The organism is Mesorhizobium sp. M0408, assembly GCF_040321495.1.
Taxonomy (GTDB): domain Bacteria; phylum Pseudomonadota; class Alphaproteobacteria; order Rhizobiales; family Rhizobiaceae; genus Mesorhizobium.
Genome location: NZ_JAMYRO010000013.1, coordinates 56,384 through 111,954 on the forward strand (window position 1 = coordinate 56,384; position 55,571 = coordinate 111,954).

The following is a 55,571-nucleotide window of genomic DNA, read 5'->3' on the forward strand; positions in this document are numbered from 1 at the left end:
ATCGGTGACGGAAGTCGTCGCTTCGACCCATCCGCCGGCCTATGTGGAGGACGCGGTCCGGGCGCACCGCACGACGCTCGTGCGCGAGGCGATGTCGTCGCAACCCGAAGCACCCGGCTACAATGCCGACGAAATCCGCGCCGCGACGGCGATCGTGATGCCATCGCTGCCAGCGGACTGGACGGTCCGTGACGTGCAGATCTATCCATCGCAATTCGGACCGAGCGTCGAGATGGCTGTCGAGACGAAAGAGATGGGGCTGGTCTCGTTGTTCGCGATCAGGCCCGGAACATTCGACGTCGTCAAGCCGACCGTCGTTCCCTCGGGCGAAGTTTCCTCGGCTTATTTCCAGATCGGCGAGGTCGCCTACGCGGTCGTCGGACGCAGCGATGTCGGCGGTCTCGATCGCACGGCCGAAGCCCTCGCCAAAACGCTTTACTGATCGACCTGCAAGAAGGAGAACCACATGAACAATCTCGGATATATCGGGGCCGGAGCCCGAGCCGGAGCCGTCTACGATGAAGGCCTGCGCCGGCACATGCTGCGCGTCTATAACTATATGGGCCTTGGCCTCGTCGTTACGGGCGTGATCGCGTTCGTGGTGGCTTCCACGCCCGCTCTTTACGTGCCGATCTTCTCCACACCGCTGAAATGGGTGGTGATGCTGGCCCCGCTGGCCTTTGTGCTCTTGTTCTCGTTTCGGATGCAGGCGATGTCGGCAGGCGGCGCCCAGGCGATGTTCTGGGCATTCTGCGCGGTCATGGGCCTGTCGCTGGCTTCCGTGTTCCTGGTCTTTACCGGCACCAGCATCGCACGCACCTTCTTCATCGCCGCCACCATGTTCGGCGCGACCAGCCTTTACGGGTACACGACCAAACGCGACCTGACGCAGTTTTCGTCGTTCCTGATCATGGGCCTGATCGGCGTGGTGATCGCCAGCATCGTCAATATCTTCCTGGGCTCGACCGCGCTCCAATTCGCGATCTCTGTGATCGGCATCGCCGTCTTCATCGGCCTCACCGCCTGGGATACCCAGACGATCAAGGAGCAGTATGCGGAAAACTTCGGCGCGGAATCACAGCAGAAACTCGCTGTCTTCGGGGCATTCTCGCTCTATCTGAACTTCATCAACATCTTCCAACTGCTGTTGAACTTCACCGGCGAGCGCGAATAGCCGGCGTTGAACCAAGACCGGAGTTGGACATCCTGGACAGAAACGATCAGCAAGCGATCGGACAGCTCTTCGAGAAGTTGGCAAGCGCCGAGCGCCAGGCGCCGCCGCGCGATGCCGAAGCAGAGCGCTTCATCCAGGACCAGATCACCCAGCAGCCTGGGGCGCCATATTACATGGCCCAGACGATCGTGGTGCAGGAGCAGGCCCTGAACGCAGCTCAGGCGCGCATAGAAGAACTGGAGGAGCAGGCGCGGCAGCCGGCCGGCGGTGGACCGCTCAGCGGCTTCTTCGGCCGCAGCGGCGGCAGGCGCTCAGGCTCGGTTCCGCGGGTAGGGCGCACCGCCTCCGTTGCAACTGAAGGGCCGCAGGACACGCCACAACGGGCAGGCGGCGGTTTTCTTGCCGACGCCGCGCAGACCGCGATGGGCGTGGCGGGCGGCGTGCTGCTCGGCAACGCGATCGCCGGCGTGCTTGGCGGCAGCGAAGCGAAGGCAGCTGAACAGCCGACGCCGCAGCCGGACGAAGCCGATCAGGCAGGCGATTCCAGCTCCGATAATGGCGGTGACTTCGGTGATATGGAGTTCTGACGAGCGACCCAGCCTGTGCCTGTGCTGGCGCTGGTGACGATTGCGGGTCAGCATCGGCGAGGTGGCGAGGGCAACATCCGGGAAGCGAGCCCTCGCCGGCGGCTAATAGCCCAGGCGCTTCAGTTCAGCCTTGACCGCCGCGATCGTCTTGAAGCGGAAGTGCTTCGTTGCGCCGTCGCGCCAATGGCAGTCGCATGTGGTATCGAACTTCCGGCTCGCTTTCAATTGAGTCAGCGCCTTCTGGCCTGGCTTGGGGCCATCGAAGATGCGAACTTCGTAGAGCGTCCCTTCGACATCGTAGTGCATCTGAGCCCAGGAAAGTATCACGATCAGTTCCTTTGCCGGGTCGTGGTCGGCGTTGGCGAGGCCGAGCGCTATGTCCGGTGTGTCGCCCTCTTGTTCACCGATCGTGACCTGGATTGCGCGATATCTGTTGTCAGCTAGCCGTTGTAGCGCGACGAGTGGGCGTTCCGGATATTCCTCAGTAGTCTGGTAATCGACGAAGAGTGTCTGGAGGCCGTTCCAGCTCACGGCTGTGGTGTGCGGATCAGCATTGTCGGCGAACCCAACAACACGTTTGGCGAAAGCCAGGTCGTTCTCGCCTGGCGCACGATCAAAGTCCTGCGCTCGCGCGCCAGTGAGCGCGCAGGCGAGGGTGAGGGCAAGACTTGCAAGCAGTGGGAGTGTGTTCATGATTCGCAACCCTAGCATGCCCGTTGCCCCACAGCGCTGTCGCGAATGTCTAAGAGTGACCGCCCGATCTCGCCGCCAACGGATGCTATAGGCGTAGTCGCATAAGATAGATTATGGAACTAGCTTGGCCGATTGGATGTGACGTGAAGATAGCACCTCGCGAGATCCAACTCGGGAACCCAGGCCGTAAAAACTTAGTCTTTCACGCTGATTCGTAAGGGATTTCGATCGTCATGCCGTCATAAGCAGGCTCGACGTTGGCCGGCGTCTCGGCCATTACCGTAGCGTAGTCGAGTGGCACATGCATATGCGTCAGCACCGCGTTCTTCGGCGCCAGTCTTTCGATCCAGCCAAGCGCCTGGCCAAGCGACAGATGGCTCGGATGGACGGTGTATTGCAGCGCGTCGATGACCAGCATGTCCAGCCCGCGCAAACGCGTGGCGGTCGCCTCCGGAAAGTCGCTGACGTCAGGGCAATAGGCCAGCCCGCCGATGCGGAAACCCAGCGAGGTGATGTCGCCATGGAGCTGCAGCAGCGGTTCGAGGGTGAGGGCGCCGCCCTCGCCTGCGATCACCACCGGCCTGTGGTGGTCGATGATATGGGCGTTGACGATCGGCGGATACGAACTGCCTTTCGGTGTTTCGAAACAGTAGCGGAACGCCTCGCGTAGGCGCAGCATGGTAGCCTGATCCGCATGGATGTCGATCCGGTGGCGCTGCTCGAGCACGAAGCCGCGCAAATCGTCGATGCCGTGGATATGGTCGGCATGCGGATGTGTATAGACCACCGCATCGATGCGCTTGACCGATGCCAGCAGCATCTGCTCGCGGAAATCCGGGCCGGTGTCGATGACGACCGTGGTCCGGGCGCCACTCGCCGCGATCCGCTCGACGAGCGCTGCGGTGCGCGTGCGCCGGTTCCGGGGGTTCGCGGGATCGCAATTGCCCCAGTCGCCGGTGATGCGTGGCGTGCCCGGCGATGAGCCGCAGCCGAGGATGGTAAGACGTAACCGGTCGCTCATGCGTCAGGCGCCCGGCGCGCTCGGGCGCGGCATTTTCCTGAACAGCCGGAAGAAATTATCCGTGGTGATATTAGCGATCTCGGCCTCGCTGAAGCCGATCGTCTCGGCCAGCACCTTGGCTGTATGCGCGACATAGGCGGGCTCATTACGCTTGCCGCGAAACGGGATCGGCGCAAGGTATGGCGCGTCGGTTTCGACCAGCAGACGGTCGCGCGGCACATCGGCGGCGACGGCGCGCAGCTCGGCGGAGTTCTTGAAGGTCAGGATGCCGGAAAACGAGACGTAGCCGCCGAGCGCCACGCCGATCTCGGCCAGCCGGCGCCCCGACGAAAAACAGTGCAGGATGAAGGGGAAGGCGCCCTTCCCCGTTTCTTCTTCGAGGATATCAGCCATGTCGTCGTCGGCGTCGCGCGAATGAATGACCAGCGGCAGACCGGTCACGCGCGCCGCAGCGATGTGGGTGCGAAAGCCCTGCGCCTGTGCGTCGCGCGGCGCATGATCGTAGAAATAGTCGAGTCCGGCCTCGCCAATCGCCACCACTTTGCGATGAGCAGAGAGCCGCACCAGATCATCGACAGTGACGTCAAGCTCTTCGGCCGCATTATGCGGATGGGTGCCGACCGAGCAATAGACCTCATCGAAAGTCTCTGCAATCTCAAGCACTTGGTTAAATCGCTTCACCCTCGTCGAGATCGTCACCATTCGGCCGATGCCGGCCGCTAGGGCGCGGGCGACAATGGCCGCCCGCTCTTCGGCGAAATCCGGAAAGTCGAGGTGGCAGTGACTGTCGACCAGCATCAGGCGTTCGCGTCCTGCTTTTCGTAACGCGGAAAGACCGCCTCCGGCGCGGGCAATGCCGCGCCGGGCACCAGCGCATAGTCGGCGTGGACATGCGCAAAGTCACGGTTGTCTGCCGGCACCGCCAGCAGGTCGAGCAGCTTAGCAGCCGACCCCGGAACAAAGGGCTGGCAGAGCAGCGTCACGCGCCGGACGACTTCGATCGTCGTCCACAGAACTGTCTTCATACGCTCTGGATCGCTTTTGCTTAGCGCCCAGGGTTGCTGAGAGGCGAAATAGCGGTCAGCTTCGGCCACCACTCCGAAGATCGCCGCCAGCGCCAAATGGATGCCCTGATCCGCCATCGCCTTTCGCGCGACGGCGAGTGCCCCCACCGCTTGGTCGAGGATGGCGCTGTCGGCTTCGGTCAGTTCGCCGCGCTTTGGCACCGCGCCGCTGCAGTTCTTGGCGATCATCTTCAGCGAGCGCTGCGCCAGATTGCCGAGGCCATTGGCAAGGTCGGCATTGGTGCGGTTGACGATCGCATCATGGCTGTAGCTGCCGTCCTGGCCGAACGGCACTTCGCGCAGCAAGAAATAGCGCACCTGGTCGAGGCCGTAGTGCTCGATCATCGCGAACGGGTCGATGACGTTGCCGACCGACTTCGACATTTTCTCGCCGCGGTTGAACAAAAAACCATGCGCGAACACGCGCTTCGGCAATTCGATGCCAGCCGACATCAGGAAAGCCGGCCAGTAGACCGCGTGGAAGCGGACGATGTCCTTGCCGATGACGTGCGCGTTTGCCGGCCAGAACGACCATCTCTTATTGGCCGGATCCGGATAGCCGGCGGCGGTGATGTAGTTGGTCAAGGCGTCGACCCAGACATACATCACATGCTTCTCGTCGCCCGGCACCGGGATGCCCCAGTCGAACGTGGTGCGCGAGATCGATAGGTCCTTCAGGCCGGACCTGACGAAGCTCATCACCTCATTGCGCCTCTCGGCAGGACCGACGAAATCGGGCTGGTTTTCGTAAAGTGCAAGGAGCCTGTCCTGATAAGCCGACAGCCGGAAGAAGTAGCTCTCTTCCTCGACCCATTCGACCGGCGTCCCCTGCGGCCCATAGCGGACATTGTCGGCACGCACCTCGGTCTCTTCTTCGCCGTAATAGGCTTCGTCACGCACCGAGTACCAGCCGGCATAGCCGCCTTTATAGACGTCGCCATTGGCGGCCATCGCCTTCCAGATCGCCTGCGAGGCCTTGTAGTGCCGCTTTTCCGTGGTGCGGATGAAATCGTCGTTGGAGGCATCGAGCGCGACGGCCATGCGCTCGAAATCGGCCGAGTTGCGGTCAGCCAGCTCGCGCGCTGAAATACCTTCTCTCTTCGCCGTCTGCAGCATCTTGATGCCGTGCTCGTCGGTGCCGGTGAGAAAGAGGACGTCCTTACCGTCGAGCCGCTGGAAGCGGGCCAGCGCGTCGGTGGCAATCAACTCGTAGGCATGGCCGATATGCGGTTTGCCGTTCGGATAGGAAATAGCCGTCGTGACGTAGTATTTTTCGCGTGCCATGGATGAGCCGTCATGAATGTCTGAATGAAAGATGTCGCGGTGAGATATCGCATCGAAACGGCAATTGCCATCCGACGCCAATGTGGTGGCTTCGAAGTTCCTGCGATTGATTGGGATCAATACTCAGGGGCTTCAAAGCCACGCCAGCGGCCGTCACATTCGCATTGCAGAATTCAGGCGGTCGATCATGGTCAGGGCGTGCTGCTTTTTGTCGAGATTGTAGGTCTCGGTTTCAGATATAGCGTTCAAAGCCTCGTGCCAAGTATCCGACAGCGTTTTGGCCCGCGCGAGATCGCCGGCGAGCGCGGCCTGGCTGGCGCCGGCCGACAGCAGATCAAGCGCGCGGCGATTGAATATCTCGAACGGGATTGCCTGGTCGCGGCCGGCGACCGCCTCGGCAAGACGGTAGGCGCCTGCGACATCTATCTTCTTGGACATCACCAGGGCGTCGAGGGTGGCGGCGATTTCGAGCCCTCCATACTGCGTCAACAGGATCGCATTGCGCGCGCTGCCCCCTGCCCGCTCCGCCAGCGCCGCGCGCGCCCCAGGATCCTCCGGTGGCGGCGGCTCGATGCCTTCCAGAACCGTCATCAAGCTCTCGGCATCTAGCCGCGCCAACCGCACCATCTGGCAGCGCGACCGGATCGTCGGCAGCAGACTGCCCGGCGCATGGACGATGAGGATGAACAAGGTGCGCGCGGGTGGCTCTTCAAGATTCTTCAGCAAGGCATTGGCAGCATTGGTGTTCATGTCGTCGGCGGGATCGACGATAACCACCCGGTAGCTGCCGTCGTGCGAGGTCAGCGACAGAAAACGGCTGACCTTGCGGATTTCGTCGACCGTGACCACTGTCTTGAAGCTCTTGGTCTTGTCGTTCGCCGGGCGTGTAAGATGCAGCACCGAAGGATGCGCGCCGGTGGCGATCTGTCGAAACAGCGACGAAGCCGGATCTGGAACGGCAAGGCTTTCCGGCGCCTGCTCGAAGGCCGGGTGCTTCAACAGATGATGCGCCAGGTGAAAGGCCAGCGTCGCCTTGCCGATGCCAACCGGTCCGGCAAAGATCAGTGCGTGCGGCAGCTTTCCCGAGCGGTAAGCGGTGGCGAGCATGTTGGCCGCCTGCAGGTGACCGACAAGACGCGGCGTCTCGGATGGCTCGGGCACCCCGTCCAGCGTATCGTGCTGTTCGGGCGCGATGCGTTCGAAAATCATGCTGGCGCCGCCTGCCTTCTTTGTGCCGGCATCATCCTCTCGAGAGCCGCGAACACCGCGGCGGTAACGACATCCTCCACCGCATCTAGGTCGGCTGAGGCATCGACGACAACGCAGCGTTCGGGTTCAGCTGAGGCGATCGCGAGAAACGCCTCGCGCCGGCGTTGGTGGATGGCCAATGTTTCTTTCTCGAAGCGGTCCGGTCCGTCACTGCTGCCCCGCCGGGCGGTAGCGCGCCTCAGGCCCTCGGCGGGGTCGATGTCGAAGATCAGTGTCATGTCCGGCACCATGCCGTTGATGGCGACCTTCTCCAATGCGTCCATGAATGCCGGGTCGAGGCCGCCGGTCACGCCCTGGTAGACGCGCGAGGAATCCATGAAACGATCGCAAAGCACGACCGAACCGCGCTCGACTGCCGGCCGGATGACCTGTTCGACATGGTCGGAACGCGCAGCGGCGAAAAGCAGCGCTTCCATCTTGGGGCCGAACGGCTCGGCTGCGCCTGAAAGCAGGACATGCCTGACCGCCTCCGCGCCCGGCGAGCCACCCGGCTCACGTGTCACCAGCACATCGTATTTCTTGGCGCGCATCTTCTTTGCCAGCCGCTCGATCTGCGTCGACTTGCCTGCTCCTTCGCCGCCTTCAAAAGTGATGAAAAATCCGCGCGCCAAAGCCTTTGTCCATACTTCGGGGACCGTATAGTCCCGGCGGGAAAAAAGGTCCACCGCGACGGTGCTAACGCAGCCAGCCGACGGCCAGTTCCTTGGCGGCGTCGAGCGCGCGCTGCGGCAGCGAACCGACACCGATCGACTCGGCGGCAAACAGCGGCGTCTCCTGGCTCAGCGTATCGCCGATCCAGACGCGCAGCGTACCCACCGGCTGCCCCTCCTCCACCGGCGCTGCCACCGGTCCGTCATAGACGATCCTGGCGGTGAGCTTGTCGCGGTTGGTGATCGGCAGGAAGATCTGCACCGGTCCTTTTGCCTTTAACGCGACACCGGACTTGGCGCCGCCAAAGACCTGGGCTTCGCCAACCACTTCGTCCTTGGCGAATACTTCAGTCTTCTCGAAGGAGCGAACGCCCCAGTCGAGCAGCTTTCGCGCTTCCTCAGCACGCTCACGGTCGTTTGCCAGGCCGCTCATCGCCGCGATCACCCTTGTGCCGTTGTGGCTGACCGAGCCGACAATGCCGAACCCGGATTGCTCGCTGGCACCGACCGCGAGCCCGTCGGCGCCTATGTCCATGGCCAGTAGCGGATTGCGGTTCCTCTGGGAAATCTTGTTCCAGGTAAAATCCTTCTGGCCGTAATAGCGGTAGAGATCCGGGTAGTTGCGCCAGATATGCAGCGCCAGAAGCGCAAGTTCGCGAACGCTCGTTTGCTGCTCATCGGCCGGCAGACCGGTGGAATTGACGAAAGTCGATTTCTGCAAGCCGATCTGGCGGGCACGCCCGGTCATCTGCGCTGCGAAGTTTGCTTCGGACCCGGCCATCCCTTCAGCAATGACGATACAGCCGTCATTGGCCGCCTGCACGGTCACGCCCTGGATCAGGTCTTCCAGCCGGATCGTCGACTTGAGCTTGGCGAACATGGTCGATGTCCCCGAAGGAGCGCCGCCTTTGCGCCAGGCGTTCTCGCTCACCACGAAGGTATCATCGAGCGTCATGCGCCCTGATTTGATGGCGTCGAAAACCACTTCCATCGTCATCAGCTTGGCCAGCGAGGCCGGCGGAATCAACCTGTCGGCGTCCTTGGAAAACAGCACGGTTCCGGTTTCGGCATCGATCATGAAGGCCTGCGCGGCCTTGGTCTCGAAAAGCTGTGCTGAGGCCGGCGCAAGCGAGAGCAGCAGCAGGCCGAGCGCCATAAGCCCGGTGAAAGGGTGAAAGGATTTCATCAGGTTCGACCAGTGAGCCGGCGCTTTTGCAAGTTGGCAGAAGCTATCAGGCTTTTGCCTGGCGGATCAATCGCGCGCGAAAAAACCAGGCAGCCCCGAGCTCAGTTGCGTACAGCAAGCGCATCCGGCGCACCATGCGACCACGCTGCCTGCAGCATCTCGTCCAGGCTGCCACGACCGTCGGCAAAGAGGTTGACCGAGTACCAGTCCTTGCCTTCAAGTTCCGAGCGCTGGATCTCGGTCTTGCCGAAGCTGGAAAGCTGGGCCGCCACACGCTCCGCTTCGGCGGCATTCTCGAACGAACCCGCCGCGACATAGTCCGTGGGCGACCCGGTTGGAGGAGCTTGCCGCTTCCACGATTGAAGAATTTCGGCGGGCGACATGCCGGCGCCATCCAGCTCGGCAAACGCGTTGGAGGCGCGTTGCACGCGCTCGTCCGCGTAAGACAGCGACGCCACGGTGAACGGCGATTGCGCCGGCAGGTTGATCTCCGGGCGCTCCGGCACGATCGGGCCGAAATCGGGCAGTACAATGTCTCCCAAAGCAGATGCTTGCACTGCCATGACAGGCCCTGCATCGGATCCCTGCCCGGAATTCGTCAGCTGACCGGGGAACGGCACGGCAGCAGCGCTCATCGGCAGGCTTGGCGACGGCCCATTCATCGCGACCATGACACCGCTGGGCAGGCCGTCCGACGGATCCGGCGCCCTGTTGCCTGGACGATACGAAGCCACAAGATACTGCCCGTCATTGCCTTCGAGCGGCGCACGGCCGACATATTCGACCTTCACCTCGGCCGTACCGATGTTGGCATAATCGAGCATTTCAGCAGCGCGCTTCGACACATCGATGATGCGTCCATCATGATAGGGTCCGCGGTCGTTGACGCGCACGATCACCGAGCTGCCGGTCTTCATGTTGGTGACCCGCGCATAGCTCGGCAGCGGCATGGTCGGATGCGCCGCCGTCAGATCTGCCATGTCGTAGACTTCGCCGTTGGCGGTCAACCGGCCGTGGAAGGCCTCACCGTACCAGGATGCGAGGCCAACCTTGGCGTAACGTTTGTCTTCCTTCGGATAATACCACTTGCCGCGCACCTGATAGGGCTTGCCGAGCTGGTCGCGTCCGCGAGACGTCTTGAACATGACGCGCGGGCTGGCTTTCACGCCGTATTCGGCTTCGGAAAAATATTCCTTGGAGCGAGGTTTCTTGTTGACCATCGCCTTTTGCTGCGGCCCGGCACATGCTGCAAGAAAGGCTGCCGACAAGGCAAACAGCGCGAAAGCGGAAGCGCGACGAAGACGCGGGCGCGCCGTGGTCTGCATATTTTGATTATCCCCTATAGCATCGACGAAGGCACCGCAGCATGAACGTCAGCGATGCCAAAGCACCCACTCCAGAAACGCCGGCGACGCCCTACCCCAATCCTTTTTGTGCGCAGGAATTATTTATCACCGTATTAACCGATTGTGGTCGGAACCGGGCGAGATTGTGGCACGGACCGCCTCGCTGATCGGCATGAAAATCATCGCTTATCGATCAGAAACGCCGTTCGTGGCGCACTTTGCCCCTGGCTTGGCGTGTCTGCGAGCGCAGATTCAGGGACCGAATATCACAAGTTCGGTGAACGTCAGATCTCCAGGTGCGGGTGGTCTGGGACCTTTGAAGTATTTCAGCCCCTTGTTGGGCCGGTACCATCCCACCAAACCTGGAATCGGCTCCTTGGCGTCGACAAAGCAAACCAGGATTCCGCTTCGCAAGAGAAAGCGCCCCATCGCACCGGCGCAGCGGCTCAAATCCGCAAGCGAGCGGCAATAGATGACCTGATGGCACTGGATAACACCGTGCAACATTCGGCGCGGCATCAATACCAGGGGGAACGCTGCTCCGTCGCAAATGCAGATCAACGACAGGCAGCCCAGCGCGGCGTGTTCCGAGAGTATGTACCTCTCACTCTCGGGCAGCATCGCCAATTCCGGGAGATCGGGACGCACTTCGACTACGCGACATGACCGCTGCGTCAAACTTAAAGCCGGCAAGAAGGTAAATTGTCCGCTGGAGAAGAGCCGAAAGCCTAGCGCCCGGTTGGCTTTCAATGTCGCTTGTGCCGGCGAAATGTTCGTGTAGGTCACGTCCTTCCGCTTGAGAACCGCCACAACCAACATGGCGCCATAAGGACGGAATTCTGCATCGACTGACCAGCTTGAAAGATTGCAGCGGATTTCGTCGCCCTCTGGCCCCTGGTAGCGAGCATAAAGGGTGAGCACAACGCCGACGATCCGACCGGCATGCTCCAAAACAAAGCCATATCGTGGGAACTCGGCAACCGCAGGACGCTGCGACAAACGGGTCAGAGCGTGTATCCAGTAACTCCGGTTACGCGCCGGAAAGCCCCTGCACAGGCAATCAACCACTCCCTCCCAGTCGGTTTCGCGGATTGGTCTACAGCGAAGACCGGGCGGGAGAGCGCCAAGTACGGCCAAAATCAACTCCAGAATACGATTTACTTACATGTGCCTAATGCGCTCCACATATCAGCGCTCAACGATTAATAGTCCGTGCGGGTTTTAAAAACGATTTTCCACACTCAGCACAAACACAGCTCGCCATGACGCTGCTCACCGTCCTGGATCGCGCCGAAAGGTGCGGCCGCCACGGTTGACTTGGCGTTGAATGCGGCTTTACAGGAATGGAGCGCGAACCGGTCGGGGAACGTCCTGGTGCCAATCCGGTACCGACAGCTCGAACCCGCTCCTCTCGCGATATCCTAAGTGATTGAAAAATCACCTTGGAGGGATGGCCGAGCGGTTTAAGGCACCGGTCTTGAAAACCGGCGTGGGTGCAAGCCCACCGTGGGTTCGAATCCCACTCCCTCCGCCATATCCGGCCAATTTCTTCAATCCTGCAGGCATGACGTCGAGTTTTCCGCTCGTCGGATTCTCGACTGCCTGGGTCTAACAGGCCGGTCCGCTTCGGGGAGAACCGCCGCTCTGCCCCATGCAGCGCACCACCTCTCGCGTCGCTGAAATGCGACAGGTGCTGATCGTGGCAACGATACCAAAGTACCGGTGATACTATTGCGTAATCAACAACCTGCCACAAAGCGAAGACTGTCACCCGCCGCGCAGCCGCGCTTCGTCGGGTTGATTTCTCCGCCCGAATATGGTGCTTCTCCCGCCCATGAATAAACTATTTTCTGCGGTCCTCGCATGGACGATAGTGGCTTGGCCGGCCAGCGCAATGGACAGCGCATTGCGCGCCGGCCTGCTGAAACTCGATCCGCAAACCCGGCTGGAGCAGCGATGCGACGCCGAAATTCTCGACCGGATTACCCGCGACGACCACAAATACAAAGCCGATCGTGTCGTCGCCTACGCTTTTGCGACGCCCGAAATGGGCGCCGATGCGATCAAGAGCCCGGGTGCTGCGTTTCGCAGCAAGGGACAGTGGTACCGGCTGAAATTCAAATGCGAAACAGCGCCGGACCATATGGAAGTCCTGCAGCTCCGCTATCGGATCGGTGATGAAATTCCGGAAAGCGACTGGCCCAAATACAATCTCTATAACTAGGCATTCGCGACCTGTGGCCGCATTTTGCCGGTGTTTCGGGCCGATCGTCGCAAACTCTGTATATTGCCGGCCTTGTTCCAACCAGTCCCTTGACGCGCGGGAACCATACACGTTAGGCCCTCCAGGCATTCGACGCGAACGGTCGGCCAACCAGCAAGGGACTTCCAGTCGATGGAAATTTTCACTGCCGCGGGCTTCTCTGCCCTGCTCCAGGTCATCGCCATCGACCTCGTGCTTGCAGGCGATAACGCCATCGTCATCGGCTTGGCCGCGGCGGGCTTGCCGGTCGAGCAGCGCAAGAGAGCGATTCTCATCGGCGTGGTGGCGGCGACGGTGCTGCGTATCGGTTTTGCTGCGATCACCGTCACCCTGTTACAGATTGTCGGCCTGCTGCTGGCCGGCGGCATCTTGCTGCTGTGGGTGTGCTGGAAGATGTATCGCGAGCTGCGCACGTCGTATGCCGACGAGGTGGAGGCGACCGAAGCGCTGTCCAATTCCGATATCAACAGCGATGATATGGTGGCCGGCAAGGCGCGCAAGAAGACCTTGGGTCAGGCGGCATTGCAGATCGTCATCGCCGACGTGTCGATGTCGCTCGACAACGTACTGGCGGTCGCCGGCGCGGCGCGCGATCACTTCCAGGTGCTGGTGATAGGCCTCGTCCTGTCGATCGCGCTGATGGGCCTTGCCGCGAGCTTCATCGCCAAGCTGCTGCACCGCCATCGCTGGATCGCCTATATCGGCCTTTTGATCATCTTCTATGTCGCACTCGATATGATCTACCGGGGCGCGGTGGAAGTCTTGCCGCATGTCAGCAGTGCGGTGAGCTGACACGCCGACTCGAATTCTCATCGGTCGGCCTTTCAGCTTCGGCGAGCCTTCGGCGACGCTGGCGGTTGCGTTTCGCCGCAGCCGCTGCCCATACCAATGCCGCGACAAGTGTGATACTGCGCCGCCAATCCTGAAAATCCGGAAAAGCTTAGATGTCCGCCCCTCGAGTCAGTTTCGTCAGCCTTGGATGCCCGAAAGCCCTTGTGGATTCGGAGCGCATTATCACCCGCCTGCGCGCCGAAGGCTACGAGATCGCCCGCAAGCACGACGGCGCCGACCTGGTCGTCGTCAACACCTGTGGCTTCCTCGATTCGGCTCGCGACGAATCGCTCAACGCCATCGGCTCCGCACTTTCGGAGAATGGCAAAGTTATCGTCACCGGCTGCCTCGGCGCCGAGCCGGACGTCATCCGTGAAAGACATCCGAACGTCCTCGCCATCACCGGACCACAAGCTTATGAAAGCGTGATGGCGGCGGTGCATGAGGCTGCCCCCCCGAGCCATGATCCCCACATCGACCTTTTGCCGCCGCAAGGGGTCAAGCTCACGCCGCGCCACTATGCGTATCTCAAGATTTCGGAAGGCTGCAACAACCGCTGCACCTTCTGCATCATCCCGGCGCTGCGTGGCGACCTCGTATCGCGGCCGGCGGCCGACGTGTTGCGCGAAGCCGAGAAGCTGGCCAAGGCCGGGGTCAAGGAGATCCTCGTCATCTCGCAGGATACCAGCGCCTACGGCATCGATATCAAATACCAGACCAGCATGTTCGGCGATCGCGAAGTGCGGGCGAAATTCCTCGATCTATCGGAAGAACTGGGCAAGCTCGGTGTCTGGGTGCGCATGCACTATGTCTATCCCTACCCGCATGTCGCAGACGTCATCCCACTGATGGCCGAAGGCAAGATCGTTCCCTATCTCGACATTCCGTTCCAGCACGCCTCGCCGCAGGTGCTGAAGAACATGCGCCGGCCCGCTCATGGCGAAAAGACGCTCGAGCGTATTCGCGGCTGGCGCGACATCTGCCCGGACCTTGCCATCCGCTCCACCTTCATCGTCGGCTTCCCCGGCGAGACGGATGACGATTTCGAGATGCTGCTCGACTGGCTGGACGAGGCCAAGATCGACCGCGCCGGCTGTTTCAAATACGAGCCGGTCAGAGGCGCCCGCTCCAACGAGCTCGGCCTCGAGCAAGTGCCGCAGGAGATCAAGGAAGCCCGCTGGCACCGCTTCATGCAGCGCCAGCAGAAGATTTCGGCAACGCAGCTAACCAAGAAAATTGGCAAGCGCCTGCCGGTCCTGATCGACGAGGCGCATGGCAATTCGGCCAAGGGCCGGACCAAATACGACGCGCCCGAAATCGACGGTTCGGTCCATATCCAGTCGCGGCGGCCACTGCGCGCCGGCGAAATCGTCACGGTCAAGATCGAGCGCGCCGACGCTTACGACCTTTACGGCTCAGCAGTCTGATATTCCGTCCAAAATGAAAAGGGCGCCGCGTGGCGCCCTTTCGTTCGATATGTTTCCGACCACCTACTGCGGCAGCTTGTCGTCGACGCCCTTCACGTAGAAATTCATGCCGAGCAACGTGGCGTCGTCGGCGACCTCGCCCGCCTTCAGCCAAGGTGTGCCGTCCTGCTTGGCGATCGGCCCGGTGAAGGGGTTCCAGCCGTCGGCGATCTTCTTGGTGGTGGCTTCGGCCATCGCCTTGACGTCGTCGGGCATGTTGGTGAACGGCGCCAGCTTGACGGCGCCGTCCTTAATGCCGAGCCAGACATTGTCGGGCTTCCAGGTGCCGTCGAGCGCCGCCTGGACGCGGCTGATGTAGTAGGGACCCCACTCGTCGGTCAGCGAGGTCAGCTGCGCGTGCGGCGCGAACTTGATCATGTCGGAGGACTGCCCGAAGCCGTGCAGCTTGCGCTCCTCCGCCACCTGCAAGGCAGCGGTCGAGTCGGTGTGCTGGACGATGATATCGGCGCCCTGGTCGAACAATGCCTTGGCAGCATCGGCCTCCTTGCCCGGATCGAACCAGGAGTTCACCCACACGATCTTCGCCTTGAAGTTCGGGTTGATCGACTGTGCGCCGAGCATAAAGGAATTTATGCCCATCACCACTTCCGGGATCGGGAAGGAAACGATGTAGCCGGCGACGCCCGACTTCGATTGCTTGGCGGCGATCTGGCCAAGCACGTAGCGGCCTTCGTAGAAACGCGCATTGTAGATGCCGAGATTTTCGGCCGTCTTGTAGCCGGTGGCGTGCTCGAACATCACCTTGGGGAATTTCTTGGCGATCTTCACTTCCGGGTCCATGAAGCCGAAGGACGTGCCGAAAATGATCTTGCATCCCTCGCGCGCCAGGCGCTCGAAGGCGCGGTCGGCATCGGGGCCTTCGGAGACGTTTTCGAGATAGGCGGTCTCGACCTTGTCGCCGAGTGCCTTTTCCACCTCGAGGCGGCCTTGGTCGTGCTGGTAGGAGTAGCCGAAATCGCCGATCGGGCCGGTGTAGACCCAGCACGCCTTCAGCTTGTCCGCCGCCTCGGCTGATGCCGCCAGCGACAATGCGGCCGTCGTCGCCATCAGGGCAATAAGCAGTTTTTTCATTGTGTTACCTCTCTGAGTTAAGCCTTGGAGCTTCCGTCTTTTTGTTGTCAACGATCCGGAACGAATGGCTGGCCCAAGGAGGCCGGCGTGTTCATCATCGTCAAACGCTTGTTGCGCGAGATTAGAACGAGAACCACGACGGTTGCCAGATAGGGCAGCGAAGAAAGCAGTTGCGAGGGAAACGATTTTAAGAACGCAATTAACTTGTAGAGCAACCAGGGCGCGTCGACGAAGTCCTGCAGATTTATGGCTTGGACGTGAAGCTGGCCAACCCAGATCGCGCCGAAAATATAGGCGCCGGCCAGCACCCGCCATGGCCGCCAGGAGGCGAAGACGACCAGAGCCAGCGCGATCCAGCCGCGGCCGGCGGTCATGTTCTCCACCCATTGCGGTGTGTAGACCAGCGATAGGTGACCGCCGGCGAGGCCGGCACAAGCGCCGCCGAAAATCACTGAGAGATAGCGGTAGCGGATGACGTGGATGCCAAGCGCATGGGCGGATGCATGGCTGTCGCCGATCGAGCGCAGCGTGAGCCCGGTGCGGGTCTTGAACAGGAACCACATGACGGCGGCGGTCAGCGCGATCGAGATGTAGAAGATTGGATCCTGGCCGAACAGCAGCCTGCCAACGACCGGGATTGCGGTCAGGCCGGGAATATCGAGGTTTGGCAGCCTTTCGCCGGGCTGGCCGACAAAATTCGTTCCCATCATGCCGGAAAGGCCGAGGCCGAGCAGTGTCAGCGACAGGCCGGTGGCCACCTGATTGGTGGCCAGCGACAGCGTCATGACGGCGAACAGCAGCGAGAACACTGCCCCCATGGTGATTGCCGCCAACAGCCCTATCCAAGGCGAGCCGGTGAGATAGCCGGCGCCGAAACCGCCGACGGCACCCATGATCATCATTCCTTCGACGCCGAGATTGAGCACACCCGAACGTTCGACCACCAGTTCGCCGATCGCCGCGATCAGCAGCGGCGTCGCCGCCGTCGCGATGGTCAAGAGGATGTTGACGGTGATGTCCATCAGCGGGCTTCCTCCAACTTCGGCGCTGCCTCGAGCTTCGGCGCGGAAAAGCCGGTCAGGCGAATGCGGTAATGGATGAGCGTGTCGCAGCCGAGCACGAAGAACAAAAGCATGCCCTGGAACACGCGCGCCACCTTGTCGGAGATGCCGAGCGCGCTTTGCACTGCCTCGCCGCCCAGATAGGTCAGCGCCAGCACAAGGCCTGCGGCGACGATGCCGAGCGGATTGAGCCGGCCGAGAAATGCCACGATGATAGCGGTAAATCCGTAGCCGGGCGAGATCACCGGCTGCAATTGTCCGATGGCTCCCGAGACCTCCGAAATCCCTGCAAGTCCGGCCAGTGCGCCCGACAGCAGGAAGGCAAAGAAGACCATGCGGTTAAGGCCAAACCCGGCGAAGCGCCCTGCCCTCGGGCTTGAGCCGAGCACGCGGACCTCGAAGCCTTTCAGCATACGGCTCATCAGGATCCAGATCAGGATCGCCGCGATCAACGCGAAGACAAATCCCCAGTTTGCCCGGCCGGATTCAGGGAGGAGTTCAGGCAGTATGGCCGACTCGTTGAACTGGATGGTCTGCGGGAAACCGTGGCCCTGCGGATCGCGCCACGGCCCGCGTACGAGCCAATCGAGGAAGAGCTGGGCGACATAGACCAGCATCAGGCTGGTCAGGATCTCGTTGGTGTTGAAGCGCGTCTTCAGCAGTGCCGGGATTGCAGCATAGGCGGCCCCACCGACCATGCCGAGCAGAAGCATCAGCGGCAGCACCAATGGGCCTTCGAAATGCGGAAACAGCACGGGGATGATCGAGCCGACAATGCCGCCCAGGATGAACTGGCCTTCGGCGCCGATGTTCCAGATGTTGGCCTTGTAGCAGACCGACAGTCCGACCGCGATCAGGATCAGGGGGGCGGCCTTGATTGCCAGCTCATGCAGCTGCCAGACCTGGCTGATCGGTTCGATGAAGTAGATGCGGAACGCGGTTAACGGGTTGACGCCGAGCAGCGCGAACATGATGGCACCGGCAATGATCGTCAAAACGAAAGCGATGAAAGGCGAGAGTGCCGAAAACAGCATCGAGCGCTGCGGGCGTTTTACAAGTTCGAGGCGCATCAAGCCGTCTCCAGCGTATGTTCGGCATGACCGGGTTCGGCGCCGCCCATCAGCAGCCCGATTTTCTCGAATGTCGCTTCAGCTATCGGCAGCGGCTTCGACAGTTCGCCATTGTGCATGACCGTGATCGCATCGGAAATCTCGAACAGCTCGTCGAGGTCCTGGCTGATCACCAGCACCGCCGAGCCGCTGCGCGCCAGTTCGATCAGCGCCTGGCGGATGTGGGCCGCCGCACCCGCGTCGACCCCCCAGGTCGGCTGATTGACCACCAAGACGCTCGGCCGGCGGTCGAGTTCGCGGCCAACGATGAATTTCTGCAGATTGCCGCCCGAAAGAGCCGCAGCCTCCGGATCCGGCGCGCTCTTGCGCACGTCCATTGCCTTTATGATGCGCTGGGCAGCGGTATGGATCGCATCGCCCTTGACCATTCCACCGGCGCCGACAAACATCTTGCCATCGGTGGCGTGGCGCGACAGAAGCAGGTTCTCCGAAAGCTTCATGCGCGGTGCTGCGCCATGGCCGAGCCGCTCTTCCGGGACGAAGGCAGCGCCCATCAGACGCCTGCCGGTGATGGTGAGGCCGCCGGCATCCTTGCCGCGGATGCGGACCGAGCCGGCATCCTGCTGCAGCACCTCGCCGGAAACGGATTCGAAGAATTCGCCCTGGCCGTTGCCGGCCACACCGGCAATGCCGATCACCTCGCCGGCGCGGACCTCGAGATTGATGTTCCTGAGCGGGATCGAGAACGGGGTCGCCGGCCTGCGGGTGAGTTCGCGGATTTGAAGCAGCGTCGGCGCGGTCTCGATACCCTCGGCCGGCGCCCGCACCACGGCCTGCACCTCGTTGCCGACCATCATCCGCGCCAACGAAGACGCGGTTTCCTGGCGCGGATTGCAATGGCCGACCACCTTGCCGTGACGCAGCACGGTGGCGCGGTCGCAGATCCGTTTGACCTCTTCCAGCCGGTGCGAAATGTAGAGGATGGACTTTCCTTCCGAACGCAGCCGTTCGAGCGTCTCGAACAACTTATCGGCCTCCTGCGGCGTCAGCACCGAAGTTGGTTCGTCGAGGATGATAAGTTGCGGCGTCTGCAGCAGGCAGCGGATGATTTCGATGCGCTGACGCTCGCCGACCGACAGATCACCGACCAGCGATAGCGGATCGAGAGGCAGGCCGTAACTGTAGGAGAGCGCCCTCGCCTTGGCCGCGATCGTGCTGATCGGCGAGCCGTCATCCAGCGACAGCGCGATGTTCTCCGCCGCCGTCAGCGCTTCGAACAGGGAAAAATGCTGGAAAACCATGCCGATGCCGAGCTTTTTTGCGGTGCCGGGGCTGGTGATTCTGACCGCCTGGCCATTCCAGAAAATCTCGCCGGAATTCGGTTCCAGCGATCCAAACAGCATTTTCACCAGGGTCGACTTGCCGGCGCCGTTCTCGCCAAGCAACGCGTGGATCTCACCCTTGGCAATGTTGAGATCGACATGGTCGCACGCCGTCAACGTGCCGAATATCTTTGTGAGGCCGCGAACCTCAAGCAGGTTTGCGCCGTCCTGATCTGCACTCACGGTGCCTCCATCTGGTTTGCCAGACATGTTCTGTGTTCCCGCAAGCATCGTATGCGGGGGCTGCTCTCTACGGTAAGCGCCTCACGACTTGAAAGAGCTTCAAGAATTTCAGCGGAAACTCAAGCGGTAAAGAGCAGTTCGCAAGAACGGCGGCGTCGGCGGCCCGAAACGGCGGGCGCCTAAGGGATAAGTATTGTTGTCCCGGTGGTCCTGCGCCCTTCGAGATCGGAATGCGCCTTGCCGGCCTCGCTGAGCGCGTAACGCTGGTTTATCTTGATCTTGACGGCGCCGCTGAGCACCACGTCGAACAAGGCGGCGGCGGAAACCTCGAGGTCTTCGCGCCTGGCATTATAGACGAACAGCGTCGGCCGCGTTGCGAACAGCGAGCCCTTCTGCGCCAGCAACGAGATGCTGAAGGGCGGGATCGGCCCAGACGATTGACCGAAGCTGACGAAAGTGCCGAGCGGCCGCAGGCAATCGAGCGAGGCTGGAAATGTGTCGTTGCCGACTGAATCGTAGACAACGTCGCATTTCTTGCCACCGGTGATAGCGGCAACGCCGGCCACGAAATCCTGTTCGCGATAGTTGATCACGTGGTCGAAGCCATGCGCCTTGGCGAGCTCGATCTTGTCGGTGGAACTCGCCGTGCCGATCACTGTCGCGCCGAGATGCTTGGCCCATTGGCCGAGGATCAGCCCGACACCGCCGGCCGCCGCATGAAACAGGATCGTGTCGCCGGCTTTCACCTTGAATGTACGGCGCAACAGATATTCGGCGGTCATGCCCTTTAGCATCATGGCTGCGGCCTGTTCGTCGCTGATGCCGTCCGGCACCTTCACCACGCGGTCGGCGGCGATCACGCGCTGCCCGGCATAGGCGCCGGTCGTCACGGCGTAGGCGATGCGATCGCCGGGTTTGAGCCAGTCGACATCCGAGCCGACATCCAAGACCACGCCGGCCGCCTCGCCGCCAGGGATCAGCGGAAATCCGCCCTGCGGCGGATAAAGGCCAGAGCGATAATAGACGTCGATGAAATTGAGACCGATCGCGGTATGCTTGACCAGGATCTGTCCCGAGCCCGGCTGCCCGGGATCGGCATCCTCATAGGTCAGGACCTCCGGGCCGCCATGGGCATGGATGCGGATCGCTTTGGACATTTTCTGGCTCTCTTGGGATCAGGCTTTCTTATCCGACTTGGCGCCGAGATTTGGGAAGAACTGCATGATAGCGCCGATGCAGGCGAGGTAAAGCCCGGTGAACGTAATCCCGAACTTGATGAAATCGCTGACCTGCTCGCCCAGCACGCCGATCTGGTCGTAGAAGGAGGCAAGTGCGGCCTGCGCCAGCGCCAGCGCGCCGAAAGCGCACCAAAGCAGCGTCATGCCGAGATTGATTGGCCGCAGCCGCTTCACCCGCACCGGATGGATGAAATTGATCGGCACGAAGGTGAGAATGGCGGCCACCACGACCACCGCGAAAGAAACCCATTGTCCGGGCTCGATGACGAACAGCGTGAACACCACCATGTTCCAGACGACCGGAAAGCCCTTGAAGAAATTCTCCTTCGTCTTCATGCCGGTATCGGCATAGTAGATTGCGCTCGACACCACGATGATCGCCGCCGACAGGAACGACAGGCGCTCGCCCATGAAGCCGCGCTGATAGAGCGCGAAGGCCGGAATCAACACGTAGGTCACGTAGTCGATGATGTTGTCGAGCAGTTCGCCCGACCAAGTCGGCAGGATTTCCTTGACATCGAGCTTCCTGGCGATCGGCCCGTCGATGCCGTCGACGAAAAGCGCCAGCCCCAGCCACCAGAACATCGCCGTCCAGCGCTGCTCGCTTGCTGCCACTAGCGACAGAAACGCCAGGAATGAGCCCGACGCGGTCAAGAGATGGACCGAGAACGCCCGCGCCTGAGGCCATGTGACTTTCTTCTTCGGCCGCGGAATCCGGTCGGCGATTTTCCTGGCCGTCGTCTTCTTGCTCACGGGCCCCGCCAGTCCAGCTTGCAGATTTCGGCCGAACGGCCAGCAAAGTTCCAGTTGCGGCCAAAGGCCCGCATTTTGCTCTTGTCGGATTTGGCGACGATGATTTCCGGCGCAATCCAGTATTCCGAATTGCTGATGATCGCATCCTTGTCGCGATCCTTGCCGGTGATTGGCGTCACCGCACCATCGATGATCTTCGGTATCTGAAAGATGCGTGTTTTCGCACGCGTCTCGTAGGTGATCGGCACCTGCTCGGCGCCGAGGAACTGTCCGACCAGGATGGAGAGCAGCGATGTGGTTCCACCGGCCTTGCCGGTGAATATCTTCGTCAGTCCCTTCACAGCGTAAACCGAGGCGCGCTTGTCGATGAACAGGCCCGCCGTCCAGTTGCCGCGGCTCATATAACCGGGGATTTCCATGACCAGCCCAAGATTGAGACCGGACAGGTCGACCTCGCCGAAATGGCCGGCATCGATCCGGAACCCCGCCCAGGTTTGGCAATAGCCTTCCGTAGGCGGATGATTGCCGAGCGACAGAACGCAAGGGCAAAAAACCGTGCAATTGCAGGAAAGGATGAGCTCTCCCTTCATTGCCCAGTTTTGATCTGTCATCGAATTCTCCCCCTCATGCCGAGACTACTAGTAGCGCGGCTGCCCAGACAAGCAGTATCGCACCGCCCAACCGCGTCGGCAGATTGCCTGCCGTCTGTTTTTCGACCAGGCTGAACAAGCCGATCAGCGCCATCCAGAACACGTTCATCACACCGACGGCAAAACATTACCAGCATCAGCGCCCAGCAGCATCCAAGGCACCACAGGCCCTGCTCCATACCGAGCCGGAAAATGCGAATGGGCCTGGCGCTCCAGTTGGCGAACAGGACCGAGAACGGATTTCTGCACTTCTCCAGACAGGCTTTCTTCAGCCAGCTGAACTGGTAGAGGCCAGCGATCGACAGCGCGGCCGCTCCGGCAATTCCAAGCAGCGGATCGAGCATCTGCCCGGATGACACGAATGCATGGACTGCGAGCGTCAGGGCAGCGAATATTGCCGAGGCGGCAAGCCAGACGCTCAAATATCCAGCGACAAGGATCAACGGATGGGCAACGGGTTCCCCCTTGATCCTGGCGGTATCTGCGATCTCGCAATAGGTGCGGATCATCGGCGCCGCGGAGGGCAGCATGGTCGCGATGGCCATCAACAGCCACATCGCGGTGAGTGCCCCGCCTTGCGCCCCTACGCTTGCGCGAAGCGGCGCCGGCGCAAGGCAAAGGGCGAAGAAACGCGCAAGGAAATCCGGCAGCGGCAGCTGCGGCAGGTTCCCCAGCATCGTGTCGCCGGGTGCATCGGTGCCCGGGAGCCGGCTTACCGCACCACGAACTGCCATTGCGCCGAGAAGGAGCCAGGCAAGGGCGATGCCCATGCCGGCAACGACGCTCACCGTCAGTCGAGGGCTGCGCGCAACGCTCGCCATCGCGCGGCCGGTGCCGTCGAGGTGGCTGAAATCGTCTTGTTGGCCGGTCATGGCAACCGAATGGGCCGAATCGCCGCGTTGATCAAGCCGCATCACCTGACCTATATGGACCAGCAGGTCGGACGGGCCTCACCTCGCAATCCGGAAGCCGAATTTGATCCATCGGGAAACAGCACGGATACTGGTCGCCGGCAGCGGCCCTGCGGGGCTGATCGCGGCGCTTGGCTTTGCCGAGGCGGGCTTTCCCGTGACGCTCGTCGGCCCCGATGCAACCGGCCCCGACGGCCGGACGACAGCCTTGATGAACCCTGCCCTGAAGATGTTCGAACGGCTAGGGATCTTCGACGGAATCAGGCCGCACGCAGCGCCGCTCAAGGTGATGCGTATCGTTGACGCAACCAACCGGCTGATCCGCAGCCCGACAGTGACCTTTCGCGCCAGCGAGATCAACGAAGAGCAATTCGGGCTGAACTTGCCCAACAGCGTTCTCAACCGCACGCTAGCCGAGGCTGTCGCGCATTCGGGCATCGAATGGCGAAAGTCGATGGTGGAGGCATGGCGCCTCGATGCCGACCATGCCCATGCCGTTCTCGCCGACGGCAGCGAGGTTGAGGCATCGTTGGCAGTTGCCGCCGATGGCCGTCAGTCGCCGGCCCGCGAGGCAGCCGGCATCCGGACCTCGATCCGATCCTATCCGCAGGCGGCGTTGGTGCTCAATTTCGGTCACCGCAGCGACCATGCCTTCACCTCGACCGAATTCCACACCGAGACCGGTCCGTTCACACAGGTTCCCCTGCCCGGCAACCGGTCCAGCCTTGTCTGGGTGCTCGAACCCGATATCGCCAAGGACCTTGCAGCACTCGACGACGCCGAGCTTTCGACGCGGGTCGAACAGCGAATGCAATCGATGTTGGGCCGCGTGTCGGTTGAGCCCGGCCGGCAGGTCTACCCCCTTTCAGCGGTGAGCCCGTGGCGGTTTGCGCAGCGCCGCGTAGCCCTAGTCGGCGAAGCCGCCCACGTGTTTCCCCCAATCGGCGCGCAAGGCCTCAATCTCGGCATCAGGGACATCGACGACCTGATTGGTGCCGCAAGCAGAAACCGCTCGGACCCGGGCGCCGCCAAGGCGCTTGCAGCCTATGATTTCAAGCGGCGGCCGGACATTCTGGCGCGCAGCAGCGCGGTCAACCTGCTCAACATGTCGCTGCTTTCCGACATGCTGCCGGCCCAGCTGGCGCGCAGCGCTGGCCTGGGCGCGCTTGAGGGGTTTGCGCCGTTGCGGGCGTTTTTCATGCGCGAGGGTCTTCGACCCGGCAGCGGTTTTGCGGCGTTTTTTGGCCGATTGCGAAAACCGGCTGAGCGATAGCGATCTTGGCCACCGCCCTTGATCCGCATCTCGCGATGCTCAACCCGGCATCAAGGGGATCGGGATTGAATTGACGCCGCGTCTGCGCCAAATAATGACGATGTCGACCTTAAGGTCTGGGCCAATCTTTGCCGGACCGATGCGTAAGAATCTAAAGTCCTGGAGCGTTCCTTGCGTGTTCCAGGATGCGTGGCGTTCAAGAAGTTCAAGTGGTGAGTGCGATGAAGACAGCCAAATTCTCGATCGGACAGGTGGTTCGGCACCGGCTGTTTCCGTTCCGCGGCGTCATTTTCGACGTCGATCCGCAATTCGCCAATACTGACGAATGGTACGAGGCGATCCCCGCTGACGTGCGGCCGCGCAAGGACCAGCCTTTCTATCATCTGCTCGCCGAGAATTCCGAAACGGAATACATCGCCTATGTGTCCGAGCAGAATTTACTCGAGGACCGGTCGGGCGAACCGGTCCGGCATCCGCAGATTGGTGAAATGTTCGACAAGAAGCCGGACGGGCGCTACGAGCCGAAGCACCAATTGAGACATTGACTTAGTCGGGATCTGGCTGGACTGGGACAGGCTTGAGACATGCTGGACCCGACAAACGGCCGGTCCAAACGAAAAAAGCGGGGTATGAGCCCCCGCTTTTTGTTTTGTTCGAAAACCCGTCGATTAGTTGGCGGCCTTGGCCTTTTCCTGCTCTTCCTTGAGCTTCTTGGCAAAATCCTGATTGTTCTTGGCGACGAACTCCTGGAGCTTCTTCTGTCGGTCCTCGATGTCCGACTGCTGCAGCGGCGGGCCGTCGAAGGCGCCGCTGAAGCCGGTCAGCGCGATCTTGATCGGGTTCGGCTGGTTCTGGAAATTGACCGAGGTCAGCGTCAGGTTCGAACCTTTCTTGAAGGACGCGACGAGCTGATCGGTCAGCGGCACTTCCGCCACGCAGCGATCCGGAAAACAGATCACATAGTCGAGCTTCTGCGCCTTGCCGCCGTCGATCTGGAGGCCGATGCCGGGAGGAACGAGACGGCCGGTCGGAACCGTCACCTGGAACACCTTGCGGTTCACCTTGCCCTTCAATTCGATCAGGCTGACGCCAGTGATGAGCTGGCCGTTGCCGGCGGTGGTGATGTTCTGGACATTGCAGATGTCGACGTCTTCCTGCTTGGTGCAGGCCTTGAACCAGCCTTGCGGAATCTGCTGTTGCTGCTGCGCGGAAGCAGCGGGAATCCCGGCGCCCAGAATGCCGACTACGCCAGCGGCCATGACCGACAGGCGGTACGCGTTGCTGTTCAGGCTCGTCATGTCGTGCATTCCTCTCAAATGATCCCGGAACCGGCTTTTTTCATGCCGTGTGGTCCAGCTACCTGTTGCCGAAATGAGGCAACAGAATGACTTCGGACGGCGTGTTACACTGCAAGCGGTGCCGAATCCAGCCCGGGTCTCGCGAATCTTGGCCGAGGGATAGGCTCAAGGGGTTGGCCGGTGCACGACCGGCTCATGTATGCTGCGCATCGAATCGGGAAGGAGACAGTCATGGGCCGCGTTGTCGTTTGGCTGATCGCCACAATGTTGTTTGTCGGCCTTTCCCTGCAGCCGGGCCTGTCGGAACCGAAGCACGCGCTTGCCATGCAGGGCGAGCCGGCGCTGCCATCCGACTACAAGCATTTCAACTATGTGAATCCCGACGCGCCGAAAGGCGGCAGCATTACCTATTGCGTCGTCTGCAGCTTCGACAATCTCAATCCGTTCATCCTGAGAAGCCTGCGCACCACCGCGCGCGGCATGATGGATCAAGCCTTTGGTAATCTTGTCTTCGAGCCGTTGATGCAGCGCAACTACGACGAGGCCTTCAGTCTCTACGGCCTGCTCGCCGATACCGCCGACATGGATCCCGAGCGCAAGAGCATCGAATTCCACCTCGATCCCAACGCCAAATGGTCGGACGGCGAGCCGGTGACGCCGGAAGACGTGTTGTTTACCTATGACGTCTTCACCGAGAAGGGCCGCCCACCTTACAGCCAGCGAATGAAAGCGATTGCCAAGCTCGAAAAGACCGGCGACCGCAGTGTGCGCTTCACCTTCAACGACAAGGCCGACCGCGAATTTCCTTTGATCATTGCGCTGACGCCGATCATCCCGAAACACGCCTTCAACAAGGACACCTTCGACAGGACGACGCTAAAGCCGGTGATCGGCAGCGGGCCTTACACGGTGGCGCAAGTCGTGCCCGGTCAGCGCATCGTGTTCAAGCGCAATCCGGACTATTGGGGCAAGGACGTGCCGTCCAAGCGCGGCTTCGACAATTACGACCAGATCACCATCGAATATTTCCTCAACGCCAACGCCAAGCAGGAAGCGTTCAAGAAAGGCATCTGCGCCATCGACGACGACAGCGACCCGGTCAAACGCGAGCGCGATCTCGACTTTCCTGCTTTCCACAGGGGCGAAATCATCGCCGAAACTTTCGATACCGGCATTCCGCCGGTGGTCAACGGTTTCCTGTTCAACACGCGGCTGCCGAAATTTTCCAATCCGGTCGTGCGGCGCGCGCTCGGCATGCTCTACGATTTCGAATGGGCCAACAAGAATCTGTTCGGCGGCAAATACACGCGCACGATGAGCTTTTGGCAGAATTCCGAGCTGTCCGCGCTCGGCCACCCGGCCAGCGAAAAGGAAAAGGCCCTGCTGGCCCCCTACCCCGGCCGCGTGCCCGCAGATGTCATGGACGGCACCTACAGGCCGCCCGTTACCGACGGCTCCGGCCAGGACCGCAAGGTGCTGAAGGCGGCATTCGAGCTGCTGAAGAGCGCGGGCTATACGGTGCAGGACGGCGCGATGCTCGATCCCGAGGGAAAGCCGTTCGGTTTCGAGATCCTGACCGCCTCGCAAGACGAAGAGCGACTTGCCGCTATCTATCAGCGCACCCTTGAGAAGCTCGGCATCGATGTCGGCATCCGCAGCCTCGACGGTGATCAGATCCAGTCGCGCAAGCAGCGTTTCGATTTCGAGGTCCTGGTCGGCTCGACCGGTTTCAACAACTCGCTGTCGCCCGGTATCGAGCAAACCGGGCGCTGGGGATCCGCTGCCGCCAAGGCCGAAGGATCGTTCAACCTCGCCGGCGTCGCCGATCCGGCGGTGGATGCGGCGATCGAGGCGATGCTGAGAGCTCGTTCGAAGGAGGACTCCGTCGCCGCCGTCCGCGTTCTCGACCGGCTGCTGATCTCCGGCAACTACATGGTGCCGACGCAGCACAACAACCAGCAATGGCTCGCTTATTGGAACTATCTGGAACATCGGCAAAAGACGCCCATATACGGTTATCAGTTGCCGACCTGGTGGCGCAAACCGAAGTGACCTCTTCACAACAGGAGATCAAGATGAACGACGAGAACTCGATTACCGTCGATGTGGTCTCCGACGTCGTGTGCCCCTGGTGCTTTATCGGCCAGAAACGGCTCGACAAGGCGATTGCCGCCGTCGATATCGACGTTCACATACGCTGGCGGCCCTTCCAACTCGACCCAACAATCCCGCCCGAAGGCAAGAACCGCCGCGACTATATGGTGGCGAAATTCGGCAGCGAGCAACGCATCCGCGAAATCCATGCCCGGATCGAACCGCTGGGCGAGGCTGAAGGCATCTCCTTCACCTTCGACGCCATCAAGGTCGCGCCCAATACGCTGGATGCGCACCGTCTCATTCGCTGGGCCGGGACGGCCGGCGAGGCCATTCAGAACCGGCTGGTGCGTCGGCTGTTCCAGCTGAATTTCGAGGAAGGCGCCAATCTCGGCGATCATGCCGTGCTGATCGAAGCCGCCCGCGAGGCCGGCATGGATGCGTCCGTGGTCGAAACGCTTCTGCCGACCGACGCCGATGTAGAGGCGGTGCGCACCGAAATCGCCACCGCTTCGCGCATGGGCATATCGGGTGTGCCGTGCTTTCTGCTTGAAGGCAAATATGCGGTGATGGGCGCCCAGGACGCCGATACGCTCGCCGATGCACTCCGCCAGGTCGCCGCGGCCAAGGCACGCGGCGAACTGGAAACGGCGAACTGAGTCGGACTATTTCACCGTCACCTTGGCCTTGCTGACGAAAAAGCCATGGCCATGCTTGCCGGTGCAGGTCAATCCCTTGGTGGATGACTGGCAGGAAAACGGGCCCTTACTCCAGCTGGCGCCGTACGCCAGGTTGGCGACGTCGCCGCAGCAGCCTTGCTCGCCCGGATTCTTGATCAGCGTCGCCTGGCCTTTCGGGCCGAGGATGACGGTGACGTAGCTGGGCTCGACGCGCGAACAGCTCAACTCCGGTCCGCCATCCTGCGGCTCGTAGGTGCTGGTGCCGCCGTTCGGCGTGTAGATGCAGCCAATATTGCCGGACGGCGTGTTGAACTCGATCTGTCCCTCGGCGTTTGCGGGAACGGTCTGGCTGCCGGCATATGTTTGCGGCAGCCAGGCAAACATCACGAGCATCGCCACAAACAATGTCCGTGCAAGCATGGCAAACTTCCCCCCGGGTCAAACCTGGATGCGTCCGGCAGGTTCGATCCGAAGCGCGTGTTTGTCAAACGCGGTTTGTGCGCGCTCTTAAAAAGGCACGGGCCAATTGATATTGATCTTCACCCTGGACTGTGTCGGCAAAGTCATTGCTTGGCCGACTACGGCGTCCTGACAAGGCGGCTTCAACCACGAATCATGCGGTCACTTTCTGGCCGCCGACGAGGCCGGACTGGCCGTGAAGGCGATTCAGGCTGTGAAGATCGACCGCTGGACGGCGCTTCTATGTTCACAAAGCTGTGTGAAGACCTTCCCTTGGGGAAGGTCTCTACTTGCTCCGGCACAGGCAAGTAACTAATTGAAATTGCGTGGGTATTCCGCCCCTCGAAGCATGACGGCATAGCGCCATGATCATTCATTCTGTTGCTCCACTGCAACGGCCGGCGAGCTAAGCCACCTGCGACTGGTGAAAAGCTAATGGAAAATGATCAATTGGTGTTACTGTCCGTAACAAAAGAAAAATCGTTTGGGCGGGATAGTGATTCGGGTCGATAGACCAACGCGACATTCAATATCGGAAAAATGGCTCCGCGGTGCCGCAAGGCAGTCGCCCCTGACGCCCGTATCGTCGATGCGCAGCTTCTGGGGACTGATGCGGGCCTACTGGTTCTCGGACAAGTGGGTCGAAGCCTGGACGCTCACCTTGGTAATAGGCTTGCTGACAGGGCTCTCCAGCAAAGCCGACGTCTGGTTTACCGTGGCGGCGGCTGAACTATATACCTCAATCGCTTTTTTTCACGACGCCGCGAATACCACGCCGCTCAAAACGTTGCTGACCAATGCCGGCCTGCTCGTGCTGCTGGTCGTGCTCAAGGACATGGGCATTACCAGTACATGCAAGTTTGTATCGGCGACATTGCATCGCAAATGGCGCGGCTGGCTAGATAGCCGCTTCAATGCGGCGCTACTCGACCCCAACCATTCACACTACCACGCCCAGCATGGCTCGTCCGGCACGGCAGCGCCCGACAACATCGACCAGCGCGTGCAGGAATCGATCAAGGACATGACAGGGGGCGCTATTGGGCTTGCCATGGGGGTATTCAGTGTCTTTACCTCGCTCTACTTTGTCGGTGGAGCTTTGTTGGCAAATTCTGTGGAGGTAAAAGGACTCGAGTTCCTCGGCAGCTACGGGAGTGTCGTGCTTGCTCTGCTGGCGGTCGCTCTCTACGTGCCGTTCAACACCTGGATCGCAGTCAAAATCGGCGGAATGCTGGAGTGGCTCAACATCAGGATGCAGAAGGCTGAAGGCAGCTATCGGGGCGAACTGATCACGTTATTGCGCCGCAGCTTTCATGTCGCGGCCTCGCAAGGCGAAGTCGTGCAGAAGACGATACATAGCCGGCTCTATCTCGACATCGATAGGACTTGGTCGAAGTTCAACATCGTCAACACCATCTATTCGGGATTCGAATCGGTCTATAACTTTGTCGGTGCCAAAATTGTCGCCTTCGGGCCTGGCCTTGTGCCGTTCATCCATAACGGCCTCGACCTCAAGGGTTACATAACAGGTTCCGAACAGGTCAACGCGCTGATCAGCAAATGTTCGTGGTTCATCCATGTCATGCCAAGTCTTGCCACGTTGCGCGCCAACAGCTTGCGCGTCATTGAATTGGCGCAGGCGATCGAAAACGTCCAGCACCCGCAGGAATTTTATCAGCAGACCGGCCGCTCCGATTTTCGCTACGACCGCCAAAACCCGGTTTTCGGCCTGACCATCCAGAAGCTCGAACTGGCGCATCAGGGCGAGGACGCAACGCCCTTCCTGAGTGCTGCAAATTTGCGCTTCCGGCGTGGCGAGTGGACTTTCCTCAAGGGCGAATCCGGCTGCGGCAAGACCTCGCTGATTAAGGCGATCAACGGGCTGTGGCCTTATGGCCGCGGTACCATCGTCTTCCCGGAAGGGGTCAGGAGTTTCTACGCCGCCCAGGAGGTGAAGCTGCAGCAGGTCTCGTTGAAGCAACTGGTCTGCCTGCCCGGTTCCGAGCATGATTACGCCGACCTGCAGGTCGCATCCGCCCTGCACAAGGCCGGCCTCGGCGATTTCATCGAGCATTTGGCCGATGAGAGTCGTGAAGGAAAGATCTGGGATCAGGTTCTCTCGGGTGGGCAGAAACAGAAGCTGGTTGTCGCCCGTATCGTGCTGCAGCAGCCGGGATTGCTGTTCCTCGATGAAGCCACCGGCGCGCTCGACCCCGATGGACGGATCGCCTTCCACCAGGCGATCAAGGACAATTGCCCTGATGCAACTGTGATCTCGATCATGCATGAGGCGACGCCGCCGAGATCGCTCGCGGGCACCGAATTCTACCACAGCGTGGTTGCGATCGCCGACGGCGTCGCCACCAAGAAGCCGCTGGTTCCGAGCTTGCCGGTAGAGCTCACCACCATCCTCACGCAGCCGACGCGGCCGGCCGAGGACAAATGGCTGCGCTTTCCCCGCCGGCTGAAGCAGAGATAGCCGCGGGCACCACTGCCGGCATCCAGCCAGCCTGCCACGTCGCCCGATCACAGTCTCGCGATCCAGTCGGTTTGCCGCCGCTTTAACCCGCTCTCGCGATTGACTCGGCAAGGCGCGCTCCTATGTTGCGCCGGCTTGCAGAATCTCAACTCGAACCCGCGAGCAGAAAGGTCACCGCGCCATGCCTGGCGACAGTCACAGTCGAACGCAACCGCCGTCCGCTTGACGTGACCTGACAGGCTCACGTCCTGCCGGACGGCAAGGAGTGAGCCATGAACGAGTTTTCCCCTGTCGCGGGCGGCGATGCCATCGCCATCGCTCGCGTACTTGCCAACGAACACGTCGCCGACATCGTCGAGGCCTTGAACCAGGAGCCCCGCGAGACGGCATCGGAGCTGCTTTGCGAAGTGCCGTTCGGGCGGCTGGTCGAGATCTTCGACCAGCCTGAACTCGACGGCGCATCCGAACTGGTCGAGGCGCTGCCCCGCATCAAGGCAGGCAGACTGCTTGCCGCCATGTCGGTCGACCGCGCCGCCGACATACTGCGCGATCTGAACGAGCCGGCTCGTTCCGAACTGCTTGGTGGCCTGGCGCCACCGCTGCGCGCGACGCTGCTTGCCATTCTCGGCTATCCCGAAGGCAGCGCCGCCTCGCTCATGACGACCGAATATGTCAGCGTGCCGCCGGACTGGAGCGTGGCCCGCACGCTGGATTACATCCGCAAGGTGGAGCGGACGCGCGAAACCGTCTACGCGATCTACATCGTCGATCCGCAAACGCATGTCCTGTTGCGCTCGACCAGCCTGCGTCGACTGATCGCTGGCGGGCCGGATCAGCTGATCATGGCGGTTGCGCCGGATCGTGCGCCTGTCACCGTTTCACCGCTGACCGATAGTGAAAAGGTTGCTCAGTTGATCTCGAAATATGATCTGCTCGCCGTTCCGGTCGTGGACAACGGCAAACTGCTCGGCATCGTTACCATCGACGATATTATCGACACGATGATCGAGGAAACGACGGAGGATGTGCATCGTTTCGGCGGCATGGAGGCTCTCGACGAGCCCTATATGAAGATGGGCTTTCTGGCGATGATCCAGAAACGCGCCGGCTGGCTGTGCGCGCTGTTTGTCAGCGAGATGCTGACCGCAAACGCGATGCAAAGTTACGAGGGCGAGCTGGAAAAGGCGATCGTGCTGACGCTATTTATTCCATTGATCATGAGCTCCGGCGGAAATTCCGGCTCGCAGGCGACCTCGCTCGTCATCCGGGCGCTGGCGCTGCGCGAGATCGGCCTTGGCGACTGGTGGCGGGTGGCATTGCGCGAGCTGCCCACCGGCCTGGTGCTTGGCTCGATTCTTGGCGTGGTCGGCGTCTGCCGCATCGCGCTCTGGCAGTATCTCGGCTTCTACGACTACGGCCCGCACTGGCCGCTGATCGCAATGACGATCGGCGCCACGCTGGTTGGCATCGTCACCTTCGGCTCGCTGTCTGGATCGATGCTGCCGTTCGCCCTGAAGCGCATGGGCTTCGACCCGGCCAGCGCATCGGCCCCGTTCGTCGCCACGCTGGTCGACGTCACCGGGCTGGTGATCTATTTTTCTGTGGCGCTGGTGATCCTGCGCGGAACGCTGCTGTAAGAAAACGCACGCACTTCCATCGCGGCAATTTCGTTGCCGCGATGGGTTGATGTCGCCTCAGACGCGCTCACCATCTCTCACCCGGTAAGTCGGCTTGTACATGGTGACGAGTTCTTCCGCGGCGGTCGGATGCACCGCCATGGTGCGATCGAAATCATCCTTGGTCAGGCCGGCCTTCAGCGGTATGCCGAGAAGCTGCGCCATTTCGCCGGCATCCGGCCCGAGGATGTGGGCGCCGAGGACCTTTTTCGAGGCGCCGTCGACGACCAGCTTCATCAGCATCTTTTCGTCGCGGCCGGAAAGTGTGTGACGCATCGGCCGGAAGGTGGCGCGGTAGATTTCGACATCCGAAAAGCGCTTTGCCGCCTCATCCTCCGACAGGCCGACCGTACCGATCTCGGGCTGCGAAAAGACTGCGGTAGCGATCGTGTCATGGTCGGGCGCCGTCGGCTTGTCCTTGAAGGCGGTCTCGACGAAGCACATCGCCTCGTGGATTGCCACCGGCGTCAATTGCACGCGATGGGTGACGTCACCGATTGCCCAGATGTTGTCGATGTTGGTGCGGGAGTATTCGTCGACGTGGATTGCCCCGGTTTTGGTCATCTCGATGCCGACGCCTTCCAGGCCCATGTTCTCGGTGTTGGGAATGCGGCCGATGGCGAGCATGACCTGGTCGACCGTCAGCACCGTGCCGCCGGTGACAAGCGCGTCGAGCCGGTCGTCAGGCCGCTTCCTGACCCACTCGGACACGGCGTGGCAGAGGATTTTTATCCCCTTCTTTTCCATCGTCTCGTGCAGCATGCGTCTGAGGTCCATGTCGAAACGGCTGAGGATCTCCTTGCCGCGGTAGACCAGCGTCGTGTCGACGCCGAGGCCGTGAAAGATGTTGGCGAATTCGACGGCGATATAGCCGCCGCCCTCGATCATGATTGCCTTCGGCAGTTCCTTGAGGTCGAAGGCCTCGTTGGAAAAGATGCAGTGCTCATGGCCGGGCAATGCCGGATGCGGCGCCGGTCGCCCGCCGGTAGCGATCAGGATCTGGTCGGCGGTAACGGTGCGATGCTCACCAAGAAGATGCACCACATGCCGATCGACCAGGGTGGCGCGCGAATGAAAGACCTCGCCGCCGGCGCCCTGCACGTTCTTCTTGTAGATGGCCTCCAGCCGGCTGATTTCGCGGTCCTTGTTGGCGACCAGCGTCTGCCAGTCGAAACGCGCCTCAGGCACCGTCCAGCCATAACCGGCGGCGTCGGCGAAATGCTCGGGGAATTGCGAGGCGTAGACATAGAGCTTCTTCGGCACGCAGCCACGGATCACGCATGTGCCGCCATAGCGGTATTCCTCGGCGATGCCGACCCGCTTGCCGAGTGCGGCCGCGACGCGCGCCGCCCTCACCCCGCCGGAGCCGCCGCCGATGACGAAAAGATCGTAGTCGTAACCGGCCATGGCTGAACTCCTTGCCCCTCAAACCCGGAGACAGGTAGGCTGCCGACTATCAAAAGAAAAGCCCGGATTTGCCGGGCTTTTGGTCCAGTGGCGGTCAGGCGGCTCGGAAGTCCGCAATCAATTCGGTGTAGCGTCCGCGGGAGCTGCGCCATCGGCCGGAGCGGTACCGTCGGCAGGTGCAGCCGGCGCCTTGGCATTCGCCGCTGCACCCAGGGTCTCGCCGACCTGCTGGGCGAGATCGCGAGCCAGGCCGTTCTGCCAGATCTCGGCAGCCTTCACCAGTTCGCGCGTCACGATCGGGCCGTTGTCGAGCAGCTTCTTGCCGGAATCGGAATTGTAGAAGGCGGCGATTTCATTGAGTTCCTTTTCCGAGAACACCTTTGCATAGGCGAGCGCCGCTTCCTTTTCCAGGTCGGCGCGGCGCGATGCCAAGGCCATCGCCTTCTCGTTGATCGTCTTGGCGATCAGTTCCTGCATGTCCGGGTTCTTCTGGATCAGCTGCTGCTCCAGTGCCGCGGCCGCTTGCGGCAGGATGCTGTCGAACGTATCCGTCGCATGGATCGCCGCAACGGCGGCGCGCGCCGCCTTCAAATGCGCATCGGTGACGTCCTGCGAAGACGCAGGCGACGAAAACGCGAAAACGGCCGAGGCCGCCAGAATGGCAAAAAAGCAGCCAACCCGGTTATGCAACATCATGATCGGTAAAACTCCCTGATTTTCGGGCGGCATGGACGGTTTGGATGCCGTCGCCGCCGGCTATGATGGCCGTTGATGCCAGCCCGATGAAAAGACCATGCTCGACCACGCCCGGAATGGCGTGGAGAGCATTCGAAAGCGCTCTTGTATCCGGAATGCGGCCAAAAGATGCATCGAGGATAAAATGGCCGCCGTCTGTAACAAATGGCTGGCTCCCCGTCATCCTCAATGTAACAGGGCCGGAAAGGCCAAGGTTTGCGGCCGCCGCGCCGACCGCAATTTCGGTGGCGCGCAGGCCAAACCGGTTGACTTCGATGGGCAGCGGAAAACGGCCGATCATCTCGACCATCTTGGAGCTGTCGGCGATGACGATCATGCGGGCGGAGGCCGCCGCGACGATCTTTTCGCGCAGCAGCGCGCCGCCGCCGCCCTTGACCAATGTCAGCGCCGGATCGATCTCGTCGGCGCCGTCGATGGTGAGATCGAGCTCGGGGGTTTCCTCGAGGGTGGACAGCGGCACACCAAGCTCGGTGCAAAGGACGGCGGTGCGCTCCGAGGTCGGAACGCCGATGACAGTCAGGCCGGTGGCGACCTTGTCGGCGAGCAGCCGCACGAACTCATCCGCCGTCGTGCCGGTGCCGATGCCGAGCCGCATGCCATCCGTGACATGGGCAAGCGCTGCCCGCGCGGCCTCAACCTTCAATTGCCTCGCATCCATGCCGGGTCCCGAGATTTGTTTCAGCGCTCGTAGCATTTTTGCCGGGCTGGTCAAAGGACCTTGCCCGCGCTGGATAAGCCGTCTTGCCTGAACGGGCCGCAGCGGTTATCGCCTGCCGGCAATCAAATTGTCACAGGACAGGCCATGACCCGACCGATCATCGTGTTCGACCTCGACGGGACGCTGATCGACACGGCGCCGGACCTGCTCGACAGTCTCAACCACAGCCTTGCCGCCAGCCAGCTCGCGGCCGTCGACGAAGCCGGCTTCAAGCGCTTCGTCGGCCATGGCGGCCGGGTGATGATCGAACGCGCTCACGCAGCGCAGCACAGATCGCTGGCAGTCGAGGAGCACGACCGCCTGCTCAAGCTGTTTCTGGACCATTACACCGTTAACATCCCCGGCAAGTCGCGCCCCTACCCCGGCGTCCCCGAGACGATCGCACGGTTCGAGGCAGCCGGTTACCTGCTGGCCATCTGCACCAATAAATACGAGGCCAATTCGGTGGCGCTGATCGAGGCGCTCGGCATGACCAGGCATTTCGCGGCTATCTGCGGTCAGGATAGTTTTCCGTTCCGCAAGCCCGACCCGCGCCATCTCACGCAGACCATCGCGCGCGCCGGCGGCGACCCGCACCGTGCACTGATGGTCGGTGATTCGCAGACCGACATCGACACGGCGAAAGCCGCCGGGATTCCGGTAGTGGCAGTCGATTTCGGCTACACCGACCGCCATGTGCGAGAGTTCGAACCGTCGGCGGTAATCTCGCATTTCGATTCGCTGACGCTCGATCTGGTACAAGGACTGATGGCCGCCGCAGAAGGCTGAAAGCTGCCCATCGGGCGGACCGCCAAATGCCGACCGACAAGTGGTTGACTTAGCAGGCCGGCCTCCCTTATATCGCGGCGCGCTTGGCCTTCGGGCAACGAGCGGGCGATTAGCTCAGCGGGAGAGCACACCCTTCACACGGGTGGGGTCGCAGGTTCAATCCCTGCATCGCCCACCATTTGCTTTCCTGAATCAATTCAAGCCAAGCCAGAGCGGCTAGCAGCTGCAGGTAGCCCCCCTCGCCGCCAAAATTCTTTTGGGCGAAATTCAAAGCGCTGCCTCTCGTATAGCTCTGGAACTGGCAAACGTTGGAGCCGGCCCGCACCTTCATCTGCTCGATATCCCAGAATGAAACCTCGATGCGGTCGTCGGCGCAATAGACCGTATAGCGTTCAGGTTCTAGCGCCTCGGCTTTCTGGACAGGCATCGAAATGGCCGGAATGGAAAATATGAAAAGTACAAATATGATGGCATGACGCATTTGCATGTAAAACCCCGAATGACCACCGGCACTATTACGGCCGCGATGTTGAGGCGACGCATCATGATTTTAAGCAGTCGCCGTGTTCTTTCGGCAGCCATAAATCAGGTACGGACGGCGCCTCCTTGTAGCGCAACGGTCCGCTATCCCGGAACAAACCTGCATAGAAACGAGTTTCTGCTGATCGAGATGTGAGGGAAAGCCATGTCCAGACTTGTTTTGGCGGCCGCCGTGCTGCTTGTCGGCGGATCGGCCTTTGCCGCGGACGAAAATCCGGTGCCGCCGCAGAATGCCAAGAAGCTGTCGGAAATCATCGCCAAGGTCGAGCAGCGCGACGACTTCCGCTACATCAAGGAAATCGATTGGGACAGCGATGGCTACACCGTCATTTATTACACGAGCGACAAGGCGAAAGTCGAAATCACCTACGATCCGGTGACAGCCGCGCCGAAATGAAGCTGGGCGCCAACGGTCCAGATTCTAAAAAATGGCGCGCCTCGAAGGCCCCCGGCCTTCGGCAGACGCTTGCGTAGATATGACTTTGATGGCTGACTGAGTGCTATCATTGCGCGCGGGGTGGGCATGGCGACGGTAAAGCACGTATTGAAACGCTTTCTGATGATGCTCGCGGGTTATTTCATAGCGGTACTGGTTGGGCTGATCGCGGTGGCGGCGATCTATGGCGGGCTGAGTTCGCTGCCAAATGCGCCGAATTATTTCGACGTCATGGGTGTCACCCCCGTTGCGGTGCTGCTGTTGCCGCCGCTCGGCATGTTCATCTATTTTCTGACGATCGTGCTGACCGGCCTGCAGACGCTGATCTTCGCACTGATTGCCGAGTTTTTCTCGCTGCGCAGTTTTTGGCTGCACATGGTCTTCGGCGCGGCGGCCGCGGTTGGCGGCTTCGCCTTGATCTGGCCGAGTGTACCGGATGACACGAACCCGGAGCGCTGGGCCGATATCGGCATCATTGCCGCCGCAGGCGTTGTCGCGGGCTTGGTCTATTGGCTCATCGCCGGACGCGATGCCGGTTTCCGGCGTCCATTGTTTCAGCGCTAGAACCGCATTCGTCAGCTTGCCGGCGAACGCACCGCTTCCGTGCTGTCGAGCGCCTGCTGCAGCCTTGTATCGCGGCCGTAGACGTCGTTGAAGTATTCGACCTTGCCGGACAGGTCCGGCCATGCGGTGAAATAGGCGACATAGACCGGGATCTTGCGTGTCACGTCCTCGGTCGAATGTCCGTGTTTCAGTTTGTCCTCGATGTAGTCGACCGAGGTGCCGAGCACGGCAGCGGCCATGCCGCGCGGATCCTGCAAGCGAACGCAGCCATGGCTGAGCGCACGCATGTCGCGCTGGAAAAACGACTTCTGCGGCGTATCGTGCATGTAGATGGCATGCTTGTTGGGGAACAGTATCTTCAGCTCGCCCAGCGCATTGGCCTCGCTCGGCAGCTGGCGCACGCCGTAAGGTATCTTTGCGCCGTAGGCGCCCCAATTGACCGAGGACGAGGGAATGCGCTTGCCGCGGGCATTGACCACCTCGTAGCCGGCGCGGTCGAGATAGCCAGGATCCCGGCGCAGCCGCGGCAGCATCTCGTTGACCAGGATCGACTGCGGCACGCCCCAATAGGGATGGAAGTCGACCTGCTCTATCTGGTCATAGAAGAAAGCAGTCTGGTTGGTGGGCCTGCCAACCACGGCGCGGGTCTTCAGCTTCTCCTCGCCATCATCGATATAGCTCGCGGTGAAAGCCGGCTGGTTGATGAAGACGCGCGGGCTGCCAAGGTCGGAAGGCAACCAGCGCAACTCTTCTAGCGCAACCCGAACCTTCTGAATTTTGTCGGCCTTGGACGTTCCGGCCAACGATGCAACGGTACGCGGGCCGATGACGCCGTCGCCTTTCATGCCGGCCCGTTTCTGCACCGCCTTGATCACCGGCACCAGCTCCGGATCGTAGACCTCGCTGGTAGCGAGCCTCGCCAGGACCTCGCCATAGGCGCCGCCCATCTCGTCATCGAGATTGCGCGCGATCTTTGTCAAAAGCTTCGGCAGCTCGGGGCTGGTCTGCCCCGGCTTCAACAGCAGATTGGGATCGATGGTGATTTCGTCTTCGGCGCTGGCCTGGAGCGCTTCCAGTTCGACGCGCAGCGCCTGATACTCGGAATTCTGTGGATGCCGTGACTCGAGATAAGTGCGCACTTGCTGGGTATGGGCCAGCGTCTTCAGCACCCCTTCCATGTCGAGCGGCTTCGGCGGAAAATCGTAGTAGCCGGTCATGCGGTTGGGATCGACGCGGCCGCTTTGTGCGTCACGGGCGTAGCGCAGGACACGCGCCGACAGCGCCATCTCGAAGCGGACCAGCTCTTTCAGGCGTTCATCGACATTGCCCGCCGATGTGCCTGCTGCCGGAACTTCGACGGTGTAGTCGGCGGGCGTCAGGCCGTAGCTCGCGGCCTCGCCCAGCACCCGCACGGCATCCTGGGCACGGCTGCTGGGACTGGTTCCCGTCACCCAGATGAAATCCGGATTGGCCGAGTAATAGGCGATCAGCGCCTTGGCGATGTCCTTCTCGGCGTAGAGGTCATAGCCGTCGAGGCCGGCAATGGCTTCGCGGAATGCAGCCCCGGTGGCCGCCGGCTCGAAAGCAGCGTCCTGAGGCGTTGCTGGTTCAGGCGCTGCCGACAGTGCCGAAAAATCGACGCGCACCAGCGGATCGCTCTTGTAGGTATAATAGGACGGGCCGCTGATTTGCGCACCACCACCGCCCCCACCACCGGAAGCGGCCGGCGCCTTGGGCTTCGGCTTGTATTTTGACGGTGGCGGCGGAAAGTTACCTTTCGGTGGTGCGTGTTTGACGCCGCCGCCGAAAAGCATGTCGAAGAACCCTTGCGCTTCAGCCTTCGGCGCCCCGAAGGCCAGCATTGCCGCGGCCACCGCAAACGGCAGCACGGTTGCTTTGTTTCCAAGGAGTTTCATGGATCACCCGCTCCGGTTGAACCGGATCCCGTTCCGCACCGCTTTCACGGTCTCGCCCACCGCATGGCGGATGTAAGGCGTGACTACACTGATTCATACTGATTTCGTTAAGCTTCCATAAATTTCGGAACGTCTGTTGCAGAACGGTTTCACAAGATCGTGACGGGTCGAGCCAATCCGCCATCGACCCCGATCAATGGTAGTGCCCGTGAGCCAAGCCTCAAGCGTTGGCGCCGCCGTCGATGGTCAATGCCGCGCCTGTCACGAAGCGTCCTTCGGGACCGGCAAGCCAGGCGACCATGCCGGCGATCTCGTCGGCCGTGCCGAAGCGAGGCATCGCCATCTTCTGGCGCTGATGCTCGGCGTGCGGGGCGGCTGCCGGATTCATGTCGGTATCGGTCGACCCCGGATGGACGACATTGGCGGTGATGCCGCGCGGACCGAGATCGCGTGCAAAGGCCTTGGTCAGGCCAACCAAGGCAGCCTTGCTGGCCGAATAGGCGCTCAGGCCGGCGTCGGTGGCACGCTCGGCCAGATTGCTGCCGATCGAGATGATCCGGCCACCCTCGCCCATATGCGCTGCTGCCGCCTTGGCGGCGACGAACGGGGCTCTGAGGTTGACCTCCATTGTCTCATCGAAATCGGCAAGCGACAGGGCATCGATCGGCGCAGCGCGCCAGATGCCGGCGCTGTTGACGAGGATGTCGAGCCGTCCGAAGGCTTTTGCCGCCTCATCGACTGCCGCCTCGATCGCCCCAGCATCGCGATTGTCGGCCTTGATGGCAAAGGCCCGGCCGCCGGCCGCCTCGATTTCCCTGACCACCGCACGCGCCCCTTCCTCGCCATTCACATAGGTGATCGCCACGCCTGCGCCGTCGGCCGCGAGCCTTCTTGCGATCGCCGCACCAATGCCGCGGCTGCCGCCGGTGACGAGGGCGGCCTTGCCGTTCAAGCTTCTGGATGACACCTGCTTCTCCATTTTGTAGTGATTGATACATAAATATCTGCCAGCCTTGCTGAACCACGTCAACCGAATTATGTATCGATCAATACAGAAAGGATGCCATGCCGGAACGAGGCCGCCCCCGCACCTTCGATCGAGCCGCCGCCTTGCGGCGCGCAATGGAAGTGTTTTGGGCCAAGGGTTATGAGGGCGCGTCGATAAGCGACCTGACCGCTGCAATGTACATCAACTCACCCAGCCTCTATGCCGCCTTCAGCAGCAAGGAAGCGCTGTTTCTCGAGGCAACCGAGCTTTACACGCGGGTCGAGGGAACCGAGATCTGGGCCGCGCTGGAAAAGGCGCCGACCGCGCGCCAGGCGGTCGAGCGGTTCCTGCGGCAGACGGCCAGGGCCTATTCACAGACCGGTCGCCCGCAAGGCTGCCTTATCGCGCTCGGCGCTTTGCACCAGGATTCAAGCCGCGGCGCCATCTGCGATGATCTGCGCCGTCGCCGCGCCGAAAACCGCGAAGCCTTGCTGAGACGCCTCGAGAGTGGCGTGGCCGAGGGAGAGTTGCCGGCCGATTTCGACTGCGGTACGGCCGCGACCTTCTACGCGACCGTGCAGCACGGCATGTCGATCCAGGCGCGCGACGGCGCGTCGCGCTCGGCTCTTCTGGCGACGGTGGCCGGGGCGATGGCAGCTTGGATAGCGATGGCCAGCACCGGGGCGGCGTGACGGTCGAAACCGGCTGACAAGAACGATATTCAGGTCACTGCAGAGACGGCTCCAGTCTGCCGGCAACGAAGCCAACGGCACGCTCCGCCACACCCCTGTCGGCGAGAATGCGGCGGTGGCCGAGCCCGTCGGCCCAGTAAAGCCGCACATGGTCGCCGGCGCGCGCGTAGAGCCTTGCATGCTCGGCGGACACTTCGCGGTCGTTCGGCGCGTGGATCACCAGCGTCGGCAGCGGCGTGCTTGCGAGCTGGCGGTCACCGGTGAACTCGTGCAACGGCCGGCCGGCGATGCGCTCGACCCGGTCGGCCATGGCGGCCTGCGAGCGCGAGCCGACATTCAGCATGCGGCTGAAATCAGCGAAGATCGCCGGCAGCGAGCTCGGCGCGGCGATAAGCACCAGCCGCCCGGCCGCCAATCGCGGGATGTTCCTGATCGAACCGGCGACGGCGTTGGCGGCAACGGCACCACCAAAGGAATGGCCGACAATGGCCGCGAACGGGCCGAACCATTCGCCGGCAACCCGTGCCGCATCGACCGCACTGACCAGGGTAAGCCGGCGGCCCTGCGACTGGCCGTGGCCCGGCAGATCGAGCGAGACCACCTTGTAGCCGGCATCGCGATAGGCTTCGATCAGCGCGCGCATGTATTCGGTGCGCGAACGCCAACCATGGATGACGAGCACGGTGCCGGCAGTCGCCCTGCCCGGCTCGGGCCGGAATTCATGCACCATGACGCAGCCGGTTCTGGTCTTTAGCCGGTGATGGCGTGCCTGGGTCATGAAATCGGCGGCGCGATCAATTGCGCTGCGCTCGCCTTTGCTCAAGCTCTTCTCGTGCGGCGTGCGGCAGAACAGCTCGAATGCAGCACGCCCGGTGAGTCGCGGTGCCACATGCTCAGCCACGCCGAACGTGCCGCGGATGACCTTCAGTCCAAATGATGCCATAGTGGCGATCCATTCATTGGTTCAAGCATGAACATAATAGTTCAAACATGAACATTAAGCAAGACCTGCCCTGGGACAACCCGCGTTTTCGCAACTGGGTCGCGGTGGCGCGCGCCTGCCATGTGGTGGAACGCACCCTGGCGGTGAAGCTTGCGCCGCTCGACCTGAAGCCGGCGCAGCTCGACGTGCTGATGAACCTCTACCGTCATCCCGGCATGTCGCAGCACGACCTTGCTCGTCGGCTGCTGGTCGGCCGCTCCAACATCACTATGCTTTTGCCTCAGCTGGAGGCCCGTGGCCTGCTGCGCCGCGAGGGCGACGAGAAGGACAAGCGCGTGCTGAGGCTGACGTTGACAGAGGCCGGCGAGGCACTGCTGATGCAGGCGCTGAAGGTCCATATGGCGCTGATCGAGAAGGCGATGAGCCAGTCGACGCCGGAACAATGTGACATGATCGGCGAACAGATGCGTAGGATTGCCGAGGTTTTGAAGACCGCCTGACAGCCCAGTGCTCCACCACCAAATGCTTCACCACATCGATTTTTTCGCGCGCTCGGGCCATTCCTTGTCGTAGACCTCGCCGTCAATGTTCTTGCGGCTGGTGATTTCCAGGATTTGGCCGGGAGTCGGCAGCGATCTCGGGTCGACATGCCTTGCCGGATTCCACAGTTCCGATCGGTGGATGGCGCGGGCGCACTGGAAATAAACCGCATCGATCTCGATGATCGTCACCGAGCGCGCCGGCTTGCCCTCGACGGCGAACGAGGCGCAGAGCCCGGTATCGGTGGTGATGTGGGCGCGGCCATTGACGCGCAGCGTCGTGCCGGAACCCGGCACCAGGAACAGGAGCGCGACGCGCGGATCGCGAAGGATGTTCCTTAGCGAATCGGCACGGTTGTTGCCGCGCCGGTCCGGCATCATCAGCGTTTTCGGATCATGGATGCGGACGAACCCGGCGAGATCGCCGCGCGGCGAGCAGTCCAGCCCTTCTGGCCCGCAGGTTGCGAGCGCGGCAAACGGCGAAGCCTCGATGATAGCTGCGTATTCGCGAATCAGCTGGTCGAGTTCCTTGACCACCGACGCCTCGCCGGGCAGGCCATAGAGCGCTTCAAGCTGTTCGATGCTGGTGATCATGGACATGTTTTCGTCTCCAAAGCTTTGCCGGCGCTACTCCAGATGGATGACGTTTTCACGACAAGTGCCCGTTTGCCGGTCATCAGGAAACGGGTGTCGAGGCAACGCAAACAAGGGCAAACCGCTTTACCTGCATGATCGTGCCAATGGATACGGAGGTCAAAAATGGATAAACCGCTCGACCGGCGACGCACCGCCATGGAACTTATTGAAAACATGTTCAATGTTGAAATGCGTTTCCTGCAATCAGGGTCGGAGAGCCTTGATGTGCTTGCCGGCGCATTTCATGCCGAGATTGTCGTGCATGAGCCGCGCTCCCTGCCCTATGCCGGTGACTGGAACGGCCTCGACGGCGTTGGCGCCCTTTTCCGCAAAATGCGGGAAATCTGGAGCGACGTGGCGGTGGAGGACCTTCAGGTCGCCCAAAACGATGACACGGTGTTCATGAGCTGCTCGCTTTCGCTGACATCGCGGGCCAATGGTGCAACCATCAAACAGCCGTTTGCCGAAGTCTTGCGCTTCAAGGATGATCGGCTGATCGAAGGTACGCCGTTTTATCACGACACCAGCGAGATACTGGCAATCCTGCGTTGACCTGAGAGTCCTGCGGGATCCATTCAACGGTCGCGGCTCAGCCCCTTCTCTTCCAGTTCGGCGAGATAGGCGGCCCAGCGTGCATCCTTCTCATGACCCAGCGTATGCAGGTAATTCCAGGTGAAGATGCCGGTATCATGGAAATCGTCGAAGGTGATGCGCACGGCATAATTGCCGACCGGCTCGATCTTCAGAATCGTTACATTGCGCTTGCCGGGAACGGTGACGCGCTGTTCGGGCGAATGGCCCTGCACCTCGGCCGATGGCGAGGCGACGCGCAGCAGCTCGGCCGACAATTCGAACGGCTGATGGCCCGGAAAGGTGACGGAAAGCAGCTTGCGGTCCTTCGAGACCCTGAGTTCTTTTGGCGCTGTCATGCTGATGGATCCTGCGGAATACCACCCTTCCCTACGCCGCTTCGCGTCGAGGGAACAGGCCGTTTCAGAACTTCCGACATGATCTGTCGGCGTCGGAATGTTACCGATGATCGCGAGCTTCTATCTTGAATGCCAAGTTGGCTCGTATCACATAGCCATATATAACGAAGCCGTTCACGCCCACGGGAAGCGCACAAGCATGGATATGATCGATCCTTTCGGTCGCACGATCACCTACCTGCGCGTGTCGGTCACCGACCGCTGCGATTTCCGCTGCACCTATTGCATGGCCGAGGACATGACGTTCCTGCCGAAGAAGGACCTGCTGTCGCTGGAAGAGCTCGACCGGCTCTGCACGGTCTTCATCGAAAAGGGTGTGCGCAAGCTCCGCCTCACCGGCGGTGAGCCGCTTGTGCGCAAGAACATCATGCACCTGGTACGCCAGCTTTCGCGGCATCTCGAGAGTGGTGCACTGGAAGAGCTGACGCTGACCACCAACGGATCGCAGCTTTCCCGCTTTGCCACCGAGCTCGCCGACTGCGGCGTCAAGCGCATTAACGTCTCGCTCGATACCCTCGATGCCGACAAATTCCGCCAGATCACCCGCTGGGGCAATCTGGACAAGGTCATGGACGGCATCGACGCCGCGCAGGCGGCCGGGCTGAAGGTAAAGCTCAACGCCGTGGCGTTGAAGGACTTCAATGACGCCGAATTGCCGGAAATGCTGCGCTGGGCGCATGGCCGCGGCATGGATCTGACGGTCATCGAAACCATGCCGATGGGCGAGATCGACGCCGACCGCACCGACCAGTATTTGCCGCTGTCGCTGCTGCGCGCGGCTCTCGAACGCCAGTTCACGCTAAGCGACATTCCCTACAAGACCGGTGGCCCGGCCCGCTATGTCCAAGTCGCCGAGACCGGCGGACGGCTGGGCTTCATCACGCCGATGACGCATAATTTCTGCGAAAGCTGCAACCGGGTCCGGCTGACCTGCACCGGCACCCTTTACATGTGCCTCGGCCAGGAAGATGCCGCCGACCTGCGCGCGCCGCTGCGTGCGTCGGAAGGCAACGAGCTGGTCGCCGATGCCATCGACGAAGCAATCGGCCGCAAGCCCAAAGGCCACGACTTCATCATCGATCGCCGCACCAACCGTCCGTCGGTGTCGCGGCATATGAGCGTCACCGGCGGCTGATTTTTCGCCGATTTCGTGCAAGAATAATCGCCTTGGTATCGGCGCGAGGCAAAGCGTGCAGCGGTTTTTTGCAGTCCTGACGTTTTTCGGAGTGATGGCGGGGACCACGGCAGTTGCCGCGCCATTTACCTACACGAACGAGCGCTTCGGTACCATCTGCACCTTTCCGGATGAAATCTTCACTCTTCGCCAGCCTGAGCCGGACAATGGCGATGGACAACAATGGCTCACTGCCGATGGCGCCAGCCTGATCTGTTCGGGTATCCTCAACATCGATGATGACACCCCGACAGCCTTCGTCTCCGCCGAGAGGGCCAGCAAGGAACCTGGCTACAGGATCACCTACAGCAAGACCGGCAAGGACTGGGCGGTGCTGTCGGGCATCAAAGGCGGGAACATCTTCTATGAACACCGCCTGTTCGGAAAAGACGGTGTCATCCGCACGGTCTGGATCGACTACCCGCCAGCCCTGAAATCGAAATACGACCCGCTCGTCGATGCGATCGCCGGCAGCCTCAGGGGACCGTGAGCATCCGGCGACGTCAGAACTTATTGGCAGCCTATTGTTTTTGCTAGCGAGTCACGGTTGTTGGCGCGTGTAGTCATATCGTACGGCAAGCCATTTTTTGCCGCTGCCATTGGCCTGGAGGAAATGTTGCTCGGCCACTTCGAGATTGTCGCCGTCCCTGGAAATGACGAAATCGGAGGCCGTGAACCGCCCTTCGACCTCCGGGCCGAAGCCGACGAAACCAAGCGGCTGGAACAGCAGTGAAATCTTGCCGTCCTCCTCGCCACCAAAACTCCAGGCGGGCATGATCCCTGCCGGGAAACGGGTGTCCATGGAGACATACTTCCAGCGGCCCTCCACCCGGTCATAGCTCAAATAGGCTATCCGCTGGAAGTCCGGCATTTTCGACCCGGGCGCCGGGCGCATCACCTCCTGCATGAAGGGACCGATCATCGTGCGCTCGGCCACCAGCCCCGTCATCACGATCGGCTGGGCGCCGGGCGTTGGCCAGATCGTGTTGACGACGGACCATTTCCCGACGCGGCGAGCGAGCTCATCCGCTTCGTGACCCGGCGTGGACATCCGTTCGACTGCCGACGCCGAAGCGCCGTTCTCGGCGAACGCAGGCGCTATCGCCATGAGGATAACCGCCAGGGCAGAGGAGAACCGGAAAGCCGACGAAACATGCCGCCTGCTGCCTGTGCCAAGCCAGTCCGCATTGCCTCGTGCATTCATCATGGACCATCTCCCCAACACGATCAGAAGCTTACAATGACCAATTTGGTGAATCTTGCCGAGCAAATTTGATCTCGTCGAAAAATTCTCCTCGAGCCGCAGTGTGACAAATTTGCCCTCCGAACCCATCCTTTAGAACGGCACCTTTTTTGGGGTCACACCCAGAAAAGGTCTTGTCCGCAAACGGTCACCGGATTTACCGCAAGCCCATTCGGGCCTAGCCTCTGCTCTGGAGCGGTTCTTCGCCCAGTGGGGGAATACGATATGCGCAAACTCATTCTTTCTCTTGCATTGCTCAGCCTCGCGGCCCTGCCCGCGGCGGCTCAGTCGATCGGCGGCACCTATGCCGTGGCCGGCACCAATTTCGATGGGTCGTCCTATGGTGGCGACGCGACGATCACGCTGACCAGCGAGACGACCTGCACGATCCATTGGGAGACAGGCGGCTCGTCCTCGGACGGTATCTGCATGCGCAACGACGATGCCTTCTCCGCCGGCTATGTCATGGGCAAGGCGGTCGGTCTAGTCGTCTACAAGGTGCAGGAAGACGGCTCGCTGCATGGCCTGTGGACGATTGCCGGCAAGGAAGGCAACGGCACCGAGGTACTGACGCCCAAATAAGCCCTGCCGCTCTTGCGCGGCAGATGTCACGGGCCACAGAAAGGCTGTGGCCCAGCCCTTTGACGTTGCTGTCTTGTGGGTGCCTGCTAGACGCTCGCTGCAGGACTCACCCGGTAATCGCCTTGCCTCTTTCGCCAAACCTCCGCGGCGCGTTGTTCATGATGGTGGCCATGGCTGGTTTCACTCTCAACGATGCGATCACCAAATTCTCATCGGAATCGATGAACATGGCGCAGGTCATGCTGATCCGCGGCGCCTTCGCTTCGCTGTTCGTTGGCCTGCTTGCGTGGCAACGGGGCGCGCTTGCCCGGCCAGGTTCGATGCTGCAGCCGACCGTTGCGCTGCGCGTCGCCGGCGAGGCCGGCGCCACCGTGTCGTTCCTGGTTGCTCTGGCACATCTTCCGATCGCCAATGTCTCCGCCGTACTGCAGGCGCTGCCGCTGGCGGTGACGATGGGCGCCGCGCTTGTGTTCAACGAGGGCGTCGGCTGGCGGCGCTGGCTGGCCATTGCCGCCGGTTTTGCCGGCGTGCTGATCATCGTGCGGCCCGGCTTCGAAGGGTTCAGCGTCTTTTCTCTGCTGGCGCTGGCCAGCGTCGCATGCTGCGCGGTGCGCGATCTCGCCACCAAGCGGATCCCGCAGGCAATTCCAACATTGCTGGTGTCGACCGCCACCGCACTTGCCATGACAGTTCTGGGCGCGGCACTGCTTTCGCCGATGGGCGGCTGGACACCGATGACAGGACAAAGCACGGCGTTCCTGGCGCTGGCGGCGGTGCTCGTGCTCATCGGCTATCACTTCATCATCACGGCGATGCGGGTGGGCGATATCTCCTTCATCGCGCCGTTTCGCTACACCGCCCTGCTCTGGTCGATCTTGCTTGGCTTCACGATCTTCGGCGATGTCCCCGATCTGCCGATGATCCTCGGTGCCACGATCATCATCGCGTCAGGCCTCTATGCACTCTACCGCGAACGGATCGTCGGACGGCGAAAAACAGCCGCCGAAAGCACTGGACCGGACATGGCGCTGGACGGCATATAGAGTGACTGTCGACGACTGTCTGATTTGAAAACTGGATTTTGGGTCTAGGCAGCAAACGATGGGCCGACATATCGCAGGGATCATTCTGGCCGGCGGCCGATCGAGCCGGATGGGTGGCGGCGACAAGACGCTGCTTGCGCTTGGCGACGGTACCCTGCTCGACCGTGTCGTTTCGCGCCTTGGCCCGCAGGTCGGACCGCTCGCGCTAAACGCCAATGGCGATCCGACACGGTTTGCCGCGACGGGGCTTCCGGTGCTTGCCGACACTGTCAAAGGTTATGCCGGGCCGCTTGCCGGGATCCTGACCGGCCTCGAATGGGCTTCCGACACGACCTGCCAGGCGCTGGTCACGGCTGCCGGCGATACGCCTTTCCTGCCCAGGGATATGGTCGAGCGGCTGCTCGCGGCAGCCGACGAACGCCCCGGCTCGATTGCGGTCGCCTGTTCCGGCGGCAAACGGCATCCGACCTTTGCACTCTGGCCGCTAGGGTTAGATCAGGTCTTGCGACAATTTCTCGTCGAGGAAGACAACCGGCGCGTTGCGGCGTTCATCGACCGGCACGGTTTTGTCGAGGTGGAATTTCCCATCCTGAAATCCGGCGGGGCCGAGATCGATCCGTTCTTCAACATCAACACTCCCGACGACCTTGCCCAGGCCGTGCATCTGTTGCAGAGCATCGAGCCATGAAAAGACGTATTTTCGGCATCACCGGCTGGAAGAACTCCGGCAAGACGACATTGACCGAAAAGCTGGTAGCCGAACTCGTCCGGCGCGGCTGGAAAGTGTCGACGGTAAAACACGCCCATCATGATTTCGACATCGACAAACCCGGAGCGGACAGCTTTCGTCACCGGCAGGCGGGAGCGATGGAGGTCGCGGTCGTGTCGGGCAGGCGCTGGGCGCTGATGCACGAATTGCGCGGCGAGGACGAGCCGACGCTAGACGCGATCCTGTCACGGCTGGCACCGTGCGACATCGTGTTGGTCGAGGGTTACAAGCGCGAAGCGCACAAGAAAATCGAGACGAGACGGCTCGAGGCCAAGGACCGGACACCGCTCTCGGCAGGCGATCCACACATTGTCGCCATCGCCTCCGACTTCCCCATTGTCGGCGAAGACCTGCCGGCCTTCGATCTCGACGACACGAATTCGATAGCTGACTTCATCGAGCGCGCCACAAGCCTGTCGCGCTGAAAATGCGGCAGAAGACAGTTTCCGCCCACTTGCTTTCCAATTTAGGCGTCTGACCCAGCGTCATCGCTTTCTGAACATGACCTTCCCTCAAGCGACGGTTTTGCAGTTGCTTTTTCTTGGGAAAGAATGGGAATATCGCATCAGCGGGCGGTCAAAAGCACCGCCCACAGAGCCGTTCGGGAACGACGGCCGGGACCAACAGAGAGGACCATTATGCGTATTGCACTGCGTATCGCGCTTGCCGCTTCGGCTGCGCTGCTGACGCTTGGCGTTGCCCAGGCCCAGGAAAAGACCTTGAGGATCGGCACCGAGGGAGCCTATCCCCCATTCAACAATCTGACAGCCGACGGCCAGCTCGTAGGCTTCGATATCGACATTGCCAAGGCGCTCTGCGACGAGATGAAGGTGAAGTGCACCTTTGTCGCGCAGGACTGGGACGGCATCATTCCCGCCCTTCAGGCAGGCAAGTTCGACGCCATCGTCGCGTCGATGTCGATCACGCCGGAACGCGCCGAGAAGGTCGACTTCACCCACAAATATTACAATACGCCGCCGGCGATTGCCGCGCCCAAGGACACCGACATCAAGGGTGTCACCAAGGAAGATTTGGCCGGCAAGACGATCGGCGTGCAGGCGTCCACCACGCATTTCAACTATTCGACCAAGACTTATACCGACAGCACCGTCAAGCCGTACCCGACCGCACAGGAATACCAGCTCGATCTGGCCAATGGCCGGCTCGATGCCGCCAATGACGACATCGTCGTGCTGCAGCAATGGCTGGATTCGCCGGACGGCGCCTGCTGCAAGCTGGTCGGCACAATCAAGCCGGTCATCGAAATCCACGGTCCGGGCGCCGGCATTGCCGTGCGCAAGGGCGAGACCGATCTGGTCAACCAGTTCAATGCGGCGATCGACGCCATCCGAGCAAACGGAAAGTACAAGGAAATCAACGACAAATACTTCAAATATGATGTTTATGGCGGCGAGTCCTGATCGACCGACATACGAGGACTTGAACGGCGGGAGATTCCCGCCGTTCTTATAAGGATGCCGCGCACGAGGGGTGACGCGGCACGGGTCTCAAAGAGCCTTAAGGAGAACAGGCAGGCGGATGCAGAGCGCACTGACGCTTCTCAGTTGGGGACCCGAAGGCTGGCTCGACGACATCGCCGCGGGTGTGTTTGTCACAGTATGTCTTGCGCTGGCCACTCTGCCCTTCGGGCTGACGCTCGGCTTTTTCGTGGCGCTGGCCAAACAGTCGGAAGAGCCGTCGCTGAGACTGGCCGGGAACATCTACACCACGATTTTTCGCGGAATACCCGAGCTGCTCACGCTGTTTCTGATCTTCTTCGGCATCCCATTGATCCTGCAGTACATTGTCCGGCTGGTGAGCCCCGGAACGTCCGCCGACGTCAACAGCTTCGTCGCCGGCATGATCGCGCTCTGCTTCATTTTTTCCTCTTATTCCAGCGAGGTGTTTTTATCCGCCTTCCGCGCCATTCCAAAAGGGCAATATGAGGGAGGCTATTCGGTTGGCCTGTCCAGCGGCCAGACGATGCGGCTGATCGTGCTGCCGCAGTTGATCCGCATCGCGTTGCCCGGACTTGCCAATCTCTGGCTTATCCTGCTCAAGGACACCGCGCTCGTCTCGGCCGTCGGCCTCAACGAGATCCTCCGGCAGAGCGGGGTTGCCGCTCGCGTCACCAAGCACGCGTTCCTGTTTTACGGTTTTGCCGGCCTCATCTATCTCCTGCTGGCGATCGTCTCCTCCTTCGGCATCAACGCGATCGAACGAGCGGTCGGCGGCAGCGAGGTCAAGAGATGAGCCTTGCCACCGACACGCTGAAAGTCGACCGGCCGCCGCCGCCCGCACGCGGCTGGTCGCGCCAACGCATCCTCGGCCATGTCCTGGTCGGCCTGTGGATCGCTCTCGGCATTGGCATGGTCGTCTACCTGGTCGCTGCGTGGAACCCGGAGTTCTTCCAGAAATATGCACCCGGCTACATATCCGGCCTCGGCATCACCCTGTTGCTGGTTGCCATCTCGATTGTGCTTGGCGCGATCCTGTCCGTGCCGATCGCCTATGCACGCATGTCGAAGAACCCGATCCTTTCGGGGTTCGCCTATGCCTATGTCTATTTCTTTCGCGGCACGCCGCTGTTGGCGCAGACCTTCCTGGTCTACTATGGGGTCGGCTCCTTCCGGCCGGAGCTCGAGATGGTCGGACTGTGGGGCTTCTTCCGCGAAGCGTTCAACTGCGCGATCTTCGCCTTTTCGCTGAATACGGCGGCGTACCAGGCCGAGATTTTGCGTGGCGCGATCGAGAGCGTGCCGAGGGGCCAGTGGGAAGGTGCCGCCTCGCTCGGCCTGCACAAACTGCAGACGATGTGGAAGATCATCCTGCCGCAGGCGCTGATCGTCGCGTTGCGCCCGTATGGCAACGAGATCATCCTGATGATCAAGGGCTCGGCAATCGTCGCCATCATCACGGTCTACGATTTGATGGGCATCACCCGGCTCACCTATGCGCGCACCTTCGACTTTCAGTCGTATATCTGGGCGGCGATCATCTATCTGATCATCGTGGAAACATTGCGCCACGGCGTCGAGTGGATCGAACGGCGCATCACCATCCATCTACACCGCTGACTCCCATCGCCTTGCCTGATCCGGTAAGAAGACCGCAAAGCAGGCTTCTAAGGGATTCGAAAACATGGCTTCGGTGGCATTTCTTGGTCTTGGCGTCATGGGCTATCCGATGGCCGGACATCTCAAGAACAAGGGCGGTCACGACGTCACCGTCTACAACCGCACCAGGGCGAAGGCCGAGCAGTGGGTTGCCCAGCATGGCGGCAGCTTCGCCGCGACACCAGCAGAGGCGGCCGCGGGCAAGGACTTCGTCTTTTCCTGCGTCGGCAATGACGACGATCTGCGCTCGGTGACGACCGGTGCCGAAGGCGCCTTCAATTCCATGAAGAAAGGCGCCATCTTCATCGACAACACCACGGCATCTGCGGAGGTCGCGCGCGAACTGGCGCAGCAGGCGCAAGCGCTCGGGTTTTTGTTCCTCGACGCCCCGGTCTCCGGCGGTCAGGCAGGCGCCGAGAACGGCATGCTGACCGTGATGGTCGGCGGCGAGCCCGACGCCTTCGACAGGGCCAAGCCAGTCATAGATGCTTATGCCCGCATGGTCGGATTGATGGGACCGGCCGGGGCTGGCCAACTCACCAAGATGATCAACCAGATCTGCATCGCCGGCCTCGTTCAGGGCCTGGCGGAGGGTATCCATTTCGGCAAGAAGGCTGGGCTCGACATCGACAAGGTAATCGAGGTGATTTCCAAGGGTGCGGCCGGTTCCTGGCAGATGGAGAACCGCCACAAGACGATGAATGCCGGCAAATATGATTTCGGCTTCGCCGTCGACTGGATGCGCAAGGATCTTGGCATCTGCCTCGCCGAGGCCGACCGCAACGGCGCCAAACTGCCGGTGACGGCACTTGTCGACCAGTTCTACAAGGACGTGCAGGCGATGGGCGGCAAGCGCTGGGACACGTCCTCGCTGCTGGCGCGGCTGGAGAAATAGGATTTCACCGTGGCCGAGCTTTCGCCTCAATCCAGCGCCGATGAAATCGTCGCTCATCTGCGCTTGATCGCCTCGGAGGAAAATCGACTTGGCATGCTGCGCTACGGCATCAAGATCGAACGTGCGCTCGGTATCTCGCATGGCGTGCAGCGGCAGATTGCCAAGAAAATCAAGCGCAACCATGAGCGTGCCTTTGAGCTTTGGCAGACAGGCATCGTGGAGGCGCAGTTCATCGCTTCCGTGACAGCCGATCCGGAGCGGTTCTCCGCCGCGGATGCAAGACGATGGGCGGCGACTTTCGACTCGTGGGATATCGTCGACGGGGTCTCCGATCTCTTTGTCGATACGGATTGCTGGAAGGAATTGATCGCCGAATTCGCGGTCGACGAACGGGAATTCGTTCGACGCACGGCTTTTGCGATGATGGCCTGGTCGGTAGTCCACCGGAAGAAGGAACCCGAGACGACCTTCCTCGAATTCCTGTCGATCATCGAGGCGCATGCGACCGACGGCCGCAATTTTGTGAAGAAGGCCGTGAACTGGGCGCTTCGTTCGATCGGCAAGCGATCGATGAATTTGCACGGCCCTGCCCTTGCCCTGGCGCAAAAATTGGCGGCCTCGACAGACAGGACTGCTCGCTGGATCGGCAAGGATGCCGTGAAGGAACTTTCCGATGCCAAGACGCTCGAGCGGCTCGCCGCCAGAAAAGCTTGACCTGAGCGAAGTGCGCTTCACGGAGGTGACGCAATCGACGCGCGCCGATTTCGAAAACCTGTTCGAGCAACCCGGCGGGCCGAAATACTGCTGGTGTATGGCTTGGCGCAATCTCGACCGCCGCGAGCATGTCGAGAACGACGAGAAGAAACGCGCGATGATGACGCTGATCGACGCCGGCACGCCGGTCGGCATTGTCGCCCAGATCGATGGCCGGACCGTCGGCTGGTGCTCGATTGCGCCGCGCGAGACCTACCGCAAGCTGTCACGGCAGCAGGACGATAGCGAGATGGGCATCTGGTCGATCGTCTGCTTCTATGTACCGAGAGCGCTGCGCGGCGGCGGGCTGGCAAGCGCATTGCTCGACGCGGCCATCGATCACGCCTTTGCCAAAGGCGCCAAGACGATCGAAGCCTATCCCGTCGACCAGGCTTCGCCGAGCTACAGCTTCATGGGTTTTCGCGACATGTTCGTCGCCCGCGGCTTTCGCGAGATCGGCATGACCGGCTCGCGCCGGCATGTGATGCGGCTTGAACGTTGACCTTGGCGACAGCGGCAGCTTTACTTGCTGGCATAGGCCGCTGATCAAGGCTCAACAATGGAGCAGCAATGAGCAACCGTCTCAAATCAGGAGCGATCCTGGCGGCCGCGGTGTTCGTGTCCATTGTGGCAGACAGCGCTTGCGCCGGGACGATGCATATTTTCTGGAAGGATCTGCGCCCGGCGACCCAGGCAGCCGCCGAAAGCGTCGGACTGCCAATGATCGCGGCCAAAATGCCGGATCATGGCGAGACGCTCTCACTCAACTTGCAGGACAAGACCGTGCAACTCGCAGGCTATGCGCTGCCAGTCGACCGCGATGGTGATCTCGTCTACCAATTCCTGCTGGTGCCGTGGACGGGAGCCTGCAGCCACATGCCGACGCCGCCGCCCAACCAGATCGTCCTCGTCACGCCTGCACACCCTTACAGGATGTCCGAGGCCTACCAGCCGGTTTCGGTGACCGGCGC

The 55,571-nt window shown here is 61.3% G+C and carries 57 protein-coding genes, 2 tRNA genes and 2 pseudogenes (2 of these 61 running past the window's edge); 33 read left to right on the forward strand and 28 right to left on the reverse strand.

Annotated features, from left to right (window positions below; all coding sequences use genetic code 11):
• The 3 genes in view from NKI67_RS16930 to NKI67_RS16940 are tightly spaced (at most 24 nt apart) and all read left to right on the forward strand, a layout consistent with a single transcriptional unit that may run on beyond the window.
• Positions 1-442, forward strand: partial view of an anti-sigma factor family protein gene (locus tag NKI67_RS16930; protein WP_023675066.1) — the 3' portion only. Its footprint begins 332 nt before the window's first position; 442 of the gene's 774 nt are visible here — the last part of the coding sequence; the start codon falls outside the window, past its left edge; it ends in the stop codon at positions 440-442.
• 24 nt (positions 443-466) lie between these two features.
• Positions 467-1,174, forward strand: a complete 708-nt coding sequence (locus NKI67_RS16935) for a Bax inhibitor-1/YccA family protein (protein ID WP_023675065.1) — start codon at positions 467-469, stop codon at positions 1,172-1,174.
• Between the two features lie 23 nt (positions 1,175-1,197).
• Positions 1,198-1,761: a DUF2076 domain-containing protein gene (locus tag NKI67_RS16940; RefSeq protein ID WP_245274627.1), complete on the forward strand. Its 564-nt coding sequence runs from the start codon at positions 1,198-1,200 to the stop codon at positions 1,759-1,761.
• A gap of 102 nt (positions 1,762-1,863) precedes the next feature.
• On the opposite strand, the gene NKI67_RS16945 is transcribed toward NKI67_RS16940, so the two are convergent.
• From NKI67_RS16945 to NKI67_RS16985, 9 genes are all read right to left on the reverse strand, one after another.
• The gene (locus NKI67_RS16945; RefSeq protein WP_352593878.1) at positions 1,864-2,454 is read right to left on the reverse strand and encodes a hypothetical protein; all 591 of its coding nucleotides are present in this window, start codon (positions 2,452-2,454) and stop codon (positions 1,864-1,866) included.
• 202 nt (positions 2,455-2,656) lie between these two features.
• The gene (locus NKI67_RS16950; protein ID WP_352646057.1) at positions 2,657-3,475 is read right to left on the reverse strand and encodes an MBL fold metallo-hydrolase; all 819 of its coding nucleotides are present in this window, start codon (positions 3,473-3,475) and stop codon (positions 2,657-2,659) included.
• A 3-nt stretch (positions 3,476-3,478) separates the two neighbouring features.
• Positions 3,479-4,273 (reverse strand): TatD family hydrolase, encoded by a 795-nt coding sequence (locus tag NKI67_RS16955; RefSeq protein ID WP_352646059.1) that lies wholly within the window; start codon positions 4,271-4,273, stop codon positions 3,479-3,481.
• Entirely contained in the window at positions 4,273-5,823 is a 1,551-nt protein-coding gene (gene metG, locus NKI67_RS16960) for a methionine--tRNA ligase (RefSeq protein WP_352646061.1), read from the reverse strand. The genes NKI67_RS16955 and metG overlap by 1 nt, the downstream gene beginning before the upstream one ends.
• Before the next feature lie 153 nt (positions 5,824-5,976).
• Positions 5,977-7,032 carry a DNA polymerase III subunit delta' gene (locus tag NKI67_RS16965; protein WP_352646063.1) on the reverse strand — a complete coding sequence of 352 codons (1,056 nt, stop codon included), beginning with the start codon at positions 7,030-7,032 and terminating at the stop codon, positions 5,977-5,979.
• Complete coding sequence (tmk, locus tag NKI67_RS16970; RefSeq protein WP_352448921.1) at positions 7,029-7,703, reverse strand: dTMP kinase; 675 nt, start codon at positions 7,701-7,703, stop codon at positions 7,029-7,031. The genes NKI67_RS16965 and tmk overlap by 4 nt, the downstream gene beginning before the upstream one ends.
• A gap of 64 nt (positions 7,704-7,767) precedes the next feature.
• Complete coding sequence (locus NKI67_RS16975) at positions 7,768-8,898, reverse strand: D-alanyl-D-alanine carboxypeptidase family protein (protein WP_352593887.1); 1,131 nt, start codon at positions 8,896-8,898, stop codon at positions 7,768-7,770.
• A 131-nt stretch (positions 8,899-9,029) separates the two neighbouring features.
• Positions 9,030-10,253 (reverse strand): septal ring lytic transglycosylase RlpA family protein, encoded by a 1,224-nt coding sequence (locus NKI67_RS16980; RefSeq protein WP_352646064.1) that lies wholly within the window; start codon positions 10,251-10,253, stop codon positions 9,030-9,032.
• A 273-nt stretch (positions 10,254-10,526) separates the two neighbouring features.
• Positions 10,527-11,411 (reverse strand): GNAT family N-acetyltransferase, encoded by an 885-nt coding sequence (locus NKI67_RS16985; protein WP_352593883.1) that lies wholly within the window; start codon positions 11,409-11,411, stop codon positions 10,527-10,529.
• Positions 11,412-11,718: 307 nt separating this feature from the next.
• Between NKI67_RS16985 and NKI67_RS16990 the strand changes: the two genes are divergently transcribed.
• The 4 genes from NKI67_RS16990 to rimO all read left to right on the forward strand — a co-directional run bounded on the left by NKI67_RS16990 (position 11,719) and on the right by rimO (position 14,795).
• Positions 11,719-11,808 (forward strand) — tRNA-Ser (locus NKI67_RS16990).
• A gap of 282 nt (positions 11,809-12,090) precedes the next feature.
• Positions 12,091-12,498 (forward strand): DUF930 domain-containing protein, encoded by a 408-nt coding sequence (locus NKI67_RS16995; RefSeq protein WP_352456770.1) that lies wholly within the window; start codon positions 12,091-12,093, stop codon positions 12,496-12,498.
• Positions 12,499-12,669: 171 nt separating this feature from the next.
• Positions 12,670-13,329 carry a TerC family protein gene (locus NKI67_RS17000; RefSeq protein WP_023675054.1) on the forward strand — a complete coding sequence of 220 codons (660 nt, stop codon included), beginning with the start codon at positions 12,670-12,672 and terminating at the stop codon, positions 13,327-13,329.
• 152 nt (positions 13,330-13,481) lie between these two features.
• Complete coding sequence (gene rimO, locus NKI67_RS17005; protein ID WP_352577862.1) at positions 13,482-14,795, forward strand: 30S ribosomal protein S12 methylthiotransferase RimO; 1,314 nt, start codon at positions 13,482-13,484, stop codon at positions 14,793-14,795.
• A gap of 63 nt (positions 14,796-14,858) precedes the next feature.
• Here rimO and NKI67_RS17010 read toward each other — a convergent pair whose 3' ends face one another.
• The 8 genes and pseudogenes from NKI67_RS17010 to NKI67_RS17045 form a co-directional block, all read right to left on the reverse strand.
• The gene (locus NKI67_RS17010; protein WP_352646066.1) at positions 14,859-15,926 is read right to left on the reverse strand and encodes a BMP family ABC transporter substrate-binding protein; all 1,068 of its coding nucleotides are present in this window, start codon (positions 15,924-15,926) and stop codon (positions 14,859-14,861) included.
• 47 nt (positions 15,927-15,973) lie between these two features.
• Entirely contained in the window at positions 15,974-16,948 is a 975-nt protein-coding gene (locus NKI67_RS17015) for an ABC transporter permease (protein WP_352448916.1), read from the reverse strand.
• The gene (locus tag NKI67_RS17020) at positions 16,948-18,060 is read right to left on the reverse strand and encodes an ABC transporter permease (RefSeq protein ID WP_352646068.1); all 1,113 of its coding nucleotides are present in this window, start codon (positions 18,058-18,060) and stop codon (positions 16,948-16,950) included. Before NKI67_RS17020 ends, NKI67_RS17015 begins: the two co-directional genes overlap by 1 nt.
• Positions 18,057-19,649 (reverse strand): ABC transporter ATP-binding protein, encoded by a 1,593-nt coding sequence (locus tag NKI67_RS17025; RefSeq protein WP_502897430.1) that lies wholly within the window; start codon positions 19,647-19,649, stop codon positions 18,057-18,059. The genes NKI67_RS17020 and NKI67_RS17025 overlap by 4 nt, the downstream gene beginning before the upstream one ends.
• Before the next feature lie 152 nt (positions 19,650-19,801).
• Positions 19,802-20,779 (reverse strand): quinone oxidoreductase family protein, encoded by a 978-nt coding sequence (locus NKI67_RS17030; protein WP_352456767.1) that lies wholly within the window; start codon positions 20,777-20,779, stop codon positions 19,802-19,804.
• Positions 20,780-20,797: 18 nt separating this feature from the next.
• The gene (pcsA, locus tag NKI67_RS17035; RefSeq protein ID WP_502894454.1) at positions 20,798-21,574 is read right to left on the reverse strand and encodes a phosphatidylcholine synthase; all 777 of its coding nucleotides are present in this window, start codon (positions 21,572-21,574) and stop codon (positions 20,798-20,800) included.
• 35 nt (positions 21,575-21,609) lie between these two features.
• Positions 21,610-22,224: a DUF1326 domain-containing protein gene (locus NKI67_RS17040; RefSeq protein WP_352448912.1), complete on the reverse strand. Its 615-nt coding sequence runs from the start codon at positions 22,222-22,224 to the stop codon at positions 21,610-21,612.
• 13 nt (positions 22,225-22,237) lie between these two features.
• Positions 22,238-23,177: pseudogene (locus NKI67_RS17045) on the reverse strand (DUF2182 domain-containing protein).
• 61 nt (positions 23,178-23,238) lie between these two features.
• Here NKI67_RS17045 and NKI67_RS17050 point away from each other — a divergent pair.
• Both NKI67_RS17050 and hspQ read left to right on the forward strand, forming a co-directional pair.
• Positions 23,239-24,447, forward strand: a complete 1,209-nt coding sequence (locus NKI67_RS17050) for a UbiH/UbiF family hydroxylase (RefSeq protein WP_352646074.1) — start codon at positions 23,239-23,241, stop codon at positions 24,445-24,447.
• A 221-nt stretch (positions 24,448-24,668) separates the two neighbouring features.
• Positions 24,669-24,992, forward strand: a complete 324-nt coding sequence (gene hspQ, locus NKI67_RS17055; RefSeq protein ID WP_023675043.1) for a heat shock protein HspQ — start codon at positions 24,669-24,671, stop codon at positions 24,990-24,992.
• Positions 24,993-25,115: 123 nt separating this feature from the next.
• Here the strand turns inward: hspQ and NKI67_RS17060 are convergent, their stop codons facing one another.
• Positions 25,116-25,745 carry an invasion associated locus B family protein gene (locus NKI67_RS17060; protein WP_023675042.1) on the reverse strand — a complete coding sequence of 210 codons (630 nt, stop codon included), beginning with the start codon at positions 25,743-25,745 and terminating at the stop codon, positions 25,116-25,118.
• A 231-nt stretch (positions 25,746-25,976) separates the two neighbouring features.
• Here NKI67_RS17060 and NKI67_RS17065 point away from each other — a divergent pair, with 231 nt between their 5' ends.
• Positions 25,977-27,797: an extracellular solute-binding protein gene (locus tag NKI67_RS17065; RefSeq protein ID WP_352646076.1), complete on the forward strand. Its 1,821-nt coding sequence runs from the start codon at positions 25,977-25,979 to the stop codon at positions 27,795-27,797.
• A 23-nt stretch (positions 27,798-27,820) separates the two neighbouring features.
• The gene (locus tag NKI67_RS17070; RefSeq protein WP_352646078.1) at positions 27,821-28,498 is read left to right on the forward strand and encodes a DsbA family oxidoreductase; all 678 of its coding nucleotides are present in this window, start codon (positions 27,821-27,823) and stop codon (positions 28,496-28,498) included.
• 6 nt (positions 28,499-28,504) lie between these two features.
• Here NKI67_RS17070 and NKI67_RS17075 read toward each other — a convergent pair whose 3' ends face one another.
• On the reverse strand, positions 28,505-28,939 hold the full coding sequence (locus NKI67_RS17075) for a hypothetical protein (RefSeq protein ID WP_352456760.1): 435 nt from the start codon (positions 28,937-28,939) through the stop codon (positions 28,505-28,507).
• 628 nt (positions 28,940-29,567) lie between these two features.
• On the opposite strand from NKI67_RS17075, the gene NKI67_RS17080 reads away from it, so the two are divergent.
• Both NKI67_RS17080 and mgtE read left to right on the forward strand, forming a co-directional pair.
• Positions 29,568-31,457 (forward strand): ABC transporter ATP-binding protein/permease, encoded by a 1,890-nt coding sequence (locus tag NKI67_RS17080; protein ID WP_352456759.1) that lies wholly within the window; start codon positions 29,568-29,570, stop codon positions 31,455-31,457.
• 272 nt (positions 31,458-31,729) lie between these two features.
• Complete coding sequence (mgtE, locus tag NKI67_RS17085) at positions 31,730-33,094, forward strand: magnesium transporter (RefSeq protein WP_352568632.1); 1,365 nt, start codon at positions 31,730-31,732, stop codon at positions 33,092-33,094.
• 57 nt (positions 33,095-33,151) lie between these two features.
• Here the strand turns inward: mgtE and gor are convergent, their stop codons facing one another.
• From gor to rpiA, 3 genes are all read right to left on the reverse strand, one after another.
• Positions 33,152-34,540 (reverse strand): glutathione-disulfide reductase, encoded by a 1,389-nt coding sequence (gene gor, locus NKI67_RS17090; RefSeq protein ID WP_352646081.1) that lies wholly within the window; start codon positions 34,538-34,540, stop codon positions 33,152-33,154.
• A 117-nt stretch (positions 34,541-34,657) separates the two neighbouring features.
• A complete protein-coding gene (locus tag NKI67_RS17095) occupies positions 34,658-35,236 on the reverse strand; it encodes a DUF2059 domain-containing protein (RefSeq protein WP_352646083.1) in 579 nt (192 codons plus the stop codon).
• Positions 35,223-35,954: a ribose-5-phosphate isomerase RpiA gene (gene rpiA, locus NKI67_RS17100; RefSeq protein WP_352456755.1), complete on the reverse strand. Its 732-nt coding sequence runs from the start codon at positions 35,952-35,954 to the stop codon at positions 35,223-35,225. The genes NKI67_RS17095 and rpiA overlap by 14 nt, the downstream gene beginning before the upstream one ends.
• 144 nt (positions 35,955-36,098) lie before the next feature.
• On the opposite strand from rpiA, the gene NKI67_RS17105 reads away from it, so the two are divergent.
• The 4 genes from NKI67_RS17105 to NKI67_RS17120 all read left to right on the forward strand — a co-directional run bounded on the left by NKI67_RS17105 (position 36,099) and on the right by NKI67_RS17120 (position 38,322).
• Positions 36,099-36,782 (forward strand): phosphoglycolate phosphatase, encoded by a 684-nt coding sequence (locus tag NKI67_RS17105; protein ID WP_352593585.1) that lies wholly within the window; start codon positions 36,099-36,101, stop codon positions 36,780-36,782.
• A gap of 103 nt (positions 36,783-36,885) precedes the next feature.
• Positions 36,886-36,960, forward strand: a tRNA-Val gene (locus NKI67_RS17110).
• 507 nt (positions 36,961-37,467) lie between these two features.
• A complete protein-coding gene (locus tag NKI67_RS17115) occupies positions 37,468-37,719 on the forward strand; it encodes a PepSY domain-containing protein (protein ID WP_023675031.1) in 252 nt (83 codons plus the stop codon).
• Between the two features lie 126 nt (positions 37,720-37,845).
• Entirely contained in the window at positions 37,846-38,322 is a 477-nt protein-coding gene (locus NKI67_RS17120) for a hypothetical protein (protein WP_352448896.1), read from the forward strand.
• 11 nt (positions 38,323-38,333) lie between these two features.
• Here NKI67_RS17120 and NKI67_RS17125 read toward each other — a convergent pair whose 3' ends face one another.
• On the reverse strand, positions 38,334-40,238 hold the full coding sequence (locus NKI67_RS17125) for a L,D-transpeptidase family protein (RefSeq protein WP_352646085.1): 1,905 nt from the start codon (positions 40,236-40,238) through the stop codon (positions 38,334-38,336).
• 220 nt (positions 40,239-40,458) lie between these two features.
• Positions 40,459-41,205 (reverse strand): 3-oxoacyl-ACP reductase family protein, encoded by a 747-nt coding sequence (locus tag NKI67_RS17130; protein ID WP_352646087.1) that lies wholly within the window; start codon positions 41,203-41,205, stop codon positions 40,459-40,461.
• A gap of 98 nt (positions 41,206-41,303) precedes the next feature.
• On the opposite strand from NKI67_RS17130, the gene NKI67_RS17135 reads away from it, so the two are divergent.
• Entirely contained in the window at positions 41,304-41,918 is a 615-nt protein-coding gene (locus tag NKI67_RS17135; protein ID WP_352646089.1) for a TetR/AcrR family transcriptional regulator, read from the forward strand.
• Between the two features lie 34 nt (positions 41,919-41,952).
• Here NKI67_RS17135 and NKI67_RS17140 read toward each other — a convergent pair whose 3' ends face one another.
• Positions 41,953-42,861 carry an alpha/beta hydrolase gene (locus NKI67_RS17140; RefSeq protein WP_023675026.1) on the reverse strand — a complete coding sequence of 303 codons (909 nt, stop codon included), beginning with the start codon at positions 42,859-42,861 and terminating at the stop codon, positions 41,953-41,955.
• 47 nt (positions 42,862-42,908) lie between these two features.
• Between NKI67_RS17140 and NKI67_RS17145 the strand changes: the two genes are divergently transcribed.
• Entirely contained in the window at positions 42,909-43,361 is a 453-nt protein-coding gene (locus tag NKI67_RS17145) for a MarR family winged helix-turn-helix transcriptional regulator (protein ID WP_023675025.1), read from the forward strand.
• Between the two features lie 27 nt (positions 43,362-43,388).
• On the opposite strand, the gene NKI67_RS17150 is transcribed toward NKI67_RS17145, so the two are convergent.
• Positions 43,389-44,000 (reverse strand): pyridoxamine 5'-phosphate oxidase family protein, encoded by a 612-nt coding sequence (locus NKI67_RS17150; protein WP_023675024.1) that lies wholly within the window; start codon positions 43,998-44,000, stop codon positions 43,389-43,391.
• A 159-nt stretch (positions 44,001-44,159) separates the two neighbouring features.
• Between NKI67_RS17150 and NKI67_RS17155 the strand changes: the two genes are divergently transcribed.
• Positions 44,160-44,588 (forward strand): nuclear transport factor 2 family protein, encoded by a 429-nt coding sequence (locus tag NKI67_RS17155; RefSeq protein ID WP_023675023.1) that lies wholly within the window; start codon positions 44,160-44,162, stop codon positions 44,586-44,588.
• 23 nt (positions 44,589-44,611) lie between these two features.
• Here the strand turns inward: NKI67_RS17155 and NKI67_RS17160 are convergent, their stop codons facing one another.
• Entirely contained in the window at positions 44,612-44,965 is a 354-nt protein-coding gene (locus tag NKI67_RS17160) for a gamma-butyrobetaine hydroxylase family protein (RefSeq protein WP_023675022.1), read from the reverse strand.
• A 199-nt stretch (positions 44,966-45,164) separates the two neighbouring features.
• Between NKI67_RS17160 and moaA the strand changes: the two genes are divergently transcribed.
• On the forward strand, positions 45,165-46,160 hold the full coding sequence (gene moaA, locus NKI67_RS17165) for a GTP 3',8-cyclase MoaA (protein WP_031211306.1): 996 nt from the start codon (positions 45,165-45,167) through the stop codon (positions 46,158-46,160).
• A 55-nt stretch (positions 46,161-46,215) separates the two neighbouring features.
• Positions 46,216-46,689, forward strand: a complete 474-nt coding sequence (locus tag NKI67_RS17170; RefSeq protein ID WP_352646091.1) for a hypothetical protein — start codon at positions 46,216-46,218, stop codon at positions 46,687-46,689.
• Positions 46,690-46,740: 51 nt separating this feature from the next.
• Here NKI67_RS17170 and NKI67_RS17175 read toward each other — a convergent pair whose 3' ends face one another.
• On the reverse strand, positions 46,741-47,469 hold the full coding sequence (locus NKI67_RS17175) for a hypothetical protein (protein ID WP_352646093.1): 729 nt from the start codon (positions 47,467-47,469) through the stop codon (positions 46,741-46,743).
• A 198-nt stretch (positions 47,470-47,667) separates the two neighbouring features.
• On the opposite strand from NKI67_RS17175, the gene NKI67_RS17180 reads away from it, so the two are divergent.
• The 11 genes and pseudogenes from NKI67_RS17180 to NKI67_RS17230 all read left to right on the forward strand — a co-directional run.
• On the forward strand, positions 47,668-48,024 hold the full coding sequence (locus NKI67_RS17180) for a hypothetical protein (RefSeq protein ID WP_023675018.1): 357 nt from the start codon (positions 47,668-47,670) through the stop codon (positions 48,022-48,024).
• A 122-nt stretch (positions 48,025-48,146) separates the two neighbouring features.
• The gene (locus NKI67_RS17185; RefSeq protein ID WP_023675017.1) at positions 48,147-49,067 is read left to right on the forward strand and encodes a DMT family transporter; all 921 of its coding nucleotides are present in this window, start codon (positions 48,147-48,149) and stop codon (positions 49,065-49,067) included.
• A 58-nt stretch (positions 49,068-49,125) separates the two neighbouring features.
• Positions 49,126-49,755, forward strand: a complete 630-nt coding sequence (gene mobA, locus NKI67_RS17190) for a molybdenum cofactor guanylyltransferase MobA (RefSeq protein ID WP_023675016.1) — start codon at positions 49,126-49,128, stop codon at positions 49,753-49,755.
• Complete coding sequence (gene mobB, locus NKI67_RS17195) at positions 49,752-50,261, forward strand: molybdopterin-guanine dinucleotide biosynthesis protein B (RefSeq protein ID WP_023675015.1); 510 nt, start codon at positions 49,752-49,754, stop codon at positions 50,259-50,261. Before mobA ends, mobB begins: the two co-directional genes overlap by 4 nt.
• Positions 50,262-50,474: 213 nt before the next feature.
• Positions 50,475-51,257: an ABC transporter substrate-binding protein gene (locus NKI67_RS17200; RefSeq protein ID WP_023717637.1), complete on the forward strand. Its 783-nt coding sequence runs from the start codon at positions 50,475-50,477 to the stop codon at positions 51,255-51,257.
• 118 nt (positions 51,258-51,375) lie between these two features.
• Positions 51,376-52,089, forward strand: coding sequence for an ABC transporter permease (locus NKI67_RS17205; protein WP_023675013.1), 714 nt, complete (start codon positions 51,376-51,378; stop codon positions 52,087-52,089).
• Complete coding sequence (locus tag NKI67_RS17210; RefSeq protein WP_023675012.1) at positions 52,086-52,913, forward strand: ABC transporter permease; 828 nt, start codon at positions 52,086-52,088, stop codon at positions 52,911-52,913. The genes NKI67_RS17205 and NKI67_RS17210 overlap by 4 nt, the downstream gene beginning before the upstream one ends.
• A gap of 58 nt (positions 52,914-52,971) precedes the next feature.
• A pseudogene (locus NKI67_RS17215) lies at positions 52,972-53,847 on the forward strand (NAD(P)-dependent oxidoreductase); the annotation flags it as partial.
• 9 nt (positions 53,848-53,856) lie between these two features.
• On the forward strand, positions 53,857-54,561 hold the full coding sequence (locus tag NKI67_RS17220; protein ID WP_352621783.1) for a DNA alkylation repair protein: 705 nt from the start codon (positions 53,857-53,859) through the stop codon (positions 54,559-54,561).
• A complete protein-coding gene (locus NKI67_RS17225) occupies positions 54,521-55,102 on the forward strand; it encodes a GNAT family N-acetyltransferase (protein ID WP_023675009.1) in 582 nt (193 codons plus the stop codon). The genes NKI67_RS17220 and NKI67_RS17225 overlap by 41 nt, the downstream gene beginning before the upstream one ends.
• Positions 55,103-55,170: 68 nt before the next feature.
• A protein-coding gene (locus NKI67_RS17230; protein ID WP_023675008.1) for a DUF3299 domain-containing protein crosses the window boundary here: on the forward strand, positions 55,171-55,571 show its 5' portion. The gene runs 172 nt beyond the window's last position; 401 of the gene's 573 nt are visible here — the first part of the coding sequence; its start codon is at positions 55,171-55,173; the stop codon falls past the right edge of the window.

Excerpts from the sequence above, each read along its gene's own strand:
- NKI67_RS16935 (WP_023675065.1), top strand. The coding sequence starts at position 467 with ATGAACAATCTCGGATATATCGGGGCCGGAGCCCGAGCCGGAGCCGTC.
- NKI67_RS16945 (WP_352593878.1), bottom strand. The coding sequence starts at position 2,454 with ATGAACACACTCCCACTGCTTGCAAGTCTTGCCCTCACCCTCGCCTGC.
- NKI67_RS16950 (WP_352646057.1), bottom strand. The coding sequence starts at position 3,475 with ATGAGCGACCGGTTACGTCTTACCATCCTCGGCTGCGGCTCATCGCCG.
- NKI67_RS16955 (WP_352646059.1), bottom strand. The coding sequence starts at position 4,273 with ATGCTGGTCGACAGTCACTGCCACCTCGACTTTCCGGATTTCGCCGAA.
- metG (WP_352646061.1), bottom strand. The coding sequence starts at position 5,823 with ATGGCACGCGAAAAATACTACGTCACGACGGCTATTTCCTATCCGAAC.
- NKI67_RS16965 (WP_352646063.1), bottom strand. The coding sequence starts at position 7,032 with ATGATTTTCGAACGCATCGCGCCCGAACAGCACGATACGCTGGACGGG.
- NKI67_RS16975 (WP_352593887.1), bottom strand. The coding sequence starts at position 8,898 with ATGGCGCTCGGCCTGCTGCTGCTCTCGCTTGCGCCGGCCTCAGCACAG.
- NKI67_RS16980 (WP_352646064.1), bottom strand. The coding sequence starts at position 10,253 with ATGCAGACCACGGCGCGCCCGCGTCTTCGTCGCGCTTCCGCTTTCGCG.
- NKI67_RS16995 (WP_352456770.1), top strand. The coding sequence starts at position 12,091 with ATGGTGCTTCTCCCGCCCATGAATAAACTATTTTCTGCGGTCCTCGCA.
- NKI67_RS17000 (WP_023675054.1), top strand. The coding sequence starts at position 12,670 with ATGGAAATTTTCACTGCCGCGGGCTTCTCTGCCCTGCTCCAGGTCATC.
- rimO (WP_352577862.1), top strand. The coding sequence starts at position 13,482 with ATGTCCGCCCCTCGAGTCAGTTTCGTCAGCCTTGGATGCCCGAAAGCC.
- NKI67_RS17010 (WP_352646066.1), bottom strand. The coding sequence starts at position 15,926 with ATGAAAAAACTGCTTATTGCCCTGATGGCGACGACGGCCGCATTGTCG.
- NKI67_RS17015 (WP_352448916.1), bottom strand. The coding sequence starts at position 16,948 with ATGGACATCACCGTCAACATCCTCTTGACCATCGCGACGGCGGCGACG.
- NKI67_RS17025 (WP_502897430.1), bottom strand. The coding sequence starts at position 19,649 with ATGTCTGGCAAACCAGATGGAGGCACCGTGAGTGCAGATCAGGACGGC.
- NKI67_RS17030 (WP_352456767.1), bottom strand. The coding sequence starts at position 20,779 with ATGTCCAAAGCGATCCGCATCCATGCCCATGGCGGCCCGGAGGTCCTG.
- NKI67_RS17040 (WP_352448912.1), bottom strand. The coding sequence starts at position 22,224 with ATGACAGATCAAAACTGGGCAATGAAGGGAGAGCTCATCCTTTCCTGC.
- hspQ (WP_023675043.1), top strand. The coding sequence starts at position 24,669 with ATGAAGACAGCCAAATTCTCGATCGGACAGGTGGTTCGGCACCGGCTG.
- NKI67_RS17060 (WP_023675042.1), bottom strand. The coding sequence starts at position 25,745 with ATGACGAGCCTGAACAGCAACGCGTACCGCCTGTCGGTCATGGCCGCT.
- NKI67_RS17065 (WP_352646076.1), top strand. The coding sequence starts at position 25,977 with ATGGGCCGCGTTGTCGTTTGGCTGATCGCCACAATGTTGTTTGTCGGC.
- NKI67_RS17070 (WP_352646078.1), top strand. The coding sequence starts at position 27,821 with ATGAACGACGAGAACTCGATTACCGTCGATGTGGTCTCCGACGTCGTG.
- NKI67_RS17075 (WP_352456760.1), bottom strand. The coding sequence starts at position 28,939 with ATGCTTGCACGGACATTGTTTGTGGCGATGCTCGTGATGTTTGCCTGG.
- NKI67_RS17080 (WP_352456759.1), top strand. The coding sequence starts at position 29,568 with ATGCGCAGCTTCTGGGGACTGATGCGGGCCTACTGGTTCTCGGACAAG.
- mgtE (WP_352568632.1), top strand. The coding sequence starts at position 31,730 with ATGAACGAGTTTTCCCCTGTCGCGGGCGGCGATGCCATCGCCATCGCT.
- gor (WP_352646081.1), bottom strand. The coding sequence starts at position 34,540 with ATGGCCGGTTACGACTACGATCTTTTCGTCATCGGCGGCGGCTCCGGC.
- NKI67_RS17095 (WP_352646083.1), bottom strand. The coding sequence starts at position 35,236 with ATGATGTTGCATAACCGGGTTGGCTGCTTTTTTGCCATTCTGGCGGCC.
- rpiA (WP_352456755.1), bottom strand. The coding sequence starts at position 35,954 with ATGGATGCGAGGCAATTGAAGGTTGAGGCCGCGCGGGCAGCGCTTGCC.
- NKI67_RS17105 (WP_352593585.1), top strand. The coding sequence starts at position 36,099 with ATGACCCGACCGATCATCGTGTTCGACCTCGACGGGACGCTGATCGAC.
- NKI67_RS17115 (WP_023675031.1), top strand. The coding sequence starts at position 37,468 with ATGTCCAGACTTGTTTTGGCGGCCGCCGTGCTGCTTGTCGGCGGATCG.
- NKI67_RS17120 (WP_352448896.1), top strand. The coding sequence starts at position 37,846 with ATGGCGACGGTAAAGCACGTATTGAAACGCTTTCTGATGATGCTCGCG.
- NKI67_RS17125 (WP_352646085.1), bottom strand. The coding sequence starts at position 40,238 with ATGAAACTCCTTGGAAACAAAGCAACCGTGCTGCCGTTTGCGGTGGCC.
- NKI67_RS17135 (WP_352646089.1), top strand. The coding sequence starts at position 41,304 with ATGCCGGAACGAGGCCGCCCCCGCACCTTCGATCGAGCCGCCGCCTTG.
- NKI67_RS17140 (WP_023675026.1), bottom strand. The coding sequence starts at position 42,861 with ATGGCATCATTTGGACTGAAGGTCATCCGCGGCACGTTCGGCGTGGCT.
- NKI67_RS17145 (WP_023675025.1), top strand. The coding sequence starts at position 42,909 with ATGAACATTAAGCAAGACCTGCCCTGGGACAACCCGCGTTTTCGCAAC.
- NKI67_RS17150 (WP_023675024.1), bottom strand. The coding sequence starts at position 44,000 with ATGTCCATGATCACCAGCATCGAACAGCTTGAAGCGCTCTATGGCCTG.
- NKI67_RS17155 (WP_023675023.1), top strand. The coding sequence starts at position 44,160 with ATGGATAAACCGCTCGACCGGCGACGCACCGCCATGGAACTTATTGAA.
- NKI67_RS17160 (WP_023675022.1), bottom strand. The coding sequence starts at position 44,965 with ATGACAGCGCCAAAAGAACTCAGGGTCTCGAAGGACCGCAAGCTGCTT.
- moaA (WP_031211306.1), top strand. The coding sequence starts at position 45,165 with ATGGATATGATCGATCCTTTCGGTCGCACGATCACCTACCTGCGCGTG.
- NKI67_RS17180 (WP_023675018.1), top strand. The coding sequence starts at position 47,668 with ATGCGCAAACTCATTCTTTCTCTTGCATTGCTCAGCCTCGCGGCCCTG.
- mobA (WP_023675016.1), top strand. The coding sequence starts at position 49,126 with ATGGGCCGACATATCGCAGGGATCATTCTGGCCGGCGGCCGATCGAGC.
- mobB (WP_023675015.1), top strand. The coding sequence starts at position 49,752 with ATGAAAAGACGTATTTTCGGCATCACCGGCTGGAAGAACTCCGGCAAG.
- NKI67_RS17200 (WP_023717637.1), top strand. The coding sequence starts at position 50,475 with ATGCGTATTGCACTGCGTATCGCGCTTGCCGCTTCGGCTGCGCTGCTG.
- NKI67_RS17205 (WP_023675013.1), top strand. The coding sequence starts at position 51,376 with ATGCAGAGCGCACTGACGCTTCTCAGTTGGGGACCCGAAGGCTGGCTC.
- NKI67_RS17210 (WP_023675012.1), top strand. The coding sequence starts at position 52,086 with ATGAGCCTTGCCACCGACACGCTGAAAGTCGACCGGCCGCCGCCGCCC.
- NKI67_RS17225 (WP_023675009.1), top strand. The coding sequence starts at position 54,521 with ATGCCAAGACGCTCGAGCGGCTCGCCGCCAGAAAAGCTTGACCTGAGC.